The organism is Glutamicibacter nicotianae (assembly GCF_006539525.1).
Taxonomy (GTDB): Bacteria; Actinomycetota; Actinomycetes; order Actinomycetales; family Micrococcaceae; genus Glutamicibacter; species Glutamicibacter nicotianae.
Map to the genome: position 1 here is coordinate 168,469 of NZ_BJNE01000005.1, position 52,387 is coordinate 220,855.

The window sequence follows — 52,387 nt, forward strand, 5'->3', positions numbered from 1 at the left end:
CTGCGCATCGCCAAAGACATAGACCCCGGGACGCACCTCGGTCAGCACCGAGTTGTCGCTGAGTTCCGCCGTCGGTGTGGAACCGCCGCTGATCCGCTTGATCTTATGCCCTGCCTCGCGCAGCAGGAAAGCCGCCTCGGCCAAGGTCTTGTGCTCATCGTTCAATGCCGCGTCAATGCCGTCCGGCGAGTAGCTGTGGCCGGGGAAGGTGAAGATCCCGTGCACGCGCATCCCCAAAGCACGGGCGGCCTCGGCAATCTCGACTGCGCCTTGCGGGCTGGTGCCGCTTCGGTGATGGCCGCTGTCGATCTCGATGATGAGCTTGACCTTGGAGGCCTTCTCCCCCAGCATCTTGGCCATCTGCTGGACGGCTTCGACCGAGTCAGTGCCAATGCTCAGCTTGGCCCGGCGCATCAGCTCCATGATCCGCTCTGCCTGGGATTCATTGACCCACAGCGGGTAGGCGATGAAGATCTTGGCGACCCCGTGCAACGCGAAGGCGAGGGCTTCGCCCACGGTGGCCACGGTGAGTCCGGCGGCACCGGCATTCATCTGGCGTTCGGCGATCTCATGCATCTTATGGGTCTTGGCATGCGGGCGCAGTTTCAGCCCTTGGCTTGCCACCCGATGGGCCACCCTGTCGATGTTCTGCTGGAGCTTCGCTACGTCAACGATGATCTGCGGGGTGTTGATGCCGGCCGGGATAATGCCCAAATTTTCTGTCCTTCTTGCACGTGTACTGCGTCGCAGGGAACCTGTGGAATTGCATTCCCGCCGATCTGAAAGACTACCGCAGGAAGCTTTGTATAGGGGAAGGAAGAACTAGCGCGGCAGCGTGCCTGGCCGGCTGGACAGCTTGGTGGACAGCTCATGGGCGTGGTGCAGCAGCAGGTTGCCCAGTTCCTGCCGGCGGCCTTCTTCAAAGCGGGTGTGGATGCCGGTCAGGCTCAGCGCCCAGGCTGGCTGTCCGGAGTTGTCGAATACGGCGGCACCCATGCCCCAGCTGCCCTCGACGATCAGGCCAGGGTTCACCGAATAGCCCAGCTGGCGGGTTTCGGCGACCTTCTTGCGCAGCTCGTCGCGCGAATGCGCCGGCCCGTATTCCGGCTCCAGGTCGGCGTTGCGCAAATAGCGTTCAATGCCCTGCTCGGGCAGGAACGCAAGAATGGCGATGCCGGCCGAGGCGACGCCAAGCGGGAAGCGCCGGCCTTCATACAGGACGAAGGAGCGGATCGGGAAGGCCCCGTCCTGGCGCAGCAGGCACACGGTTTCGTCCCCGCGGCGGGCCGAGAGGAACGCGCTTTCTCCGGTGGTCTCGGCGAGCGCTGCCACGTGTTCGCGGGCCAGTTCGCTGATGTCGTAGCGTTCGGCTGCCACCGCGCCCATGAGGTAGAGCTCGGGGCCCAGCAGCCAGCGGCCGGTGCGGTTATCGTGGTCGCAGAATCCTTCGGTGGCCAGCGCACTGAGCAGCCGGTGCACGGTGGGGCGGGCCAACGCGGTGCTCCGGGCGGCCTGCGTCGTGGTGATGCCCTCGGGCATGGAGGTGCTCACGGCGCGCAGCACGGCGGCCAGCCGTCCGACGACCTGGGTTCCAGCCGGGGAATTGCTCATGACCACATTATGGACGATGGGGGTTCGGGCCTGGTAAATTTCGGCTTCATACTTTGTCGCCGCACCCCTGTTGCAGTGGGGCCGATCGGCGGATAATTTGGCACATGGAAAAGACATGGCAGATCGTCATCGACTGCGCTGAGCCGCAAGCGATGGTCCGGTTCTGGACCGAGGCGCTGCGCTACGTTCCCGAGCCCGCTCCTGATGGGCATCCGACCTGGCGCGCCTACTGGCGGTCGATGGGTGTGCCCGAGGATGAATTGCCGCCCGGCGCCGGCGACGCTCCGGAGTCGCTGGTCGATCCGCACGGTGGTGGTCCCCGGATTTGGTTCCAGCAGGTGCCGGAAGCCAAGCACGTCAAGAACCGCCTGCATCTGGATTTGCTGGTCAGCGGCGGCCGCGGTGTCCGCTTCGAGCAGCGCCGGCAGATCATCACCGACGAGGCAGAGCGCCTAGTCGGTTTGGGGGCAAAGGTCCAGACCGTTCACGACATGCCCGAGATGGGCCATTTCGCCATTTGCATGCTCGATATCGAAGGCAACGAGTTCGACATCGTCTAGCTCCCGTCATACGCGTCCATGATATGGACAGGGTGTCCACTTCTCCTCACCATCCGACCAATTCACCGGCAAATCTCCGGGCCTATTGCATGCTCACCTGCGACTACGTACGTTAGGGACTAAGCAGATCCGAGCTCCACATAGTGGACACATGGAGGAATCGATGACAACGAAGTTTCAGGATGACGCAGCCGCTGCTTTGGCTGCCGTCGTCAAGGATGGCATGACCATCGCAGTAGGCGGATTCGGCCTATCCGGCATCCCGAACCGGCTGATCACCGCGTTGCGGGACTCGAAGGCAACCAACCTGACGATCGTTTCAAACAACATGGGCGTGGATGGCAAGGGGCTGGGCGTCCTGTTGGAAAACAAGCAGGTTTCCAAGGTCCTGGCCTCCTACGTCGGGGAGAACAAGCTGTTCGCCCAGCAGTTCCTTGATGGAGATCTGGAAGTTGAATTCTGCCCGCAAGGCACCTTGGCCGAGCGCCTGCGTGCTGGCGGTGTCGGCATCCCCGCGTTCTTCACGCCAACCGGCGTGGGAACGCCGATTGCCGAAGGCAAGGAAGTCATGGAATTCAATGGCAAGCCGGCGATCCTGGAACGCGGCATCTTCGCCGACATCGCCCTGGTCAAGGCGCACCAGGCGGATGCGGAAGGCAACCTGCGCTATCGGATGACCTCGAAGAACTTCAACCCGCTGGCCGCCATGTCGGGCCGGCACACCTTCGCCGAGGCCGAAGAAATCCTCGATGACTACCTGGATCCGTCATTGGTGGAAACCCCGGGAATTTTCGTGCAGACCCTGGTCCAGGCCGATGAGGTCAAGGACATTGAACAGCGCACCGTGCGCAGCCGAGAGGAGGCCTGAACATGTGGACTCGAGATGAAATGGCGGCCATCGCCGCCAGCGAGCTGACAGATGGCCAGTACGTGAACCTGGGCATTGGCATCCCCACCATGGTGGCCAATAACCTGCCGGACGGCGTATCGGTCAAGCTGCAGAGCGAGAACGGCCTGCTGGGCATGGGCCCCTTCCCCTATGAAGGCGAAGAAGACGCTGATTTGATCAATGCCGGAAAGCAGACCGTGACGATCCTGCCCGGCGGCAGCTTCTTCGATTCGGCGACTTCCTTCGGCATGATCCGCGGCGGCCACGTCCAGACCGCGATCCTCGGAGCCCTGCAGGTGGCCGCCAACGGCGATCTGGCCAACTGGACCATCCCGGGCAAGCTGGTCAAGGGCATGGGCGGCGCCATGGATCTGGTCGCCGGCACCCCGCGCGTGATCGTCTTGACCGATCACGTGGCCAAGGACGGAACATCGAAGATCGTGGAGAAATGCGACCTGCCGCTGACCGGAGTCGGCGTGGTCAACCGCATCATCACCGATCGAGCGGTGTTTGATATAGAGAACTCGAGCTTGACCCTGCGTGCAGTAGCCCCGGGGGAAAGCGTGGAAAGCATCAAGGAAATCACGGCAGCGGAATTTGCCGTGGATATTGTGGAGGATCTGAAAGCATGACCGCAAAGATCGTGGGCTACGCCCGCACCCCGTTCGTGAAGTTCAATGGCGTTTTCGCCGCGGTTCCCGCCACCGAGCTGGGCGCGCACGCCGCCAAGGCGGCACTGGAAGGCGCCGGAGTAGCACCCAGCGAGGTGCAGCAGGTCGTCGTCGGCCAGGTGCTGCAGGGCGGCGCTGGCCAGAATCCGGCCCGCCAGTCCGCTGTGGGCGCCGGTGTTCCACTGGATGTTCCGGCCATTGCGGTGAATGCGGTGTGCCTTTCGGGTGCCGAAGCAGTGGTGGCAGGTGCCCGCTTGATCAACAGCGGCGAAGCTGATGTCGTCCTGGCCATCGGCCAGGAATCGATGTCGCTGGCTCCGCACGTGCAGCGCGCCCGTGCCGGCGCCAAGTACGGTGCCATCGAAATGATCGACACCCTGGAATACGACGGCCTGACCGATGCCGCCGAGAAGCGTTCGATGGGTGCTTCCACCGAGGAGCACAACGCCAAGCTGTCGATGACCCGCGAGGCCCAGGATACGGTTTCGGCCGCTTCCCACCAGCGCGCTGCCGCTTCCCGCGATTTCGCAGCCGGCGAGATTGCGCCTTTCACCATTTCCAGCCGTCGTGGCGACACCACCATCAGCGAAGATGACGGCGTCCGCGCAGACACCACAGTGGAGTCCCTGGGCAAGCTGCGCCCTGCCTTCGCCAAGGAAGGCACCATCACCGCAGGCAACTCCTCGCAGATCACCGATGGCGCCGCGGCAGTGGTGCTGGCCAGCGACGCGGCCGTTGAGCGACTGGGTCTGAAGCCGCTGGCGGAAATCCTCTCTCATGCTTTTGTTGCCGGTCCGGACCGTACCCTGCACGAGCAGCCATCCAACGCAATCAGCGCAGCCCTGCGAAAGGCAGGTGCCGAAGCGAAGGATCTGAAGGCGGTGGAAATCAACGAGGCCTTCGCTGCCGTGTCGGTGCAGTCCACCAAGGCGCTCGGCCTGGATGCCTCCATCGTGAACCCGCATGGCGGTGCCATCGCCCTGGGCCACCCGATCGGTGCTTCCGGTGCACGAATCGTAGGCACCCTGGCCCGTCAGCTGCATGAACTGCCTGCCGGTTCGCTGGGTGCCATCGGCATCTGCGGCGGCGGCGGCCAGGGCACAGCATTGGTCCTGCGCTCGCTGTAGCCACCTGCTAACAAGCCGGTCCGGCAGGTCCTGCTGGGATCAGGCCGCACCGGCTTTTTCGTTGTCCCAGTGGATCAAGAGCAAGAATTCTCGAGCTGACCGCTTGATGTTTCGGTGCTGTGCCTCGCGCTTTGTTTCTAATGCCAGAGCGGCTCACGCGATACGTGATTGATCAGCAGCTGCGGATCCAGTTCGATGTAGGTTCCATTGGCCATCCGCGGGTTGCTTTCTGCGGTGAGCGCAGCGATTACCGAGCAGATCAAGGCACTGTGGCTGACGACCAGCACCTTCTGTCCCGGATGCTGATGGCAGATCTTGAACAGCGCATTCACTGCACGGCCCACCAGGTGCTCCTCGGTTTCGCCGGTGCCCACCAGCAACTGGCGCTGCTCATCGGCACCACCGGCAACCAGGGTGCCTTCCAGATTGCCGAAGTCCTGCTCCATCAGTTCCGGGTTCTCTTGCAGGGCGCGGATGCCCAAGCTGTTGGCGATGATCTGCGCGGTTTGGCGGGCACGGAACAGCGGGGAGGAATACACCACATCCCACGGTGCCTGAGGCGCCAGCTCGGCGGCGAGCTGCTGGGCTTGGCGGATGCCCGTGTCGTTCATCGGCAGGTCGCTGCGTCCATGCAGTCGTCCTGCCTTGTTCCATTCGGTCTGTCCGTGGCGGATCAGTACTAGTTTCTGTGCACTCATCGTCTTCTTCTTTCTGGCCTGCACCGCGGCGACACGCGCCCGGTGCTCAGTTCTGTTCTCCGAGTCAGTTGCTGGTCTGCGAACTCTTGACTGGCGCGGGCAGCGCCGGGCTTTCGTTCAGCGCAAAGCACTGGTCGCTGGACGCAGCGAACGCGTCCACTGTTTTTGCCCCGACATTGATGACGTTGAATGCCGCCGCTGGCTCGGCAACGGTCTGGGTCGGGGCGAATGGATTCATGTTGTAGGACACTGCAGGAGCCATGAACACCGGTGTGTTCACCAGCTGGCTGGTGGACGCCTGATGGTAGTGGCCGCAAAGGATTGCACGGATATCGCTACCGGCGGTAATGGCCGCCAGCTCCATGGGGTTCTGCAGTCCACGTCCGGCACGGGCCTCATTGGTGGCCTCCACCGGAGGATGGTGCAACAGCAGCAGGGATCCGCGCGGTGCTGGCGCCGCCAGGAGCATGGAAAGCCAATCGAGCTGCTCGCATTCAAGGTTCCCCTGGGCCAGTTGGAATCCCCCGCTGTCCAGGCCGATGATTCGAAGCCCGTGGACCTCGTGCACCGTGTCGGCTGGACGGGGACCGGTGGACAGGCGCCTGGTGTTGAAGGATTCCCCCACCGTTCCCAACGGGTCATGGTTGCCCGGCACGCTGATGACCGGGCAATCCAGTACACGCTGCGTCCGGTTGAACAGCTCGGCGGCCCGCTCATGGATGGGCGAACCGCGGTCGGCGATATCGCCGGTCACCACGATGGCATCCGGCTCCAGGTACGCGACCGCTTCCAGCGCCTGCTCGGTGCGCTGCCACGAATCAATGGTCCCGTGAAGCAGCTGCCCTTCGGGTTGCAGGTGGGTGTCGCTCAATTGGATGATCGTCAGAGGCTCCATCTTCTTCCCTCCCGTGCGGCTGCTGCATTTCATCCCATTGAACGCCGGAGGTCTGGCCAGCAGGTGAACAGGGCGCCGACGCCATATGAAGTCCTGAAGAATCAAGGTTCCTCGATTACCGGACAAATGGGCTATCCAAGACAGGGAAAACCCCGTATTACATGCTTTCTGGCGCATATGAACAGCGAGTAGCATTCAAAACGACTAACCTTGAAGAGAGAAGTTTTGAATCCACCGAGGAGCTATATCCATGACCGGCAGCAAAGTCGTCGCCTTTGGCCACTTCCAGCCAGAGCGCATCGTCCCGAATACCGAGCTGGAAAAGCTGGTGGAAACCAGCGACGAGTGGATTACCCGCCGCGTCGGCATCGAGGAACGCCGCTGGGGCACCGGTGTTGAAACCGTCGACTCCATGGCCATCAAGGCCGCAGAGATGGCTTTCGGCAATTCGGCAGACATCAAGGCAGCAGATATCGATTTGATTGTTGTCGCGACCTGCACCGCCACCGACCGCTCGCCGAATATGGCGGCCCGTGTTGCCGATGCACTGAACATGGAGCAGGGCCCTGCCACCATGGATGTCAATGTGGCCTGCTCTGGCTTCGCCCATGCAGTGGGCATCGCCCAAGGTGCTATCGCGGCAGGCACCGCCACCAACGCTCTGGTTATCGGCTCCGAAATGCTCACCGATTACACCGACTTCACCGATCGCACCACCTGCGTGCTCACCGCCGATGGCGCTGGCGCCTTCGTGATCACCGCTTCGGAAGACAATGGCATTTCGCCAGTCGTCTGGGGTTCGGTCCCGTCGCTGTCCGATGCCGTGCGCATCGAGGCCGAGAACGACATGAAGTTCGCGCAGAACGGCCAGAGCGTCTACCGCTGGACCGTGACCCAGCTGCCGAAGATCGCGTCGCAGATTATCGAGCGTGCGGGCATGAAGCCGGAAGAGCTGGATGCCATCGTCCTGCACCAGGCCAACCTGCGCATTATCGAGCCGCTGGCTGAGAAGATCGGCGCCCCGAATGCGCGTGTGGCCACCGACGTGGTCTACTCCGGCAACACCTCGGCTGCTTCGGTGCCGCTGGCGCTGTCCAAGCTGATGGCTTCGGATGAGCCGCTGCCTTCGGGATCCAAGGCGCTGCTGTTCGCCTTCGGCGGCGGCCTGGCCTACGCAGGCCAGATCATCACCATTCCCTAGGCTTCCTTCTTCGCGAAAGGCGCACCGGCAATCTGCCCGTGCGCCTTTTGCGGTTAATTTCCCGGCAGACCTTATGCAATGCGTAGCAACGGCTAGCGCATTGCACATGCTCGAAGTGCTGGAGGTCGCCGCTGAACCGACGCGCAAGCGCCTGGTACAGCTGCTCGGCTCCGGTGAACGAACGGTGACGGAGCTGGCCAGGCATTTTCCGGTCAGCAGGTCCGCAATCTCCCAACACTTGCTGCTGTTGATCGAAGCCGGTTTGCTCGACGCCCGGAAGGACGGGCGCCAGCGCTACTATTCGCTCACCCGTGCAGGCATCGCCCGGCTCAAGAAAGAAATCGAGTCGTTCTGGAATACCGAATTGGATCTGCTTGCAGCCGAGGCCAGCCAGCTGGCCGCCGGCGGGCAGCCCACCGCTTCCCCGATGGCACACCCAGGAGAACAGCCATGAGCTCCGAGAGAACCGTCATCCTCCCTGTCAACCCGGACACCGCCTTCACCCTGGTCACCGATCCCGAACGCCTGCGCCGCTGGCAAACTGTCGCCTGCCGCATGGACCTGAGGGTCGGTGGCAGCTACCGATTCACCATGGGCCCCGGCCTCCATGCCGCAGGCACAGTCACCGAAATCGAGCCAGGCCGCCGGCTGGTGCTCAGCTGGGGCTGGGAATGCTCCGACGCGGTGCCTCCCGGTGATTCCGCCCTCTACATCACCATGGAAGCGCATGCGGAAGGCACCGCGCTCACCCTGCGCCACGAAGGCCTGGACGCCGGGCAGTCCTCCGGCCATGCCGAGGGCTGGAACCACTTCCTGGACCGCCTGGTGCCCTTCGCGAAAATCGGCCATGCCGTCCCCGATGAATGAAACGCCACGCCGGAACCCGCAGATGCCATCACCGCGGCCGAGGCCTCCCTGGCCGCGCTGCAGCTGGTGCTGCACCACCTTCAGGAAAAGGACCTGCAGCGCCCAACCCCCTGCACGGAGTTCAACGTCAGCCAGCTCGTGGACCACTTGGCCGGCAACCTCGCACTGGCTTGCAAGGCGATGGGCTCTGAACAAGCAGATGACCCGTCGCTGGCACCGGAACCGCGCATTGCCCAGCTCGCGCAGGCGGCCCTGGAGTCCTTCTCCGCACGTGGGCTGGAGGGCACGCTCGATCTGGGCTTCGCAGAGGTTCCGGCCAGCGTCCTGTCCGGCATCCTGAACCTCGAATCCATGGTCCACGGCTGGGATTTCGCCCAGGCCACGAGCCAGGAATTCGACGTGGATCCGGGCCTGGCCGAGTACGTCCTGGAGCTGGCGCGGGCCACGGTTGGCGAACAGCAGCGCGCTTCGGGCTCTTTCGGTCCCGAGACTGCCATCGCCGAATCCGCCGGCAGCCTGGAACGGCTGATCGCCTTCACCGGCCGCGTGCCGGCCGGCGCCCGAGCGGCACCGATGGTTGATGCCGCCACCAGCATCGTGATCCGCCGGCCGCTGCACGAAGTGGCCGGCTACACGATGGATCCGCTCAATGCCCCGGTGTGGTACCGGAACATCAGCACCGCACGCAGGCTCGATGAGGGCAGCTTCGGCATCGGAGCGCGTGCCACTTTCGAAGCCCGCTTCCGGGGTCGGCCCTGTCCTACACCTACGTGCTCAAGGAATATGTGCCCGGCCGGCTGCTGGTCATGGCCACCGCGCAGGGGCCGTTCCCGATGCGCACCAGCTACCGCTTGGAGGCGGTGGATGGCGCCAGCACCCGGGTGCACCTGCGCAATGACGGGCGGCCCTCGGGATTCAGCAAGCTGCTGGCACCGCTGATGGCCCCCGATGATGCGCCGGGCGAAGACCGCCGATCTGCGGATGCTCAAGCGCGTCCTGGAGGCAGGACAACGCTCAGCCAGGCCGGGGATGCAGATGTTTTTCTCCTGCGCTCCATTCCTGCACTCCGTCGCTGACTTGAGTGTTCCCAGTCACCAAAAACTCGACTTGACGTTAAGTGGCTCACAGTCGCACACTGGTACACGTGAACCTGTCAGACAGCTGGACACCCGGACAACAGCCGATCGAACGCCGATCCGCTGCCGAAGGCGTCTTCCATGCACTCCGCCTAGCCATTGAAGCCCGGGAAATCGCCATTGGTGCGAAACTCGGATCCGAAGCAGCCCTCGCGGCCGACTACGGCGTGAGCCGTTCGGTCATCCGCGAAGCGCTGCGCTCCTGCGCAGCCCTGGGGCTGACCCGCACCGAAACCGGGCGCGGCACCTTCGTGGTCTCCCACCGGCCCACCCGCGAGCTGAAGCTGGGCAGCTTTTCCTCCGATGACCTGCACGAGGCCCGCCCGCACATCGAGATCCCGGCCGCCACCTTCGCCGCCGCCCGGCGCACCGCCGAGGACTTGGAGCGGATCAGCGGCCTGATCGAGGCCATGGAGCAGGAAGATGACCCGGCCGCCTGGGTGGAGCTGGATGCCGCCTTCCATGCGTCAATCGCGCAGGCCAGCGGCAATTCGGTGTTCACCAAGGTGGTCGCCGACATCCGCGAGGCCATGGCCCGCCAGTCCGAGACCGTGAACCTGGTCGCCGGCCGCCGCGCGCCCTCGAACACGGAGCACCAGGAGATCTACCAGGCCATCGCAGCACAGGATGAGCAAGCCGCCACCGCTGCCATGGCCAAGCACCTCAACGCAGTGCAGCACGCAGTATCCACCATAGTCAGGAGCAAGAAGTGACCCCCGCCGATCCCCAGACCCTGCGCGCATCGCTGGCCAATCAGGCACTGCCCCAGCACGAACCGCTGGTCATCGCCACCCGCGGTGACGCCGTCGAGTCCATCCACTACGGCTCGGCAGTGCTGCTGGATGCCTCCGGCTCCATCGCCGCCAGCCGCGGCGATGCCCAGGCCGTGTTCTACCCGCGCTCGGCGCTGAAGCCGCTGTTCGCCGTGGGAATGCTGCGCGCCGGGCTGCAGTTCGATGACCAGCAGCTGGCCCTGGCCTCGGCCAGCCACTCCGGCGCAGAACGCCACCAGCAGGTTGCCGCCTCGACGCTGGCAGCGGCCGGGCTGGACGAGCACGCGCTGCGCAACTCCACCGACCTGCCCTACGGCGCCGCCGAGCGCCAGCGCCACCTGGCCGCCGGCGGCAAGGCCACCCAGCTGGCGCAGAACTGCTCGGGCAAGCACGCGGCACTGGCAGCGCTGTGCCAGCTCAAGGGCTGGGACACCGCAGACTACCTGAATGACCAGCGCCTGCTGGATCTGCTGCAGGACACCGTCGAGGAGCTGGCCGGCGAAGAGATCAGCGGGGTGAGCACCGACGGCTGCGGCACCCCGGTATACCGGATGAGCCTGGCCGGACTGGCCCGCGCCTTCGGCAAGCTGGCCAGCGCCGCCGAAGGCACCGCCGAGCACCGCGTGGCGGCGGCCATGTCCGGCTACCCGGAACTGGTGGCAGGCGAGGGCCGCGATGTCACCGAGCTGATGCGCGTGCTGCCCGGCGCCGTGGCCAAGGACGGCTTCGAAGGCATCCAAGCCGTGGGCCTGCCCGATGGCAGCGCGCTGGCCGTGAAGATCGCCGATGGCTCGGACCGCGCCCGGATGCCGATCACCGCCAAGCTGCTCGCCGAGCACCTTGGCTCCGAAGCGGCTCTGGCCCTTGAGTCGCTGGCCACCAGCCCGGCCCTCGGCGGCGGACAGCCCGTAGGCCTGCTGGCCGCACTGTGAAGTTTCCCGTTCCCACCCATTCAATGAACACTGGAGAAGAATCCACCATGCCTGAAACCTTGCTCAGCGGCGAGTACCGCACCGAGCATGACCTGATCGGCGACCGCGAGATCCCGGCGGAAGCCTATTGGGGCGTGCACACCCTGCGCGCCAAGGAGAACTTCGACATCACCGGCACCGCGCTGTCCGGCAACCCGCACCTGATCCGCGCATTGGCGCGCGTGAAGCAGGCGGCCGCCCGGGCCAACCACGAGCTCGGCCTGCTCGACGCCCAGCGCGCCGCGGCCATCGACTCAGCCTGCGAGCGCATCGCCGCCGGCGAGCTGCATGACCAGTTCATCATCGACCCGATCCAGGGCGGGGCTGGCACCAGCACCAACATGAACGCCAATGAGGTCATCGCCAACCTGTCGCTGGAGATCCTCGGCCATGCAAAGGGCGAGTACCAGCACCTGCACCCGAACGACCATGTGAACCTGTCGCAGTCCACCAACGACGCCTACCCGACCGCAGTGAACATCGCCACCCACTTCGCCACCCAGCCGTTGCTGGCGGCCATCGAGGTGCTGCAGGATTCCTGCAACGCCAAGGCCGCAGAATTCCGCACCGTGGTGAAGATGGGCCGCACCCAGCTGCAGGATGCCGTGCCGATGACCGTAGGCCAGGAGTTCCGCGGCTGGGCCGTGACCCTGGCCGAGGACCGGGCACGGCTGGAGGAATCGCTGTCGCTGGTCACCGAGATCAACCTCGGCGCCACAGCCATCGGCACCGGGCTGAACGCCCCGGCCGGCTACGCCGAGGCCGCCTGCCGCCACCTGCGCGAGCTGACCGGCCTGCCGCTGACTACCAGCCCGGATCTGATCGAGGCCACCAGCGATGTGGGCGCCTTCGTGCACCTCTCGGGCGTGCTCAAGCGAGTGGCGCTGAAGATCTCCAAGATCTGCAACGACCTGCGCCTGCTTTCCTCCGGACCCCGCGCTGGCCTGAACGACCTGCAGCTGCCGGCCGTGCAGTCCGGCTCCTCGATCATGCCCGGCAAGGTCAACCCGGTGATCCCGGAAGTGGTCAGCCAGATCGCCTACCAGGTGGTGGGCCACGATTTGACCGTGACCATGGCCGCCGAGGGCGGGCAGCTGCAGCTGAACGCCTTCGAGCCGGTCATCGCCCACTCGATCGGGCTCTCGCTCAAGCACCTGGCCAACGGCTGCCTGACGCTGGCGCGCAAGTGCATCGACGGGATCACCGTGGACGAGCAGGCGCTGCGCCGCGAGGTGGAGAACTCCATCGGCCTGGTCACCGCGCTGAATCCGCGCCTGGGCTATGCGGCGTCCACTTCGGTGGCCCTCGAAGCGCTGCACACAGGACGCGGCGTGGCCGAACTGGTGCTCGAACGCGGCCTGCTTTCGGCCGAAGACCTCAATGAGCTGCTCTCCCCCGAGCGGCTTGCCAACCTCACCGACTAGATCCAAGGAATCCTATGGATAATTCCACCCCGCACGCCACCGCGGCGCACGTCCCCGATGCCGCGCTGACTGCCGGCGACAACGATTACCACAAGGGCCTGTCCTCCCGGCAGATGCAGATGATCGCCATTGGCGGCGCGATTGGCACCGGCCTGTTCATGGGCGCCGGAGGGCGCCTCGAGGCGGCCGGCCCGGGCATCGTGATCAGCTACGCGGTCTGCGGCTTCTTCGCCTTCCTGATCCTGCGGGCGTTGGGCGAACTGGTCATGCACCGTCCGTCGACCGGCTCCTTCGTCTCCTACGCCCGCGAGTTCTACGGCGAGAAGGCGGCCTTCGCCACCGGCTGGCTGTACTGGCTGAACTGGGTGATGACCGCCATCGTGGACATCACCGCGGTCGCCCTGTACATGGGCTTCTTCGGCAAATACGTGGGGTGGATCAGCTCGGTGCCGCAGTGGCTCTGGGCGCTGGCGGCGCTGGCCGTGGTGCTCACCATGAACCTGATCTCCGTCAAGGCCTTCGGCGAGATGGAATTCTGGTTCGCGCTGATCAAGGTCGTGGCCCTGGTGGCCTTCCTGGTTGTCGGCTGCTACTTCGTCATCTTCGGTACCCCGCTGGACGGGCATGAGGTCGGCTTCTCGCTGCTGGCCGATAATGGGGGGCTGCTGCCCAACGGCCTGCTGCCGGTGCTGGTGCTGATGCAGGGAGTGGTCTTCTCCTACGCATCCATCGAGCTGATCGGCACCGCCGCAGGCGAAACGGCAAACCCGGAAAAGGTCATGCCGAAGGCGATCAATACCGTGATCATCCGCATCGCCGTGTTCTACGTCGGCTCGCTGGTGCTGCTCTCGCTGCTGCTGCCCTATTCGGCCTACAGCGCCGGGGAATCGCCGTTCGTGACCTTCTTCGGATCCATCGGCGTGCAGGGCATGGACGTGGTGATGAACCTGGTGGTGCTCACCGCGGCGCTGTCCTCGCTGAACGCCGGGCTCTACTCCACCGGGCGCATCATGCGCTCCATGTCGTTGAACGGGTCGGCACCGAAATTCGCCGGACGGATGAACAAGGCAGGGGTGCCCTACGGCGGCATCGTGATCACCGCCGTGGTGGCAGTGCTCGGCGTGGTGCTCAACGCCGTGGTCCCGGCCAAGGCCTTCGAGATCGTGCTGAACTTCGCTGCCATCGGCATCATTGCCTCCTGGGCGATGATCGTGCTGTGCCAGATCGCCCTGATGAAGTCCGCCAAGCGCGGGGAGCAGGATCGCCCGAGCTTCCGGATGCCATTCGCCCCGGTTTCCGGCTGGGTCACCCTTGGCTTCCTTGCCCTGGTGCTGGTGATGATGGCCTTCGACAATCCGGTGGGCACCTGGACCATTGCCTCGCTGGTGATCATCATCCCGCTGATCATCGGCGGCTGGTACCTGTGCCGCGGACGGATCAACGAGATCGCCGAGGCTCGGTTGCGCAACGAGCAGCCGGCCAACCAGCCGTAGCAGGATCGCAGAACCGGCCTGGATGCAGCATCGCGCTGCTTCCGGGCCGGTTTTCTGCGTTCCGAGCCTGTCTAGCCGGTGATCTTGGCCTTGAGCAGCACCTGCGCCAGGTGCATTCCGCGGGCCTCTGTGCCCTCGGCGATCTGCGTGCGGCAGGAGAATCCGTCGGCGAGCACCACATCGTCCTGCGCACGATTGCGAATGGCCGGGAAGAGCTCGCGTTCGCCCAGCGAGCGGGATAGTTCCGCATGTCCGGGTTCGAATCCCCAGTTGCCGGCCAAGCCGCAGCAGCCCGTTTCGATTTCGCGCTCGTCAATGCCGATGCTGCGCAGCACGGCCGAGGACGAGCCATGGTCGCCCTGCGAACGCTCATGGCAGTGGACCTGCGACACCGCGCCGACATTCAGCTGTTCGAAGGGCCAGCCGGCGCTGGGCTTGCCATCGGCCGGAACGTGCTTGGCGATCAGATCCGCGAACGGCACGACGGCTGCCGACAGCGCAGCCGCGCGCGGGTCCTCGGGAACCAGCTCGGTGATTTCGTGGCCGAGCATAACCGTGCATGACGGTTCCAGGCCGATCACCGGGTAGCCTGCCTTGACCAGGGGTTCCATGACGTCCAAGGTGTGCTTGATGACCTTGCGCACGGTATCCAGCTGGCCGGTTGAGTGCCAGGTCAAACCGCAGCAGACGAATCCTTCGGGAATGATTACCCGGTAGCCGAGGGTTTCGAGCACTTCGACTGCCGCCTGGCCCGGTCCGGTATCCAGGTGGTTATTGAAGGAATCTGGCCAGAGCACCACGGTGCCCTGCGGCGATTCGGCTTCTGTTTCCTTCCGCTTGGCCGCCCAGCGCTGCAGCGATTCGCCCGAGAACGTGATCATCTTGCGTGTCGGTTCAATGCCGCCAACCTTCTTGACAAGCCGTTGCACCGCGTCGATGCGCAGCACCGTGTTGGCCAGGGGTGCTACGCCTGGCACCTGGTGCATCCAGTGGGTGAGCTTGGGTAGCCACCCCATGGTGTAGTGCGCCATCGGGCGGATGCGACCCTCGTAGAACTTGTGCAGGAACTCCGACTTGTAGGTCGCCATATCCACATTGACCGGGCATTCGGAAGCGCAGGCCTTGCAGGACAGACAGAGGTCCAGGGCGTCCTTCACCTCTTCGGACTTGTAGGCATCGGGCAAGGTGGTGCCGCGGAACATCTCGGAAAGCACCCGGGCACGGCCGCGCGTGGAGTTGACCTCGTCATGGGTGCCCTGGAAGGACGGGCACATGGCCCCCTCGTCCGAACGGCACAGGCCTACGCCCACGCAGCGGTTGACCGCGTTGACCAAGGAACCCTTGTCGCGCGAGAGCGCATGAACCGGCGTCAGCTCGAAGCTGCGCTGCCCGGGTCCGGGACGCAGCGACTCATCGATGCGTTCCGGATTGACCAATACCCCGGGGTTGAACAGGCCCTCGGGGTCAAAGGCCGCCTTGAAGCTGGCGAATGCCTTCATCATCTTCGAGCTGTACATGCGGGTGAGCAATTCCGAGCGGGCCCGGCCGTCCCCGTGTTCGCCGGACAGGGAGCCGCCATGCTTGGCCACGGTGTCGGCGGCCTGTTCCATGAACTGGCGGAAGATCGCCACGCCTTCATTGGTGCCCAAGTCGAAGGAGATGCGCACGTGGACGCAACCCTCGCCGAAGTGCCCGAAGGGGATGCCGCGCAGTCCATGGGCGTCCATGAGCGCGTACAGATCGCGCAGGTATCCGGCAAGATTCTCCGGCGGTACGGCTGAATCTTCCCAGGACGGCCAGGCCTCGCCGCCATCTGGCAGGCGGGTGACAATACCGGCGGAGGCTTCGCGGATCTTCCACAGCGTGCGGGCCTCGGCATGGTCCGTAACGACCACGGCATCGATCGCGGCCCCGGCCGCTGCATCATACGCTGACTGCACCAGCTCATCGGCGATGCTTCGTGCTTGTTCGATGGTTTGCCCGGCTGTCTCGCAGAAGAGCCAGCCGCCGGCCTTGGCGACGCCACCGCGGTTGGCGGCACCCATGCCAGGCAGATTGGATCCGGCACTCTGCTGACCGGGACGGCTGCGCAGCGCATCGAGCAGATCTCCGCCCATGCCTTCCGCAGTGGCAAGACCGGGACGGCGCAGGGATGCTGCCGCGGCCGCGGCATCGAAAACAGTTTCAAAAGCCAGGACTGCAAGCGCAGTATGCTTCGGCTTCTCGACAAGGCGCACCACCAGCTCGGTGATCACCCCGAGGGTGCCTTCGGACCCAGCCAGCGCCTTGGCGACATTGAACCCGTTTTCCGGGAGCAGATAGTGCATGCCGTAGCCCGAGACCTGGCGCGCGAAGCGGCCCAGTTCTGTGCGCAGTTCCTTGAGGTTCGCATCGCGCAGCGCCTTGAGCTTTCCGTCAAGCTCATCGCTGTTGGTTCCGTCGGCATTGACCTCGACCACGGATCCGTCGCCGAGCATGATCTTCATGGACACAACGTTGTCCGCGGCGGTGCCCCACGCCAGCGAGTGCGATCCGCAGGCGTTGTTGGCCACCATGCCGCCTACGGTGCAGCGGCTATGGGTCGACGGATCCGGACCGTAGGTCAGCCCGTATTGCGCAGCAGCATCACGCAGCTGGTCGCAGATGACTCCAGGCTGGATGCGCGCGGTCTTCGCCTCGGGATCGATGTCGAGGATCTTATTGAAATAGCGGGAGGTGTCCAGCACCAGACCTTCGCCGATGGCATTGCCCGCAACCGAGGTGCCTCCACCTCGCGACGTGATCGAAAGGCCTTCGGCCTTGGCATACTCGATGCCCAAGGCGATGTCGGCCTCACTGCGCACTTCAAGTACAGCCTGCGGCACCCGGCGGAAAATCGAGGCATCGGAAATATATGCAGCCCGAGTCGTCAGATCGGTCCGTAGCCGTTCCCGCATCTCAATTGCCTCAGGGGTCAGGGTCTGGATGCTCGACTGAGCTGACATGGTGAGCGCCTCTCGTTGATTCGTCCCACCAGAGTAACATGTTACATACTGTTTAGTTTCTTGATTACGTGAAAACTCCGCAAGAGATTTCAATGAGAGAATCAGTTCATGACCTCCGATCTCCAAGTCCCCGCCCAACATGGGCGCACATTGACCGAACAAGTGATGGACTACGTCCGTTCAGCTGTCATTTCTGGGGAATTGAAGACCGACACCCTCTACAGCGTCTACCAGCTGGCTGATCGCCTGAAGATATCCCGCTCACCGGTGCGCGATGGCTTGTTGCGCCTGGAGGAAGCCGGCTTGGTTGAATTTGCTCGTAATCGCGGCTTCCGCATCATTCCGACCCAGCCAAAGGATGTCGCAGAAATTTTCTCGCTCAGGCTGGCGCTGGAGGTTCCCGCCGCATTCAGGGCCGCGCAGGCCTGCACCCCGCAGATCGCGGCGCGGCTCAATGACATCGTTGCCGGCTTGGCCCGATGCGCCGAAGCGGATCTGACCGAAGAGTTCTTCGATCTGGACCAGCAGCTGCACGACTTCATCCTTGAGGTCGCGCAGTCGAACCGCGGGCGCAACATCGTGAACCGCCTTCGTGTCGCAACGCGGCTGCTTGGTGTTTCCACCGCAGGCAAGCAGCGCACCCTGGGTGACATCATGGCCGAGCATGAACCGATCATCACCGCCATCTCCAGCGGCAATGCCCCGGCGGCTGCGCTTGCCATGCGCCAGCACCTGGTCGCGACAGGAAAGCTACTGCTTGTACAAGCAGTTCAGGGCCAAGGCTTGGACCTTGACCCTGAAAACTTGTGGACTGAACTGACAGCTGGCTACTAGTCCTGCTCGTCTTCCTTGTATTCCTTTGAATACTGCAGCACGAAGGCGCACAGTGCGCACGCGGTCGCAAAACTGAAGGTCCACGGATACAGGATCTGCTTGGCTCCGCTGACCAGATCACCATTCAGTGACAGCACACCGGCCAGCTGGGTACCGACGATTGCAGTGCCGCCGATCATGAACAGCGCCAAGAAGACCAGGAATAGTATTTTCATGAGTCGCATGTTTTTCTCCTACGAAATCGGAATCGGCAGCCAGCCCATGCCGACAAGCCAGGCAATGACGATCATTGGCAGCACGAAATAGCCCAGCAATGGCATGAACATCTTGGTTGGATTGGTTTCGGCAAAGCCGGCAGCCAGATAGATCGGCGCACCGACCGGTGGAGAAGAACCCTCTGTCGAGGTGCACAACAGGACCGTCACCACGGCGATGACTGGATCGATACCCACGCTGGTCAACGCCATCACTGCCGGCGCACCCACGGCCGCGGCGGTTGCCGTCGAGGACAGCGGGGTGGCTACGACAACGGCCATGACACAGACGATTGCGACAATCGCCGCCTTTGGCATATCCAGCGAACCCAGGAAATCCGAAAGCTGCGGACCGACGCCCAGCGCTTCCATGATGTTCGAAGCGCTCAGCGCAGCGAACAGCGAAACACCAACAGTGGCGAACTGCGGCAGCTCGCGATTCAGGATCACCTTGAACTTCGAATCCGGCGCGAAGATCCGCTTTCGGCCCTCGATCAATGCGATCGCCGAGATGAGAATCGGAACCCAAACAATGATGGAGATCGAGCCCATCGAGTCCTTGCCCACCAACTCCGGGCGGGACAGGAATTCAAACAGCGGGCCGAAGGTCAGTGCAACAGGGATCGCGATGCCAAGGAAGATCAGTAGCGAGCGCCATCCTTCGCGCAGCGCTTGCCCTAACGTCGCCATGCCCTCCCGATTCGCTACGGGAATGCCGTCGGCACGAGCCCAAGTGAACACCAGGATCATGCGGTAGAGCACGCAATAAGCACCGCCAATGGCCAGTGCAACATATACGTCGCCAGCAGAAATTCCAGCGGCGGCCGGCATGGCCAAGAGGATGAACATGGTGCTGTTCGGCGGGAGCGCGACGCCCAAGCCGGAGTTTCCCGCTACCAGCGTTGCGGCGCGATTGGACGACCAGCCGTTTTCCTTCATCCACGGAATGGTTACCGAGCCGACCGTCGCCGTGTTGCCTGCGGTAGATCCTGCCACCAGCCCGATTGCGGCCGAGCCCAGGGTCGAGACGTAGGCCGATCCACCGCGAACGCGCCCGAACATCGAATTCAGGATATGGATCAGGCGCTCGATCAGGCCTGTCGCCGAGACGATCACTCCCATGAACACAAAGGCCATGCCCGCGAAGGTCACGTCTGATTGGAAGCCGGCAACTACGGCTGCGCTCAACAGGTTCAGCGCATCCGCGCCGCCGACCAGCGAACAAGCTATCAGCGCTAGTACAAGCGCCTCTGAAATACGCCGTTTCAGTACGACGTTAACTATGACTGTCACGGCGATGAATACGCCCAGTGCCAGCACGCCCATGTGTGCACCTTTCACGTTATGACTTTGTGTGCCTACACACAGTAGCATGTTACAGGCCACACAATGTGACAGAGGAGTCTTTTTGGGCTTTGGTTACACCGCTCGAACGGCACAGCCAAGCCTGCTTGTCGTGGCCAAGAGGCTTCCAGTGCACCCTGCAGCTTCGCTGCTCAGCGGCAATTTCTCCTGCCCGTTTCCTCGGCCTTCAGCATCTGCACCACTTTCGCGCCCTTGCGCGGAATGCAGTTTTTTGAGGCGTGAAGAAAGGCAACAGAAGCCAGGGCGATTGCCTGATTTCTGTTGCCTTTCCTATGTTCCGGCTTGGCTAGCCGACGGCAGGTTCCACGCTGAGCAAGATGTCGCGCACCAACGCGTATTGCCCGGTGCCCAGGAACTGCTGCGCTTGCTGCTTGGTCGGGTCGTCTGGAACACCATGGTCTTCCAGATAATCCTCTTCAACCCACATCATCGGTGACTGCTCGCCGATCCTGAAGAAGTTCAGGTCCGGGTTCTCATCGCGCTTGCCGAGCTCTTCGTCATCGATCAGGGCAATGTCGAATCCTGAATCCTTCTCGCCGTCTTCCTGGTCCGTCGATTCCCAGAACTCGGCAATCAGGCTCGTCGGGCGGAATCCGGTATCCGCTCCGGGATTTTCAAGTTCCTTGCGATCAAGCAGCTCCCGTTCATACAGCGCCATGTCTCCATCCGGAGAGGTTGCCGTGGTGGGGATCAGGGTCAGCACGTGCTTGCCTTGCGCGTCCTTGATCTCCCATTCGTCCCATTCGGTGCATTCGCCGTCGCAGTCATCCCCGGCGGCAGTCCACTGTTCCGGGGTAAAGAAGCGGATGCCATGCACTTCATGCACCTGGCTCAGCTCTGGCGCCGCCGAGCTTGGCGCATCCGGGCTTGCGGTGCTTTGCGTTGGGCTGGATTCGGGACTGGAAGCGGTCGGCGCGCTGGCACTTGCCGATGGCGACGTTCCGCTTGGTCCTGCGCTCTGGCTTTCGGCCGGTTCCGGCTCGGCTCCCTGGCAGGCAGCCAGCATCAGCGCTGCCGCGCACATCATCGGGAGCGCCCCAAGACGGGTTCTGGCACGGTTCATCTTTTCCAACTCCTTGATCGATTATCCGGTCATGCAGCTGACATCGCGAGCTCCCCCATGGAACCCATCCTCCACGGCCTTGCAGGTTTTTCCAATAGCTGTGCCATAACTCCTTGGTTGCAAGTTGCACCGGCCTTTCGTTCCGATGCCGCGTAATTTTCGATATTCGGTAGTGCCCGGCCGCGAACAGTGGCAAGATATGTGAAGTGGAACACTCTAAGCATTCATTTCATAATTTAGATTCTTTTATCGGCATGGGCCGGCTCAGCGGCCTGGCGCTCTCCCCCGACGGCACGAAGCTCGTCACCACCCTCAGCACCCTGTCCGAGGATGAGACGAAATACGAAAGCGCCCTCTGGTCGCTGGACCCCAAAGGCCAGGAACCGGCACGCCGGCTGACCTTCGGCGAGCACGGCGAATCGCAGCCGCAGTTCACCGCCAACGGCGACCTGCTCTTCGTGTCCAAGCGCTCATCCAAGGAAGACGCCAAGGCCGAAGGATGGATCCTTCCGGTGGCAGGAGGCGAAGCCCGCTCGGTGATCTCCCACCCGGCCGGGGTGCAGTCCTTGCGGATCTGCAAGCAGTCACCGCAGAGCATCGTGCTGCGCACCTCGGCCTTCAGCCGCGCCAAGGACCTGGAGGCCGAAGCGGCACTGCGCACCGGCCGCAAGGACAAGAAGGTCTCGGCAATCCTGCACACCGGCTACCCGGTGCGCTTCTGGGACGAAGACCTGGGCCCGTCCACCCCGCACTTCTACACCGGCTCCCTGCCGGACCCCCAGGACACCAGCGGCACCCAGCTCACCGATCTCACCCCGGGCATCGGCGCGAACCTGGAGGATACCTACTACGATGTCGCTGCCAACGGGGCCTTCCTGATCACCGAATGGCAGGTTCCCGAAGGCCGGGCCTCCTCGGCCCCGGGATTGATGCGCATCGATCTGCACACCGGCGCCCACGAAATGCTGCTCGCCCCCGACGACACGTACGAATACACGCTGGGCAAGATCAGCCCGGACTCCACCCAGCTGGCCTATGCACGTTGGGAGCGTTCCACCGCCGAAACCGCCCCGGTCTTCGAGCTGTGGCTGATGGACCTGGCCGACGGCGCCACCCATCGGATCGCCGCCGGCTGGGACCGCTGGGTCAGCGACCTGCAGTGGGTTCCCAATGGACGCTCGCTGCTGCTGGTCGCGGACGACAACGGCCATGCCCCGGTCTTCCACCTGAGCTTGTACAACGACAAGATCACCCGGCTCACCGAAGACGGAGCGTTCACCGACGTGGTCATCAGCAGCGACTCGCGCACCGCCTACGCGTTGCGCTCCAGCTACCTGCACCCGGCCGAACCGGTAGCCATCGACCTGGCGCACACCGGCGACCTGGAGCCGGGCGAATCCGCCGCCTTGACCGAGCTGCGCTCTCCGGTTGCCCGCCCGGCCTTGCCGGGCACGCTCACCGAGGTGACGACCACGGCCGAAGACGGATCGAGCGTCCGCGCCTGGCTGGCCCTGCCGGAATCAGCTTCTGCCACCAACAGAGCCCCGCTGCTGCTGTGGATCCACGGCGGACCGCTGGGCTCGTGGAACGCCTGGAGCTGGCGCTGGAGCCCATGGCTGCTGGTAGCCCAGGGCTATGCGGTGCTGCTGCCGGATCCCGCCCTGTCCACCGGCTACGGCCAGGCGTTCATCCAGCGCGGCTGGGGCCGCTGGGGCCAGGAGCCGTACACGGATCTGCTGGCCATCACCGATGCCGCCGAGGCGCGCGCTGACATCGATGAAACCCGCACCGCCGCGATGGGCGGCTCCTTCGGCGGCTACATGGCCAACTGGGTGGCAGGGCACACCGACCGCTTCAAGGCCATCATCACGCACGCCAGCCTGTGGGCGCTCGAAGGCTTCGGCAAGACCACCGATGCCGCGTTCTACTGGACCCGCGAGATGAGCCCGGAAATGCGCGAGCTGAACTCGCCGCATCATTCGGTGGGCAGCATTTTCACCCCGATGCTGGTCATCCACGGCGACAAGGACTACCGGGTGCCCATCGGCGAGGGCCTGCGCCTATGGTACGAGCTGCTGGCCGATTCGGGGCTGCCGCAGAAGGAAGACGGCAGCACCGAGCACCAGTTCCTGTACTTCCCGGATGAGAACCACTGGATCCTCACCCCGCAGCATGCCAAGATCTGGTACCAGGTCGTCACCGAGTTCCTCTCGCAGAAGGTGCTGGGCAACGAGGCGCAGGAACTGCCCGAGCTGCTGGGCTGAGTCCGAGCAGGATCCGGCTGCCGGGGCGGAAGCACTACCGTCCCGGCAGCTGGACTTCCGCCGGCGCATCCCCGCCGGAACCGCGGCTGGCCAGCACCAGCGCCTTGGCCCGCCGCGCCACATCGGCATCGCGTTCGCCCAGCAACGCCACCAGCTGGGCCAGATGCGCCGCACGCTGGGCATAGCCGGCCTGCAGGCGCTGTCCCAAGGTCATCGAGGACAATTCCTCGGCCTCGCGCCACGCCATCATCAGGGCGCGCTCGAACAAGCGCTGGCCTGCCTCGTCGGCAGTCCCCGCCTCGCTTGCACCGAGCACTGCCACCGCATTGATCTGCGAATCCTCCAGGCCCATGGCCAGCTGCTCCAGCTGCCGGCGTGATTGCTGCACCGACCGCGAACCGCGGGAGAACCGGGTCAGCTGCGTGCTGGCCCCGAGCAGGTACTGGATCACCTGGAGAACGTTGATTACCGTGAAGAACAGCATGAACACGAGCATCCAGTACAGCAAGGTGGTGTTGTAGTCCGGCTGCTCATAGCCGGCCCGCTTGAGCACCACGGCGAAGTCCTCGGCCGCACCGGCCGCTTCCATCGCCGGATAGTTCGACTCGTAGATGCTTCCGTGCTCCCACCCGCCGGTCGTTCCCCACGAGGCGGTACCGCTAATGACCGCACCGGAAATCAGCCCGGGCATGATGCCCTTGCCTTCATCCGTGATCAGCAGCGGAATGATCGTCAAGTCCTCGGGAAGCTCCCCGTTGGCAGGATCAGCGCGATCAGAATATTCGTCCTTGATCCGCAAGATCGCCGAGCGCACGCTCTCGGGTGTCGATTCGCGGAAGTCATAGCCTTCGACCTCGTTGAGATCCAGGTAGGCCTCCGCATCGCGCACCGCGACCAGAATCCGCTGTGTGGTCTCGAAGTCTTCCTCCATGTACCGGCGGATCTCTGACTCGTCAACCAGCTGGCCCTGGTCATCGATTTCAAGTTCCATTCCCCGGCCTGACCCCTCATAGGTGCGTTCGGGTTCGTTGGCTATCGAGGAGACAATGAGCCCCGAGGCGATCAGGCTGCCCACCAGCAGGGCCGCAAGCAGTCCAAACTTCCACGCCCGGCGCAGCTTCGGCGGTTCATCACCAGCTGCCTTGCGGGTGCTGGCGAGCCGGGCCAGCATGCGCTGCCAGCCAGCAGGTTCGCCCGATGTCCCTCCGGCAGCCTGGTCGGTCTGCAGCGTGTCGCCGAGCACCCCGCGGGCCAGCGCATTCGCCGTGTCGATCTGCTGCAAAGCGCTCTGCTTGGTGACCGGCGGCAGCCCCAGGCTGGCGCGCAGCTCATTGTGCTGGGCACCAATCGGCGGCACCTCCTGCTTCTGGCCCCGCGGATAACGGCGCAACCGGGTCGAGATCTTCGCGGCAAGCTTGGCCAGCTGCTTTTCGGCGTCGGCCCAGCGCTCTACGGCCGTGCGCTGGCCGGTGTCGCCATGGGCGGCGTTGAGCAGTTCGCCCAAGGCGCCGCGGAAATCCTCCAGGTCCTTGCCGGCAACCATGGTGCCGGGGGCCGTTTCCAGCCGGATCAGCAGCGCCGTGGCGGCATCGTTGATCGGGGCGCTGAGCTTGTCGAACGTGGATCCGGTGCCAGCCAGGTGGGCATGCACCGAGCCGGCGCCCATCAGGGAATCTGCCAGTTCGGTCAGCGTGCGCGCATCGGCTTCGAAAGCGGCCAGCTGCTGACCGGTCTTCTTATCCAGGCAGGCGGCGCGGTCGAAGACCAGGCGCACCAGAGGGTCCTCGCGCCGGGCGGCATCAAGGGAGAGCGCTTCGAGCTGCCGCCAGGCCTTGGTGAAGCCGGCCGGGCGGTGCCCCGGATCAGCTGCCTGGTAGGTGGCTTCCAACGCTTCGAGATCCAGGACCACGCGAGCCAGCTTGCGCTGGGCCGCGGCCAGCCGCCGGTGCCGGGAAGCCCACCGGGAGCGGAAGCGCAGGGCGCTGGCCAGCAGCGCGGCGGTGAGCATGGCGCTGGCGCCCACCACGGCGAACCAGAAGATCGCCGAGTTGCTGGGCGAATCATCCAGCAGCACGGCGGCGGTATGCGCGGCGGCCACCGCAGCCTTGGGGCCATGGCCTACCGAGATGTTCTTGATGAAGGCATTCTCGATATCGAAGCGCAGGTCGTCATGCGCGTCGTCGGAGGCGACCAGATTCCGGTCCACACCCACCCCTGAGAAGCGCTGCTCGGCCTCGCTTTGCCCGGAATCCAGGTTGTCCATCTTGGTCGAAACGATGATCTGGTTTTCGGGCACTTCCCCGCGCAGCAGTTCATTGCCCGTTAGCCAGCGGTCGGCAATGACCAGTTCCAGCGGGGCCGTGGCCCGCACCGGGTGCCGGGCCAGCTCGGCGTCCACCGTCTGCTGGGTGATGTTGAAGCCGTTCTCCCCCTGGACCACTACCGTGACCTCATAGGGTGCAGGGACATTGGCTGCCTGCACCGCCAGCACGGCGCGTACGCCAAGGGCCGTGGTCACCAAAGCCATGAAAATGGCAGCGATGGCGGTCCAGTGGAAGGGGCGGCGCAAGCGCCGTCCGGTGGAATCATGCATCAAACGGGCAGGCATCAGCGGGCCTCGCTTCCCGGCAGGAAATTCCTGAGCAGCGCAATGGGATCATTTTCCAGCGCAGCGTCAGCCGGTTGCCTGCCTGCCATCCGCTCACCCAGCCCCTGCGGGACCTTGAGCCGCGCCTGCCCGGCTTGCGCCAGCGCATCGCGCAGCACGCTATCGAGCTCGTCGCGCAACTCCCAAAGCCGGTTCAGAATGCCCGGAGCATCCTGGGCTCCGGTGTTCCGCCGGCCCACCCGGGTTCGCAGCAGCTGCAGCTCATCGGTATGGGTGATGATCACGGTGCGCGCGGCCTGGGCGCAGCCCAGCTGCCCTGCACCGGGAAGATCGAGGAACAGCGCCAGGTCTTCCAGCCGCTCACGGTGGTATTCGAAAATCGATGCCCAGGATTCGCGAGAATCCCGTGGCCGTCCTGCGAAGTCGTGGGCCAGCTGGACCGCGCCGCGCAGCAGCGAGAGTTCGCGTTCGCGGTGGCGCAGATCTGCCAGTTGCTTTTCGGAGACCTGCTCCTGGACGGCGATTCCCGGATCCAGGTCCTGTGCGTGCTGGGTACCATGCTGGGTGCCGGCACGCTGCTTTTCCAGTTCCGCCATCGCCTCGGCCAAGCGGCCCTGTTCCGGCAGGCCCAAGTCGGGCACCGGTTTGCGGCCGAGGTAGCGGTTGGCTTGCTGGATCCGCGATTCGAGCAGTTCGGCCTGCTTGAGGCGTTCGGCGGCCGCCGCCTTCTTGGCCTTGCGGCGCTTGGCGCGCCACGCCCAGGCGAGCATGAAGACGATTGCCACAGCGAGCACGCCCACGGCGATCACCTTGGACAGCGTCCGGTCCGGCGGCGCCTGCAGCTGCTGGGTCGTGGCCAGCGCGACCTCGGTGATGCCTGCGGTGTAGTCCCCCGCCCTAAATGCCTCGTCGCCGGCTGCCAGGATCTTCTGGCTGGACCCGGGGTCCGTTTCGCTGATATCGCGCCCCGGATCCACGAAGACCTCGACCTCATCGGCGGGGTCCTCTGGCAGCATCACGCCGACGGCAATCCACCCTTTGCCCACGTAGCCCAGGGTCTTTCCGTTCTCCAGCCAGTCATCGCTGAGCGCGTCGCTGTCCCCGAACATCAGCATCCCGCGCACCAGCTGCGCGGCTCCCTTGAGGTTGTTCGGCTCCTGGTCCACCCCGAGCAGGATCTTCGCATCCTGCTCGCCTACGGCCTGCCGGACCTGGTCCATGATTCGTTCCGAATCCACGTCGTCGAGTGCCGCGTCGGTCACCGCAAGGTAGAAGTTGCCTTCCTGGGATGTCACCGACGGGATGAGGACCGTGCCCTCGTCTTCGGCATCATCGCTGGGTGTCGCCGAGGGGTACACCGGTGCCGGTGCTTCGGATTCCGTGGCCGCGGCAGACGCGTGGGCTGGGACGGTGGCGGTGCCGAGGCCGAGCACAAAGGCGGCCAGCAGGCACGCACACTGGATCCTGCCCAGTGCCAACGGACCAAAGCTGCGGGGTCGATTCATGGAAACTACTGTATCAACAAGGATTTGAACAACTCCGCTCCACGTGAAACAGTCTTCCGCTACCCGTCCAGAATGGTCCACTGCGCGCTGGCGTGTGAAAGCTTGTCCGGGTTGGACACCAGCAAGATGGTTTGAATGTGTCCTGCGGCCACCTCGATCGCCACCACGTCCTGCCGGCCCGCCAGCTTGAAAAGCAGTGCAGGCGCCTGATTCATTTCTCCCAAGAAGACGCTTCGCCCTGGATTTTTCCGCTCAACGCCAACCAGGAAGCGGGCAATGCGCTGCGCGCCAAGCACCGGGTTCAACGCGGCCCGGGCCTTGCCTCCGCCGTCGGAGTAGAGCACCGCATCCTTGGCCAGCAACTGGACCAGTTCCTCGGCGTCGCCATGGCGTATGGCTGCCACGACCTTCGACAGCAATGAGGATATTTCGCTTGCTTCCCTGCTGGGCGCTTCGGTGTGCCCCAGTTTCTTGCCGGCCCGGCTCAGCAGCTGCCTGACCGCGGCCGGCGAGGCCTCCAGCACCTCGGCAATCTCTGCAGCCTTGTAGCCCAGGGCATGGTGCAACACGTAGGCGGCCCGCGTTTGGGGCGAGAGCTCTTCGAGGAGGAAGAGCACGCCGAGGCGCAGCATGGATCCAGTCAGGGCCTCATCTTCGGGAAGCGCCAGCTGGCCTACCGGCTCGGGCAGCCATTCCCCGACATAGTCGGTCCGCTGGCGCTGGGCCGAACGCAGCACGTCAATCGCCCGGCGCGTGGCAAGCGTGGTGAGGAACGCCGGCCAGTTCCGCACCTGTTCGGTGGCTGCCGGGGTGAGCTTGAGCAGCTGCTCGGCCACTTCGCTGACCACGTCTTCGGCCTGCGCCCACACGCCGAGCATGTTGTAGGCCAGGACGGTCAATCGGCGCTTCTCGGCGTCCCACTGGGCCAGCGCTGCGGATTCCGTTGGTTGCTCCACGCGCCCGATTCTACCTGCGCTTCCCGGCACTAGTCGCGTACTGGCGGTTCGAGCTGGGTCGGGATGGCAATGCGGTTCCAGACGTTGATGGTGGCGATTGCCAAGATCAGGTTGCCGATTTCTTCCTCGCTGAATTCGTCAGCGGCCGCGTCCCAGACTTCGTCGCTGACCCCGGTGGCAGGATCAAGCCGGGTCACCGCATCGGTCAGCCGCAGGGCAGCGCGCTCGGCGTCGGTGAACAGCGGGGAATCGTTATAGGCAGCCACGGCAAAGAGCTTCGCGGTGGACATGCCCATCTCCATGGCGTCGTGGGAGTGCATATCGGTGCAGAAGGAGCAGCCATTGAGGATCGAAGCGCGCAGCTTCACCAGCTCGTAGAGCTCCTTGGGCACCGACTGGCTGGCGTAGGCTTCCAGTCCCAGTACGGCGGCGTACCCCTTCTTGTGCGTTTTGCTCAAATTCATGCGCATGGCGTGTCTCCTGTCATTCGATTTCCAGGCAAGTTCCTGCCCTTCAAAAGTACGTCGAAACCGGAGCTTAAACTGTGACACCCCGGAGAGAACTTTTTTCAGAAGTTCTCTCCGGGGTGCTGTTATCCGCAGCTCAGTCCAGCAGCATGGCTGGTTCCTGCAGAATTGATGCCACATCGGCCATGAAGCGGGCCGAGAGATCGCCGTCAACCACGCGGTGGTCGAAGGATCCGCCCAGGGTGGTGATCCAGCGCGGAACCACTTCGCCGTCGACAACCCACGGCTTCTGGCGGATCGTGCCGAAGGCGACGATGGCCACCTCGCCCGGGTTGATGATCGGGGTGCCGGTGTCGATGCCCAGCGCACCGATATTGGTGATGCTCAGCGAACCGTCGCGCATGTCTTCCGGTCGGGTCTTGCCGGCACGCGCGGTCGTGGCCAGCTCGTTCAGCGCGATGGCCAGTTCCTTCATGTTCAGGTTCTGCGCGTCCTTGATATTCGGCACCAGCAGGCCGCGCGGGGTGGCTGCGGCGATGCCCAGGTTCATGAAGCGCTTCTGGTGGATCTCCGCGCCGTTCTCGGTTTCCACCCAGCTGGCGTTTACCGAAGGGTTGCGGGCGGCAGCCCAGATCACGGCCCGGGCCAGCACCAGCAGAGGCGAGACCTTGATTCCTTCGAAGTCGCGGGACTTCTTCAGCCGTGCTACGTATTCCATGGTGCGGCTGGCATCCACGTCCACGAAGATCGAGACATGCGGTGCGGTGAACGCGGAGTCCACCATGGCCTTCGCGGTGGCTTTGCGCACGCCACGCACCGGAGTGCGTTCGACGCGGGCGTCGGCCAGCTGGCCGTGGGCCCAGTAGGTTGGTGCCGCCGCGTGCTCGGCTTCGCGCTGGGCCTGGTAGCTGTTGACATCTTCGCGGGTAATTTCTCCCTGGGTGCCGGTGCCCACCACATCGTTGATGTCGATTCCCAGCTCCTTGGCCAGCCGGCGTACCGGCGGCTTGGCCAGCACGCGGTCCACGAAGTTCGCCATTGCCGGCTTGCGGCGATCCACTTCGCGGGTCACGGCGGTACCCAGGGACTGCGCGCGGCGCGAGATGGTCTCGGCCAAAGCGGAGCCGGAGGCACGGACCGCTGCGGTGCGGGCACCGGCTGCCGAAGGTGCGGGGCGGCTGGTGCGCTTGCGGCGCACGGAGGAATCAGCGGTCGGGCCCGAACCGACCAGAGGGCCGGGTTCCTCGCTGGCCTGCGGCGCCGCGGTGGCCAGCGCCTCGGCTGGTTCCGGGGTGCCGGTCGGGGCCGGCTTGCCGCCTTCCTCGTCGATGGTGATCAGCGGGTTGTCCACCAGCACGGTGTCGCCTTCATCCGCGTGCAATGCGGTGACCACCCCCGCGAAGGGGCAGGGCAGCTCGACCAGCGACTTGGCGGTTTCGATCTCGACGAAGATCTGGTTGACCTCAACGGTGTCCCCTACTTTGACCTTCCAGGAAGCGATATCCGCTTCGGTCAACCCTTCGCCCACATCGGGGAGATTAAAGACTGTCATTTCTACTCCTTGGATTCCGCTCAGTAAGCGAAGGACCGGTCGAGGGCTTCAAGCAACTTGTCGATATCCGGCAGGTACTGGGATTCCACCTTGGAAATCGGGTACGGCATGTGGAATCCGCCCACGCGCAGCACCGGTGCTTCCAGCGAGAGGAAGGCGCGCTCGGTGATGCGGGCGGCGATTTCGCCGCCCAGGCCGCCGAAGGTCGGCGCTTCGTGGGTGACAATCAGCCGTCCGGTCTTCTGCACCGATTCGGTGATGGTGTCAAAGTCGATCGGCGAGAGCGAACGCAGGTCGATGACCTCGATGGAGCGTCCGTCTTCCAACGCGGCATCCGCGGCGGCCAGGGCGATCGGCACCAGCGGGCCGTAGGCCACGATGGTCGCGTCGGTGCCCGGACGGACCACCTGCGCCTTGAACGCATCCAGGGCCGGGGTCCCGGTGTCCACTTCTCCCTTGAGCCAGTAGCGGCGCTTGGGCTCGAAGAAGATCACCGGATCTTGGCAGCTGGCTGCCTGCTGGATCATCCAGTAGGCGTCATGCGCGTTGGACGGAGTGATGATGCGAAGGCCAGCGGTGTGGGCGAACAGCGCTTCCGGGGATTCGGAGTGGTGCTCGATGGAGCCGATGCCGCCGCCGTACGGGATGCGGATGACCACCGGAGTGGTCAGCCGGCCTTCGGAGCGGGCGTGCATCTTGGCCAGCTGGGTGGTGATCTGGCTGAAGGCAGGGAAGACGAAGCCGTCGAACTGGATTTCCACCAGCGGGCTGAAGCCGCGCAGGGCCATGCCCACGGCGGTGCCGACGATGCCTGCCTCGCCCAGCGGCGAGTCGATGACGCGGTGCTCGCCGTACTTGTCGATCAGCCCGTCGGTAATCCGGTACACGCCGCCGAGGCGTCCGATGTCCTCGCCCATCAGCAAGGACTTGTCGTTGGTTTCCAGCACCTTGTCCAGGCCGCTGGTAATGGCCTTGGCCAGGGTCATCGTGGTGGTCATTTAGTGCTCTCCCTCAGCCGCATCGGCGAATCCTGCTTCGTATTCCAGATGCCAGGCCAGTTCTTCCTGGATCAGCGGATGCGCTTCGGCGTAGACCTGCTCGAACGATTTGGCCAGCGGCGGGACTGGGAAGGCCATGGCGTCTTCGCGGACCTTGGCAGCCATTGCGTCGGCGTCGGCGGACAGCTGCTCGAAGAAGGTGTCATCAACCAGGTTGTTATCGCGCAGGTAGGTTTCCAGGCGAATCAGCGGATCCTTCGGAGCCCACTGGGCTTCTTCTTCGCTCATGCGGTATTTGGTCGGATCATCGGCGGTGGTGTGCGCTCCGAGACGGTAGGTGACGGCTTCGATGAGGACCGGGCCCTTGCCGCTGCGTGCGTGTTCCAGCGCCCAGCGGGTGACGGCCAAGACTGCCAGCACGTCGTTGCCGTCGACGCGGACTCCGGGCATGCCGTAGCCAGCGGCTCGGTTGACCAGAGGCACCTTGGACTGGACCTCGAAAGGCACGGAGATCGCCCACTGGTTGTTCTGGCAGAAGTAGACCACCGGTGCATTGAAGGAGCTGGCGAAGACCATGGATTCGTGGGTTTCGCCCTCGGTGGAGGAGCCATCGCCGAAGTAGGCGACAACAGCATTGCCTTCCTTGGCACGGCGGGCTTCATCCCATCCGCGCTGCTCCATGTTCAACGCCATGCCGTAGCCGGCGGCATGCGGCATCTGCGCGGCCAGCACCATGGTGTACATGTGGAAGTTGTTTTCCCGGGGATCCCAGCCGCCGCCGGAGATGCCGCGGAACAAGCGCAGCATTTCCGAGAAGGAGACGTCACGGGTCAGCGCTACGCCGTGCTCGCGGTAGGTGGGGAAGATGTAGTCGCTTCGGCGGGTGGCGCGGCCGGAACCGATCTGCGCCGCTTCCTGCCCGCGCAGCGGGACCCAGAGGCACAACTGCCCCTGGCGCTGCAAAGCTGTGGCCTCTTGGTCGAATCGACGCGTCAATGCCATGTCGCGGTAGAAACCGCGAAGCATGTCATCATCAACGTCGCCCAGATACGCATCGTACGTTTCATGGGACTGACGCTGGCCGTCCGGAGTCAGGATCTGAATCAGATCCGGCTCCGTCGCCTCGGTCGCAGCTCGCGTCATTTATCATCCTTCGGTCATAAATATGCCCCACGCGGAATACATTCCGCATGGGACATATACGGCTTGTCCAGTTCCTAAGCCTATAGGCTTTGACCGCTAAAACGCGAGAAATCAGCGCCCGTTACCCCTATGCCAGGTCGAGTGATTCCTTGCACAGTTCAATAAAGCGATCGTTTGCCTCAACTTCGCCGATGGAGACCCGCACTCCCTCGTTCGAGAAGCCGCGCACAGACAACGCCACGGCGTTGGCCCGCTCGACAAACTGGCCGGTCTTTTCTCCCAGCGGCAGCCAGACGAAGTTCGCCTGGGTGGAAGGAATCTTCCAGCCCATCTCGGCCAAGGCCGCCGCCACTCGTTCGCGTTCGGCCACCAGCCCCTCGACACGCTCAAGCACCAGGTCGATATTAGCCAGCGAAGCGACCGCGGCATCCTCGGCCACGCTGGAGACGGCAAACGGGGTGGCGACCACGCGGATGTTCTCGGTGATCTGCGGATGGGCCACCGAGTAGCCGACCCGGAGATTCGCCAGGCCGTGGGCCTTCGAGAAGGTGCGCAGCAGAACGACATTTTCGTTCTCGTTGTAGGTGTGAATGCCATCCACCGATTTCTCATCACGGACGAACTCGATGTAGGCCTCATCCAGGACCACCAGCACGTTCTTCGGAACGCGTGCCAGGAAATCATCGACCTCGGCCTGGGTGAGTACCGGTCCGGTCGGGTTATTCGGGGTGCACAGCAAGATCACTGAGGTGTTCTCGTTCACCGCGGCGATCATGGATTCCAGATCGTGGCGCCCATCTTCCAGCAGTGGAATCTCCACCGGCAGCGCACCGGCGGTCTGAACGAGAATCGGGTAGGCCTCGAAGGAACGCCACGCATAGATGACTTCATCCTGGATGCCGTCCTCGTTCTGGCCCGCGAAGGTATTCAGGATTTGCACCAGCGCGCCGAGGGAACCGGCGCCGGTCACGATATCTTCAGCCGGCACGTCCAAGTAATCGGCGAGGGCCATGCGAAGCTTGGTCGATAGCGGGTCTGGGTAGCGATTCAGGCTGTCCTGCTCGACGACTGCCTGATGCACAGCGTCCAACGGGGCAAAGGGAATCTCGTTCGATGACAGCTTGTAAGCTTGGACGCCTTCAACTGGAGCAGGCGGCTTGCCCGCAGCGTATTTTGGCAAACGTGCAACTACAGAGCGTGGCTGCACCTGATCTTGGGTCACCGGGTTCTCAGTCATACCTCAAAGCCTAGTCCTCACTATGGGTTTAGCGATATCCGAGGTTCATCCGAATCCCAGATTTCTGTGCCAAAGTTAAGCCATGAGCTTTCTGATTCGAGTCATCGTCAATGCGCTTGCCCTCGCCGCCGCCGTTTGGGTGGTGCCCGGTCTCAAGATCGTCGCGGCAGGCGAAGGCACCATGAGCACGGTCATCGCCTATCTGGTCGTTGCAGTCATCTTCGGCTTGGTCAACGCCTTGGTCCGTCCAATCGTCAAGCTTTTCTCCTTGCCGATCACCTGCCTCACCCTGGGCCTGTTCACAATCGTGATCAATGCCCTGATGCTCTTGCTGACGTCATGGCTGACGACCTTCACGCCCATCGAACTGGTCATCGAGCAGTTCTGGTGGGATGCCATCGCCGGCACGATCATCATCTCCATTGTCTCGGCGGTCCTCGGACTATTCGTCAAGAGCGATCGCGACTAAGCGGACTACCGCTCACGGCTAAAAGAAGACGGCAACCGGCAGGTGCCGTCTTCTTTGGTTAGTTCCCAATTGGCCGGCCCGGTCATCTCCCCCGTTTCCGCTGCCTTTTACTGTGGCGTCGGAAGATACTGGCCTTGGATAGCGCGCTGCAGCTTTGGGCATCTTAATGGGGCGGCGCCACATGCTTGAGCCGACGCTTCTCCTCTTCCGTGATGGACCGAGGTTCTTTCGGCTTCCGCTCCAGCTTGAACATGCGGATTTTCACCAGTGGTTCGGGGAGGTAGTACTTCTCCAGATGCTCCCTGATTTCCAGCTTCGGATTCTCATCGAGTTCCAGAAGGTGGTCACCGTAATTCTTGAGGTTATGCGGAGCGCCAAAGATGCCATCGTCGGGCAAGATGTCCTCCATGTGCTCCCGCGGGCCCGGGAAGGTGGTCGTGTAATGCTCCCCCCTGCCGGGGTTGGGCCCGCCATCGGTTCCCGGCACCATATCCTTCTGGTCTTCAACCGACAGGCTGCGTACGTCTTCTGGCAGGTCAATCGTGCCGATGGGCGATCCAAGGGTCAGGACTTTATTCAGCTTGTACTTGTGCTTCAAGTACTTGTTCTTCGACAGCTGGGCCACATGAATGCCCCCTTGCGAATACCCGGAGAGGATGAGCTCATCGCCCTCTTTCGCTCCGCTGATCTCCAGTGCCTCATCAAGCGGTTTCGCGAAGTTCTCGGATTCCACCCCGAACCCGTCGGCGATGCCTTCCGGGCCAAAAGGCGAAGGAACTTCCGAGTCATTCTGTGTACCCGGGAAGATCGCAATGTACGTATCCTCGTCAGCCTTCACGATCATGATCTTCCCGTTATTCTCCGTCCCTTCGCCTTCCAGCATTTGGTGCAACTGGAAATAGCTTTGCATCTTTCCATCGACTTCAACCGTTTGCGTTGGATCCTTCCCAGTGAGCTGTATTTCGGTATTGCGATCTGCTCCCAGCCGCCGGATAAAGCCCGACAGATCCTTGACTGCACCTTCGATCTGCTCGGTCAGCGTCAGGTTCGATCCAAAGGGCCAGCGCGGCAGGTACGAAAACATCAAGCGCAGGAACATTTCCATGCTTTCCAAAGGCGGACGCCAGCCGTTGTCGCGGGTCTCGGAAATGAAGTCTCCCACCAGCACAGCTCCCGTGCTGGCTAGCACCATCCGTTCAGCAGCGGACTCGGCAACTTCATAGTTCCGCATGGCTTCGGAGACTTTTGCGGTCAGATCAAACGCTGTAATTTGCCCCTCTCTGGACTGCTGATAGGCGTCCCTGATCAAGTCGCCCAACAGCCCGACGTTATACCCCCTGGCACCGATGCCTGACACCATGCACTGCAGATCCAGGTCGCGCTGGCAGCTATCAGCTGCCTGCGCGGCTTTGAGCAGTACCTCGGATATGCCATCGATATCGTTGGCAACCCGCTGGCAGATCTCCCCTGCCTCGGCGTAATCCAACGAGTTGTAATTGACTTCATATCCCATGGCTACGAGGCCATTCGCTGGTTCATGATTTGTGCTTCGAGGTTCTGGATCTCCCGCATGGCTACCCCTACGTACTCCTCCGCGTCGCCCAGCTCGCTGTTGAGCATTTCCAGCCGGCGGCTCAGCTCGTCGACATTCTCCAAGAACGCCTTGCCTGCCTTGGAATTCCAAGTCAATGAATGGATTGACCCCAACTGCGCGATGGCGAATTGAGTGGTTTTCCGTGCGTCATCGAGTTGGCTCGCCACCGTCAGCAGCGTCGCTTGAAACATCATTTTCCTGCTCCGCATCCTTGAGAATTTGTCCACCATCATGGACAGCCGCGATTCGGTGCCAGCAGGATTTGGGCCCAGTTGTGGAAACAGGAACGGTGTAAAAGATGTGATGTAGCGCCGGGGATGGAAGAATATGAGCATGGCTGAGATTGCGCGCACTTCCCTTGCTAATGAACCACTGGCTTTGACTGCCCTCGACGGACGCTACCGCAGCGCCGTGGCACCACTGGTCGACTACCTTTCCGAAGCGGCTTTGAACCGCGACCGCGTTCACGTCGAAATTGAATGGCTGATCCATTTGACCGACAACTCCGTTCTTCCAGGCACCTCCCCGCTTACTGCGGACCAGAAGGCGGCACTGCGCAAGATCGTCACCGATTTCAATGCTGACTCGGTGAAGGAACTGGCAGAGATCGAAGCTGTCACCGTTCACGACGTTAAGGCAGTGGAGTACTACATCGCCAACCGCCTGGAAGCAATTGGCATCGGCAACCTCAAGCCGCTGGTGCATTTCGGCTGCACCTCCGAGGACATCAACAACCTGTCCTACGCGCTGGGCGTCCAGGGCGGCGTGCAGCAGGTATGGCTTCCAGCAGCCCGCGACCTGGTGGCCCAGCTGTCCAAGATGGCCGAGGATTCCCGCGACGTGCCGATGCTCTCGCGCACCCACGGCCAGCCAGCCACCCCGACTACCCTGGGCAAGGAACTGGCAGTGCTGGCATGGCGCCTGACCCGCCAGCTGGACCGTGTCGAGAAGACCGAGTACCTGGGCAAGATCAATGGTGCCACCGGCACTTACGCGGCCCACTATGCTTCGGTTCCAACTGCCGACTGGCAGAAGGTTGCCAAGGACTTCGTCGAGCACCTGGGCCTGACCTGGAACCCGCTGACCACCCAGATCGAATCCCACGACTGGCAGGCAGAGGTCTACGCAGACATCGCCCGCTTCAACAGCATCCTGCACAACCTGTGCACCGATGTCTGGAGCTACATCTCCATCGGCTACTTCGCGCAGATCCCAGTGGCAGGTGCCACCGGCTCCTCGACCATGCCGCACAAGGTCAACCCCATCCGCTTCGAGAATGCCGAAGCGAACCTGGAGATCTCCAACGGCCTGCTGAACACCCTGGGTTCCACCCTGGTCACCAGCCGCTGGCAGCGCGACCTCACCGATTCCTCCTCGCAGCGCAACATCGGCACCGCCATCGGACACTCGGTGCTGGCGATCTCCAATGTCGCCAAGGGCCTTGACCGCCTGGATGTTGCCGAGGCCGTGCTGGCCGAGGATCTGGACCACAACTGGGAGGTCCTCGCCGAGGCCATCCAGATGGTTATGCGCGCCGAGGCCATCGCCGGTGTCGAAGGCATGGACAACCCATACGAGCGACTCAAGGACCTGACCCGAGGCCACCGCGTGGATGCAGCCCGCCTGAAGGAATTCGTTGGCGAGCTGGGCCTGTCGGCCGATGCTGAAGCCCGCCTGCAGTCCCTGACCCCGGGCACCTACAATGGCATCGCTTCGCAGCTGGTGGACCACCTGAAGAAGTAGCCGCACGGCACAAGCCGGGCCCGGTGCATCGAATTTCGACGCACCGGGCCCGGCTTTTCAGTTAAAAGCTGCCCCAGCGTCCGGCTGGCGCTTCCTGTACACCTCTGCAGCGCGGCCATCAAGTGCCCTCGGCCTGCGCGATCCCGGTTTTGCGCCCCAGCTCAGCTTCGGCTCCGGTCTGCTTGAAAGATGCTGGCTCGATCAAGCCGATGGCATCGAGCCCCACCGGATCCATCAATTCAAACGGACCTTCTCGGGGATCTCCCCGTGCAGTGCGCGCAGTTGCGCCATTGTCCTTGAATACGGCAATTCCGGCCGATACCCCACGCCGGACCCCAGCAGTCCGTTGACGATGAATTCTGGAATTTCCGGTTTAACCGGCACAGGTTCCTTGCCCATCCGCGATGCCAACGACACGACCGCATGCACGGTTGCATCGCTGGTGGATCCGCGGCACCCCGCTTCATCCTTCGTGGCCAAAACGGGATTGAAGAAATGCATGTTGCAGACGCAACCAACCAGTCCGCTGGCCTCCGAGACCATTGATGTACCCAATGTTGGGGAACTGGTGCTGGACTGGCATTGGCCGCAGCCGCAGCATCCCGGACTTCGAAGATTGATTGCTTGATATCCAGGCGTTCAGTAGCCGCTTCGATCACTCAGTCCGCGTCAGCTGTTCTGTCCCGATAATGGGTAAATCTGACGGCGTCTTGCCGTTGGCGGCATGGCGGACTCGCCTTGGCAGCAGCGAATAGAATATCTGGCATGTCCAGTTCACAGCCCGTCACAGTGTCCATCGCCCGCACCGTCCAGCCTGGCTACCACCGCCAATTCGTGGCGTGGGCGCACGCGGGCCAAGAGCTGGTTCGCGCATGGCCCGGATATTTGGGTTCCGGATGGGTCCGCACCGCACCGGATTCAGATGAATGGCACGTGATGTACAGGTTCGCGAACGTGGACGCGTTGCAGGCTTGGGACGATTCCGAAGAGCGCCGCTGGTGGATCGACAGTGCCGGCGAGATCATGGAGATTACCAGGGTGGAGCATCGGACCGGGATCGAGGGATGGTTCGACCAGCCCGGTGACGTGTCCATCACTGTCCCAGAGACCGTGGTCCCGCCGCGGTGGAAGCAAGCGGTGAGCATCTTCCTGCCGTTCTTTCCGCTTAGCTTGCTGGCGAATTTCCTCCTGCACCCGCTCACCGGGCACTGGCCGCTAGTGTTCTCCGTGCTGCTGAACATCTGCATTCTGACGCCTGTAATGACCTACCTTTTCTTGCCGCTGAGCACGCGCCTGCTCAGGCCCTGGCTGCAGGCACCCCGCCGTGCCAAAGCCGCGAGACGCTGATCCAGGCCATTGCGCTGAGTCGCAATCTGGGGTTGGGAGGCTCCCATCCTTAGCTATTAGGAAGACCCAAGGCGCAGGGTGGGCCAGGCACCGAAGCCCAGCAAGCGAACCAGGACTGCTTCGACTTCACCAATGCCACCCAGCAAATGGAAAATTCCAGCCGGGCAACCCGCTCTGCAATGATGTCCGCTCCGATAATCCGCGCTGCAGCATTCCCGCTCGCCCCGCTACCGGGATGAGCACGAGCAATTCCGGGGCCAGCAGATCCCAGTCAAAACGGGAAAATTGTCCTCCTTGAACTGGCACGGAGGCCCACCGCCTGGCGATTCTGCTCGCCAAGGAACTTGAACTTCTGCAGGTGCTGATGGCATTGGTCGATTCCGTGGCTTCCGCACCACCGTCACCGATCCGGAAGAACGCACCGGTTTGCGTTTGATGGCTCCCGCACACGACGCTTCTGAAGCCAGGCCAAGGCACTGGCCCTTGCCAGGCACTGATCGCCTCGGCCCACCGACTCCTCGCCGTATTCTTCGCCACGACTCGTGGCCGGCCGCCGCGATGGTGCCCCAGGACTGGCAATAGCCCGGCATAGACCGTAGCGGACCGGGGCACAGCGTTAGCGCAGCCGGCTGGCGAATCCGGTGCGGGCCTGCAGCGAGGCGAGCACATGTTCGCGGGCGGCCTGTTCAACGCGGGCCGCGGGCGCGCCGTCGCGGATCAGCCTCAACAGTTCGCGGTGCTCGTCCACCGCTGTCCGCGCCCGCGCCGCATCCACTGCACGCTCCGCCGCATGCAGGGCCGAGAACTTCCGCCATTCCGCCTCGACCAGCTCGCGCAGCCTCGCGTTCGGGCACCCGGCGTGCAGCACCGCGTGGAACAGGGTGTTCAGCCGGGTGTACTCGGCCGGGTCGAAGTCCCCAAGCAACGCGGCGAGCTGCTCGTTGAGCTGCTCCGCCCGTTCCAGCGCGGCGCCACCCAGCGCACCGGCGGCCAGCGCGGTCGCCGACCCGTCGAGCACCGCCAGCGCCTCCATCCCCTCGCGGTAGGCGCGCTCGTCGAGTTCAGCTACCCGCGCGCCAACGTTGCGTTCGATCTGCAGCAGTCCCTCGGCGGCCAGCCGGTGGATTGCCTCGCGCACCGGCACGGCGCTGATCTGAAGCTGCGCGGCTATCGGCCCGGCCAGCACCCGCTGGCGCGGTGCCAGCGTGCCACCCAGCACCTGTTCGCGCAAATAGTCGTAGGCCAGATCGGCCTTGCTCCGGCCGCGCTTGCTTTCCGCTTGCGCTTGGCTTGCCGTCATGGTTCCTGCTTTCACTCGCGGGTTGACCCTCAAATTTTATAATATAAAGTGTGTAACGGGAATCACCCAGCGGCCCCCTGCCGGACCGCGCATGCAAAGGAGCACCCATGACCCAGCACGCAGCACCGACGCTGCCGCTCGATGAACTGGCCGCCGTCTTCGGTCCCCGGCTGAGCACCGCAGCGGATGAATTGGACCGCGTGGCCCGCGACCAGTCGCGCTACCAGCCCGAGGGGCGCCCGGCAGCGGCCGTCTTCCCCGAATCCACCGACGAAGTCTCGCAGGCGCTGGCCTGGGCGCACCGCCACGGCGTGACGGTCTCGGTGCGCGGGGCTGGGACCGGGCTCTCCGGCGGTGCGGCGGGCTACCCGGGCGGGCTGGTCATCAGCCTGGAACGGCTGAACCGGATCGTTGGCATCGACGCGGTGAACCGCCTGGCCGTGGTGCAGGCCGGGGTCATCAACTCGGACCTCGACGAGGCGGCTCGGGGACACGGCCTGTTCTTCCCGCCAGATCCTGCCAGTGCGCGGATCTCCACCGTGGGCGGCAACATCGCCACCAATGCCGGAGGGCTGCGCTGCCTGAATCACGGGGTCACCCGCGACTCGGTCGCGGCACTGACCGTGGTGCTGGCCGATGGCCGCGTCGTGCACACCGGGGCACGCACCCGGAAGAACGTCGTCGGCCTGGACCTGACCAGCCTGTTCGTCGGATCGGAGGGCACCCTCGGGGTCATCACCGAGGCCAAGGTGCGGCTCAAGCCGGTGCCCGAGGGCGCCGCGCAGACCTTCCGCGCAGGATTCCGCACCGTCGAGGACGCCGGCCGCGCGGTCACGGCAATTGTCAACGGCGAGTACCTTCCGGAGGTGCTCGAACTGCTCGACGCGCACAGCGTCCAGGTCATCGAGGCCTTCCACCCTTCCGGGCTGCCGGTGGACGGGCAGGCGCTGCTGATCGGCCAGTTCACCGGCCGCCATGCGCTGCAGGCCGCGCAGTCGGTCGCCGCACTATGCCGCAGCTTCGGCGCAGCGGACGTGCTGATCGGCGAGGGCGACTCGCTGTTGGAAGCGCGGCGGTTGGCCAATCCGGCGCTCAGCGCCCACGGGCTGCGGGTCTCCTGCGATGTGGGGGTTCCGGTGGGCGAGCTCGCCGCGGTGTTCCGCGGGATCGACGAGATCGCGCAGCGCACCGGGCGGATGATCTCCGTGGTGGCGCACGCCGGGGACGGCAACCTGCACCCGACCGTAGACGCGGAGGACACCCCCGAAGGCCATGCGGCCGCCGAAAAGGTCATCGATGAGATCACCCGGCTGGCCCTCTCGCTGGGCGGCACCATCACCGGGGAGCACGGCATCGGCAAGGTCAAGCAGCACGAGCTGTCCTGGCAGCTGGACGAGCCGACCCGTGCGGCGCAGCTGGCGGTCAAGGCCGCGCTGGATCCGGCAGGAATCCTCACTCCGGGGCGCTCGCTGTAGCGGGCAGGGGCGGGGACAAGTCCCTCCGGCTAGGCTTGCATCCACTTCTTCCGGTGCTTCACCGGGATGCGCTGGCGCTCGAACTCGTCCAGCAGCGACTCATAGAGCCCGAGGTAGTCCACGGCCGGATAGCGCACCAGGTCGATGCGCAGCGTCTCGGTTTCCGGCTGCTTCAGCTGCACGTCCAGCCGGCGGTGCAGTTCGGCCCGGTCCCAGAGCAGCTGCACCTTGGCATCGTTCTGGAAACTAATCGCGGTCACCGAGCCGATGTCATCCCAAGCCACCTTCCGCCCGCCGCGAAGGATGAGCCCGGACGCACGGATCTTCGCATCGATGGCATCGACACCCTTGCGGCGCATGGCCAGCGCCGCGGTACCTATGCCCCAGGCACCGAACAGCAGCAGAATGGCACCGAAGAACGTCGGCGTGTAGCTCGCCATGAGTTGCGCACGCCGGATGGAGGTCTCGGGCAGGTCGTTGGCTACCAGGTACAGCCCCAGCGGCAGCAGGATCCAGGCCATCATCAGCAGCTGGGAACTGCGTTGCACCCGCGGCCAATGGTGGGCCTTGGCGGTGATGAAGTGCTTGGGCAGTTTGCGCCGAGTGCGGCCGTGGGCCATGAGTGTGCGTTCCTGAGGTCGTCGGGTCCCATTCAGAACTGCTTGTGCTTGAACCGTTCCTTGGTGTGGAAGCGGCGCTCCTTGAGCGTGGCGACCAGTGCATCGAGGTGCTCCTGGTATTCGGCCATCGGGTAGCGCCGCAGGTCGATCTCCAGATAATGCATTGGCGCGCGCCCGCGCACTCCGGGAGACGTCGGATCGACCTCGGAGTTGTCCAGCAGGTTGATCCGCACCACGCGGTTGAGCACCGAGTAATCCCAAAGCAGCGGCACCATCGAGTCGTTGATGTAGCGGATGATCTCGGCGCGGCCGATATTCGACCACGGCACCTCCCGGCCGCCACGGGTCACCAGGCCCTGCTCAGTGACGATTACGTCGATCGAATCATCGCCGACGCTGCGGCGAGTGCCCTGCCGGCCGGTGACGATGCCCACGATGCCGAAGGTCAGCAACGCCGCGGCGATCACGATCAGGCCGTAGTTCAGCCAGTTGGTGGCAATGCTGCTCTCCCCGGCCCGGATGTTCTGGCCCAGGATCCAGAATCCGCCAGTCGCCGAGGCCAGGCCTAGGACCGTCAGGATGATTCCGCGCTTCATGCGTTTGGCATGCAGGTGCGGGGAACTGATGAATTCCGCAACAGTTCCGGATACGGCCTCGGAGCTAGCCGGACCACCGGTGCCGCCCTGCCGTGCTATGTGAACATCCATTTCTTCTCGAATTGAACCGGGATCCCCCGGCGCTTGAACTGCTCCAACGTCGAATCATAAAGCCTGAGGTACTCGGCAGCGGGATAGCGCAGGAGATCGACCCTAGCCGACTCGGTCCTGCCTGATCCCTGCGCATTCAGCTGCTGTGGTTGCTCCCGGAGATGGAGCACCAACCTGCGGTGCAGCTCAGCACGGTCCCAGAGCAGCCGGATCTTTGAATTGTTCTCGAAGGTAATCGCAGTGACGAACTCAATCTGCTCCCACGGAATTTTGCGTCCGCCCCTCAGTGTGACCCCACTGGCCCGCAGCTTCAAATCTATGGCGTCGGCCTGCTTGCGGGATAGCGAGCGAGTGGCCGTGAAGATTCCGATGCATCCAGCGATGAGCACGGCGGCCCCGGCAATGGTCGGGGTCCAAGAGACGATGATTCTCGCCCTATCGCTCGGTGTCTCGGGCAGCCCATTTGCAATCAGGTAGTAACCGAGAGGCAAGAGAATCGCTGCTAGCAAGATCAGTTTGAAGCTGCTCTCCATTCGAGGCCAATGATGAACTCCCCTGCTGACAAACTCCCCGGGTTCTTCGCGGTAGGTGGCATGATTGCTCAAAGTTCGGGGGTCCTGTCTATTCGGAATCATCAATGGTCACGGTATCCAGCAGTTGCACCATCGGATCCATCATGAGGGCAAGATTCGACAGATCCGAGTCGAATGCCTCAAGGATGAACACCAGCCCCTTGCACCGGCCTACCGTTCGGACATGGCCAATGGCCGGCAACAACACTGTCTCGTCCGCCCTCGGGAGATCCAAGGAGATGACGGATGTAGATTGGATGATCCGGCCGAAGACCGTTGAATCGAACTCTTCGGTTTGTGCGGGTGACATCGAATCATGATCGGGTGCGGCCAGTTCCTCCAGGCTCGCTTCGTCATCGTCGTCTTCGATGACCAGGTGGGCGGTGCCCATTGCGTGCCCGTCTTCGGGCGAGTACCACAACGTGTGATCGGCGTCCGCTGCTTGATTCGCGGCGACTTCCAATGCGAGTTCCCGGTAGGTCTTCCGGAGCTCGAGATCACCCGGAATTGCGACTTCGGAAAGATCTTCGGCCCATTGCTCTGCCGTGTCCCAGTCCGCCTCGGGGAAGGAACGAGGCACGGGGATCCAGAGTTCCAGATCCGGCTGGATTTCATATGATGTCACTGTATCGGCACCCACTTGAACGTCCCCATGATTGCGTAGCCGAGGCCTCGCAATGCTTCGGTGAATTCTTCATTGTTTTCGCCTGTTTCAAGGCTTGCGTAAGAATACCTCAGCCACAATCCGGCACTCGGCTCGGGATCAGTGCTTCCGTCCGCCCGTGGCCGGGGAACCACCATATTCAAGCTCAAGTTCTTGTATTCCGGAGCCTCTTCGGCTGGCTCATTCGTATTCCACAGGTACCAGGTCTCATCGTCGACGGCTTCCGTTTCCACCGGATTGCCATCCGCGACCCTGCGCACCATCCCTGCCAATGCCCCTGCCTCCGAGGATTTCAAGGGGGTCATGATCATTGATGTCGGCACAGCTCCACCGCGGGCTTTCTCAACCGGTAACGCGAGCCCAATCGCACCCCGACGCCGCAAATTCTCGAACATCTCATGCGTTTTCTGGCGCAGCATCAGCACCACGTCAGCGCGCCCCAGCGCCTTCGCTTCTGCCGTAACCAGCTTGGCCAAGATCGCCTCGTGGTCGGCGCTTGTCCTGAATTCCCGCCACCCCGGCGGATAGACTATGCTGTACCCGATACCGCGTGGTTGCGGCTTCGCTTCTTGCGGACTCTGGCTCATTTTTCTCCTGCACTGCCCTAGGGTTTCGAGCGCATCTGGCCCAACGTCGCTTGCACCAAGCTACTTCTTCCGCTCACTGTCGTAAACGGACAGCCCGAAGGATTGCACGACATTACCGCCATCCTCGAGCTTAGCGGCGATCTTGGTTCCCATAGCCCAGTCCACTGCGCGCGCGTCGAAGTCGTCAGCATGCTTGAGTACGTATTCGGCCATTTCCCGGTGCTTCGTGCTGCCCCAGTCGTTAGCGTACTTGACGTATTTGAGCGGATCCTCGTCGAATGATTTCTTGAACTTTGCCAGGTAGTCGTTGCCATGCTTGAACTTGGCTTCCTGGTACTTTTGCTCCAGTTTCCGGTTGTTACGCCGGATTTTTGCCTTGGTCTTGCGGTTTCCACGAATCGTCGTCTTCACCGGGCGCTTCGGTTGCCCCTTGAGCGATGATCGGATGATTCCACGCCCGGTGCTGGCACGAGTTTTGGTGAACGCCTTGAACGCCTTGCCTGCACCACGGCTTCTTGCGGCTTTGAATCCGCCCTTGAAGACCTTGGAGAGCCCGGAAATGCTCTTTCCCAGAACCCTGCCGAACGGGACCAAACCGACGATGGCCAGTCCCAAGCTGGTCCAATCACCTTCGCCCTGGGTCATCTTGTAGATTTCAATGCCCAGGGTGATCACCCCCGCCACCAATGCAAGCAGACCGAGAATTGGGCCGAGGAATGTGGCGGACAAGATCAGCGCCAAGACGCCCAGGACAAGGGCGGCGATGCTCAAGATAGAATTGAGCGTGTCGTACCACTTGTCATTATTATCAGCCGCGTCAATGGCATCCTCGATGCCGCCAACCGCATCGTCGTAGGCATCTTCCCAATAGGATACGCGTCCGTCGAACTTGCCCCACAACTCACGCAGTTCTTCTTCTGCCTGGTCACTCGCGTCTGTGGCAGCAGTCAAGTCCTTCTTCGCTTGGGCCTTTTCCTCGTCCGTGCCTTCTCCGATGCCGAATAGCCCGCCATCGGCATCGTCCATGGCGTCTTCGGCCGTTTCCGCTTGGCTCCGCTTGGTCGCGGCCGTTTCATGCGCCTGCTCGATATCGGTAATCAAGGCGTTGAGCGTTGAATAATTATCGACTCCGCCTTCCTTCGTGCACATCATTAGTGCGCCTTGGACCCGGTCCAGCGCCTCTGCATACGTCTTCAGGGCTTCGCCAGTCTTGCTGTAGCGAACTGATGCCTTGTGCAGCTTCGGGTAAACTTCGCCTGCACTCTCTCGAACTGACTTTATCGCCTCGGATTTCAAATCCGCTGTGCCATTGCTGATGTCCTCCAACCGGATGGCCGAGCGTTCCATGGCTTCACCAGAAGAGATCAGATCCAAGGCGCTGCGGCGCAAGTCAGCGGCGTTGCCGGTGATCATTTGCAACGGGTCGCCAGTACTAGGTGAATGCAATGTCATTTAGTCTCTCCGCGCGCTAGTTGGCCTTGGGCGCGTCAGACGCCCGGGAATTCAAGAAAGCCTTCTTGGTTTCGAGGTCCCAATCGGCGAAACCCTGCTGAATGTCTTTCAAATGCTTGTGTATTCCATCGAGTTCTTCCACCAAACCGTCGCGGGTCTTGTTCCACTCGTCCTCGAAATCGCCCACTCGATCTTGCAGCTTGTCGTCATTCATCGGGGTACCGACGGAACGCGAAATGCCCTTGGCAATATCCGAGGCATCGTTGAAGTCCGTGATGCTATTGCCCAAATCAGTGATGATCTCGTCAAGACGAGCTAGATACAATTCGTCAGCCACGGTGTGAACTACTCCTTGCGCTCAAGATTGGTTGTGGAATGCCGCAAGTTAGGCGCGGCCGTGGAAACCCAGCAATGTGGCCGCCCCATGAATAACAGGGCGACCACATCAGCAGGAAAATTGCGTCCGGCTACTGGCCGGCCATGCCGCGGTCGGTGTCCTGGATCTGGGTCATCATGTCGCGCAGCGCGGTGGCCATGTCGTTGATGCCATCGAACGCGGTCTTCAAGCCGTCGTTCAAGTCCTTGTAGCCTTCGCCGAACTGGCCCGAAGCGTGCTCAGTGGTGAAGTCCTCGCCGAGCAGCTTGTCCACGCCGGACTGCAGCTGCTCAAGCACGCCGTCCAAGTCCTCGCGCCCGGTGTCAAGCTTCGATGCCATGGCTTCCATTTCGCCATAATTAGCCTTGAAATCAGTCACAACAATGCTCCTCAACTTGTCGACTGGCCCGGCTGCCGGGCCACTTTTTTCGTCCACAGACTAGACTAGTGTGGCAGCTGACCTGCTCTCAATGGGGAGAACTCCCCGTGGCAAGCCGGCATCGAACTGAAGTAGAAAGATCCCATGGACGTAGTTTCAGCAGCAGCACTCGCCAGATCCTCCATGCTCGGAATGCATCCAGCCGAAGCACGCCTGCGGATCTGGTCCTACCTCATCGACTACGCCGTTTCGCTGGCAGCGCTGCTGCCCGCAGGCATCGGATACGTCATTTTCCTAGTGACCGGGCACTACTCCACGGTCCCGCTGGTCCTGTCCGGAGTCAGCGCACTGCTGCTGCTGGTCTACCTGGTGGTCCTGCTCATGATGAACAGCCGGAAGGGCTCCTCGCCCGGCAAGGCCGCGATGCGCCTGCGCGCCACCCGGCTGGATCCATTCGCCGCCCCGGGTTTCGGCCGTATCCTCCTTGCCTCGTTCGTCTTCCTGCTCAGCCATCTGATCCCGGTCATCGGCCCGCTGCTGATGCTGCTCTCCTGCCTCTTCGACCGGGACCACCACCGCAGCTGGCTGGACAAGATCGCCCAAACCTACGTGGTTGATATCCGCAAGGGCCTGGATCCGACCAACTCGCGGGCGCTGGCCCGCACCGAATACCTGCTCTCCCGCCCGGACCGGGACATTTCCGAGCATCTGCCATCGCTGGGCACTTCCGCCGAGGACGACATATACGATGACGCCGCAGTGCCCGCGCGTCCCCGATCCACAGCGGGCATCGTCGGAGCGCAGAACAGCGACTGGCATTCGCCAGCTGCGCCGCAGACGGGAACCGTCCGCCGCGCGGCCTTCGCCTTTGACGACGGGTCCTATCTCCCCGTTCCGGAATCCGGGCTGATCGGGCGTGCGCCCCAGGCCACGGAAGAGTCCGGCAATGAGCTGCTGGTTGCGCTGAAGGACCCGGAACGGCTGCTGTCCAAAACGCACCTGGCCTTCGGCTGCGACGGGGCGAATGCCTGGATCATGGATCTGGGTTCCAGCAACGGCACGCAGGTCACCGCCGCCTCCCGCGCCCCGCGCAATGCACCACCCAATGTCCGCCTGCATCTGAATGACGGGGATGTCGTCCAGATAGGCAGCCGTACCTTCCGCATTACCTTCCAGGAGACCGCGAAGTGAAAATCAAGGCCACACTCAGGCGACCGGACACCAGCACCATCGACGTGGTGTTGACCTGCGATGCCACCGCCACCGTGGGAGATGCAGCCCGCGCCCTGGCCGGGGAGCAGGTTCCCGAGCATCCCACGCTGCTGGCCACCGCCGCTGGCACCGCACCGGTGCAGCTCGATCCGCACACCCCGCTGGCCGAGGCCGAACTGGGTTCGGGCTTCAGCATCGAGGTCGTGCCGACCACCGATGCCTTCGTCTCGGGAGGCTCGGCGGCAGCGGTGCTGCGCGTGGCCAACGGCCCGGATGCGGGCATGGCCTTTGCGCTGCCCGCCGGCACCTCCTATGTGGGGCGTTCGGAGAAGGCCACCGTGGTGCTCAACGACCGCATGGTCTCCACCCGGCATGCGCGCATCGAGGTGGGAAGCAAGATCGAGCTGGTGGACCTGAACTCCGCCAACGGCATCCTGGTCGATGGCGGGCTGGCCCAGCGCGTCGCGGTGATCCCCGGCCAGCTGATCACCCTGGGTGCTACCGAGGTCTTCTTCGAGCTGCTGCCCGGGACCGCCACCGGCCATTCCCCGGTCTATGAGAAGGGCGGCTCGATCCTCTTCAACCGTTCCCCGCGGGTGGAGGTCCGCTACCCCGGCGAGGAACTGCCGCGCCCGGCGATCCCGCAGGAAGCCAGCCCCAAGCTCTTCCCCTGGCCGATGATCTTCGCTCCGCTGATCATGGGCCTGACGATTTTCTCGCTCACCCAACGCGCGCTGTCGCTGATCGTGGTGCTGATCTCGCCGCTGATGATGCTGGGCAACCTGATCGGCCAGCGCACCCAGAGCAACAACAAGCTGCGCCTGGAAATCGAGACCTTCGAACGGCAATTCGAGGCGCTGGAAGATAGCCTGCTGGCCGGGGAGGAAGCCGAACGCGCGCACCGGCGCAGCGAGGCCCCGGCCACCGCGACCGTCTTCGAGCAGGCCGAATCGCTGGGCCCGCTGCTGTGGACCCGTCGCCCGGAGCACTGGAACTTCCTCTCGCTGCGGCTGGGCTCGGGAACCGCGCGCAGCCGCACCACCGTCGCCGAGCTGGCCGACCGGACCGGGATGCAGGAATATGTGGAACGGGTCGACGAGCTCACCGCGCAATACCGGATGATCGAGGATGTGCCGATCATCGAGCTGCTGCCCTCGGCCGGCGCCATCGGCATTGCCGGGCCGCGGCTGCAATCCGCCGATACGCTGCGCGCGCTGGCGGTGCAGCTATTCGGCCTGCACGCGCCCAATGACCTGTGCACCGCCGCGATCATCGACCCGGCCTGGACCGAGGACCTTGAATGGTTCAAATGGCTGCCGCACACCACCGGCCCGCGCTCCCCGCTGGCCCAGGTGGCGCTGGCCGATACGCAGACCTCCGGCACCGTGCTGGTCAACGCGCTCGAAGAGCTCATCGCCCGGCGCAACGACCCGTCCGCCTACCGGCTGGGCCCGCTGTCCACCCGGCACACCTCCATGGAGCTGGGCAGGGAAGCCGGCGAGCAGTCCACCGGCGTGCCGACCGCCAAGGACCTTTCGCTGGTGCTCTTCGTGACCAACGACGCCCCGGTGGACCGCGCCCGGCTTTCGCAGATCATCGAGCGCGGGCCAGCCGTGGGCATCTACACGATCTTCGTGGCCCCCACCGTGCAGTCGCTGCCCGCCGCCTGCCGCACCTTCGTGGACGTCACCGACGGCCTGGATGATGCCCGCGTGGGCTGGGTGCGTGCCGGCGAGGAAGCCGCCAAGGTGTCGGTGGAAGGGGTCTCGCGCGAGCATGCCGAGCACTTCGCCCGCCGGCTGGCCCCGATCGTGGACTCCAGCTCGCTGGTCCCGGATTCCTCGGACATCCCGGATTCGGTGTCGCTGCTGCGCATCCTCGGCCCGGACCTGGCTGAATCCCCGGATGCGGTGCTCGAACGCTGGAAGCAGAACAACTCGGTGATCGACCGCGCCGCCACCGGCCCCCCGGCCGCGGCTGAAGCGCGCCGGGACGCTGCGCGCCTTCATCGGTCAGGGCACCCCGGATGCGATGAGCCTGGATCTGCGCACCCAGGGCCCGCACGCCCTGGTGGGCGGCACCACCGGCTCGGGCAAGTCCGAATTCCTGCAGGCCTGGGTGCTGGCAATGGCCGCCGAATACAGCCCCGACCGAGTGACCTTCCTGTTCGTGGACTACAAGGGCGGCTCCGCCTTCGCCGACTGCGTGGAGCTGCCGCACTGCGTCGGGCTGGTCACCGACCTCTCCCCGCATCTGGTTCGCCGCGCGCTGACCAGCCTGCGCGCCGAGCTGCACCACCGCGAGAAGCTCTTCCACCGCAAGAAGGCCAAGGACCTGCTGGAACTGGAAAAGCGCCAGGACCCGGAAACCCCGCCGGCCCTGGTGCTGGTGGTCGACGAGTTTGCCGCCCTGGCCGGAGAGGTTCCGGAATTCGTGGACGGCGTGGTGGACATCGCCCAGCGCGGCCGCTCCCTGGGCATCCACCTGATCTTGGCCACCCAGCGCCCTGCGGGCGTGATCAAGGACAATTTGCGCGCCAACACCAACCTGCGCGTGGCGTTGCGCATGGCCGATGCCGCGGACTCGAACGACGTGGTGGAGGACCCGATCGCCGCCGGATTCGACCCGTCGCTGCCCGGGCGCGGCATCGCCAAGACCGGCCCGGGCCGGCTGGTGCCCTTCCAGTCCGGGTACGCCGGCGGCTGGACCACCGACGAGCCCGAAGCCGCCGAAGTGCGCGTGGAGGACCTGCGCTTCGGCGGGGCGCGCGTCTGGGAGCAGCCCGAATCCGGCTCGCCGGACATCGAGGAGAACAGCGGCCCGAACGACCAGAAGCGCCTGGTTTCCAGCTTCATCGCCGCCTCGAACGGCGCCGGGATCCCGGCCCCGCGCCGGCCATGGCTCGATGACCTCTCGGCCACCGTGGATTTGCGCGAGCTCGCCCCGGATTCGGACAGCCGGATCCCGCTGGCGCTGGCCGACATCCCCGAGCACCAGGCCCAGGAAACCGCCTGGTTCGAACCCGACACCGACGGCCACCTGCTGGTCTACGGCACCTCCGGCGCCGGCAAGTCCGCGGCGCTGCGCAGCATCGCGATCGCCGCGGGAGCCAACCCGGCGGCCGGCACGGCGGCGGTGTACGCGCTGGACTTCGGGACCAGCTCGCTGCGCTCGCTTGAACCGCTGCCGCATCTCGGCGCGGTGATCGGAGGCGATGATGTGGAGCGCATCCAGCGCGTCTTCCGCATCCTGGCCGAGCACCTCGATGAGCGTTCGGCCCGGTACGCGGACGCGAATGCCGCTTCGCTGAGCGAGTACCGCCAGGTGACCGGCAACCTGTCCGAACCGCGCATCTTCCTGCTGATCGACGGTTTCGGCCAGTTCCGCAACGACTGGGAACTGGGCCACGGCCGCGGCGAGTTCTACCAGGTGTTCATGCGCATCGTCGGCGAGGGCCGCCCGCTGGGCATCCACGTGGTGGCCACCGCTGACCGCTTCGGCGCGGTGCCCACCGCGATCAGCGCGAACATCACCCAGCGCGTGGTGCTGCGCATGGCCGACGAGCAGGCGTACAACGTGCTGGGCGTGGCCAAGGATGTGCTCAATGAGCGCAGCGTGCCCGGCCGGGCCATCATCAAGGGCCACGAGGCGCAGATTGCGGTGCTTGGCGGCACCGCCAACGTGGCCGAGCAAACCGCGCTGACCACCAGCTGGGCCCAGGAGCTCACGGCTTCCGGTGCCCCGCAGGCGGCCGGTGTCGAAACCCTGCCCCAGGAATTCGCGGCGGCGTCGCTGCCCGACACGGTCAACGGGCTGCCGGCCATCGGCCTGTCCGACACCACACTGGGTCCGTGCGGCTTCGAGCCCATCGGCACCTTCGTCATCGCCGGGCCGCCGCAGAGCGGGAAAACCAACGCGATGCGCGCCATGGTCACCGCGCTGGAACGCGCCAACCCGGCCACCCAGTTCTTCCACCTCGGCGGCCGGCGCGCCGAGCTGCGCGGCTGGCGGCAGTGGAATGGCACCGCTTCGGGCCCGGCCGAGACCCGGCAGTTCGCCAAGGACATGCTGGATCTGGTCTCGGATGATTCCATGCCGGGCAAGATGGTGTTTGTCGTGGAGAACTTCACCGAGTTCGCCGATTCGGATGCGGAGCGTCCGATGAAGGAACTGCTCAAGGCCATCAACCGCTCGGATCATTTCCTGATTGCCGATGGGGATATCAACTCGTTCTCCTCCAGCTTCGGGCTGCTCGGCGAGCTGAAGTCCAACCGCCACGGCATCGCGCTCAAGCCCGACGCCTACGACGGGGACTCGCTGTTCAAGGTGCCGTTCCCGCGGGTC

The 52,387-nt window shown here is 63.8% G+C and carries 48 protein-coding genes and 2 pseudogenes (1 of these 50 cut by a window edge); 22 read left to right on the forward strand and 28 right to left on the reverse strand.

Features of this window, described 5'->3' with window-relative positions; all coding sequences use genetic code 11:
* A protein-coding gene (locus ANI01nite_RS08215) for an alanine racemase (protein WP_141357309.1) crosses the window boundary here: on the reverse strand, positions 1 to 714 show its 5' portion. Its footprint begins 387 nt before the window's first position; the window shows 714 of its 1,101 coding nt (coding positions 1-714); the start codon lies at positions 712 to 714; the stop codon falls past the left edge of the window.
* Between the two features lie 108 nt (positions 715 to 822).
* Positions 823 to 1,611, reverse strand: coding sequence for an IclR family transcriptional regulator (locus ANI01nite_RS08220; RefSeq protein WP_141357311.1), 789 nt, complete (start codon positions 1,609 to 1,611; stop codon positions 823 to 825).
* 104 nt (positions 1,612 to 1,715) lie between these two features.
* Between ANI01nite_RS08220 and ANI01nite_RS08225 the strand changes: the two genes are divergently transcribed.
* The 4 genes from ANI01nite_RS08225 to ANI01nite_RS08240 all read left to right on the forward strand — a co-directional run bounded on the left by ANI01nite_RS08225 (position 1,716) and on the right by ANI01nite_RS08240 (position 4,858).
* The gene (locus tag ANI01nite_RS08225; protein ID WP_073707760.1) at positions 1,716 to 2,171 is read left to right on the forward strand and encodes a VOC family protein; all 456 of its coding nucleotides are present in this window, start codon (positions 1,716 to 1,718) and stop codon (positions 2,169 to 2,171) included.
* Positions 2,172 to 2,334: 163 nt separating this feature from the next.
* A complete protein-coding gene (locus ANI01nite_RS08230) occupies positions 2,335 to 3,039 on the forward strand; it encodes a CoA transferase subunit A (RefSeq protein ID WP_038993256.1) in 705 nt (234 codons plus the stop codon).
* Between the two features lie 2 nt (positions 3,040 to 3,041).
* A complete protein-coding gene (locus ANI01nite_RS08235; protein WP_038993255.1) occupies positions 3,042 to 3,692 on the forward strand; it encodes a CoA transferase subunit B in 651 nt (216 codons plus the stop codon).
* Positions 3,689 to 4,858, forward strand: a complete 1,170-nt coding sequence (locus tag ANI01nite_RS08240; protein ID WP_141357313.1) for an acetyl-CoA C-acyltransferase — start codon at positions 3,689 to 3,691, stop codon at positions 4,856 to 4,858. The genes ANI01nite_RS08235 and ANI01nite_RS08240 overlap by 4 nt, the downstream gene beginning before the upstream one ends.
* 137 nt (positions 4,859 to 4,995) lie before the next feature.
* Here ANI01nite_RS08240 and ANI01nite_RS08245 read toward each other — a convergent pair whose 3' ends face one another.
* On the reverse strand, positions 4,996 to 5,556 hold the full coding sequence (locus ANI01nite_RS08245; protein ID WP_141357315.1) for a histidine phosphatase family protein: 561 nt from the start codon (positions 5,554 to 5,556) through the stop codon (positions 4,996 to 4,998).
* Positions 5,557 to 5,620: 64 nt separating this feature from the next.
* Positions 5,621 to 6,451 carry a metallophosphoesterase family protein gene (locus tag ANI01nite_RS08250; RefSeq protein WP_141357317.1) on the reverse strand — a complete coding sequence of 277 codons (831 nt, stop codon included), beginning with the start codon at positions 6,449 to 6,451 and terminating at the stop codon, positions 5,621 to 5,623.
* 250 nt (positions 6,452 to 6,701) lie between these two features.
* Here ANI01nite_RS08250 and ANI01nite_RS08255 point away from each other — a divergent pair, with 250 nt between their 5' ends.
* The 8 genes from ANI01nite_RS08255 (at position 6,702) to ANI01nite_RS08290 (ending at position 14,316) form a co-directional block, all read left to right on the forward strand.
* Positions 6,702 to 7,652: a beta-ketoacyl-ACP synthase III gene (locus ANI01nite_RS08255; RefSeq protein WP_141357319.1), complete on the forward strand. Its 951-nt coding sequence runs from the start codon at positions 6,702 to 6,704 to the stop codon at positions 7,650 to 7,652.
* Positions 7,653 to 7,758: 106 nt separating this feature from the next.
* A complete protein-coding gene (locus ANI01nite_RS08260) occupies positions 7,759 to 8,106 on the forward strand; it encodes an ArsR/SmtB family transcription factor (RefSeq protein ID WP_174787676.1) in 348 nt (115 codons plus the stop codon).
* Positions 8,103 to 8,519 (forward strand): SRPBCC family protein, encoded by a 417-nt coding sequence (locus tag ANI01nite_RS08265; RefSeq protein ID WP_141357323.1) that lies wholly within the window; start codon positions 8,103 to 8,105, stop codon positions 8,517 to 8,519. The genes ANI01nite_RS08260 and ANI01nite_RS08265 overlap by 4 nt, the downstream gene beginning before the upstream one ends.
* A 48-nt stretch (positions 8,520 to 8,567) precedes the next feature.
* Positions 8,568 to 9,458: a TIGR03086 family metal-binding protein gene (locus ANI01nite_RS08270; protein ID WP_255314466.1), complete on the forward strand. Its 891-nt coding sequence runs from the start codon at positions 8,568 to 8,570 to the stop codon at positions 9,456 to 9,458.
* 205 nt (positions 9,459 to 9,663) lie between these two features.
* The gene (locus ANI01nite_RS08275) at positions 9,664 to 10,368 is read left to right on the forward strand and encodes a FadR/GntR family transcriptional regulator (protein WP_141357325.1); all 705 of its coding nucleotides are present in this window, start codon (positions 9,664 to 9,666) and stop codon (positions 10,366 to 10,368) included.
* Positions 10,365 to 11,360: an asparaginase gene (locus ANI01nite_RS08280; protein ID WP_255314462.1), complete on the forward strand. Its 996-nt coding sequence runs from the start codon at positions 10,365 to 10,367 to the stop codon at positions 11,358 to 11,360. Before ANI01nite_RS08275 ends, ANI01nite_RS08280 begins: the two co-directional genes overlap by 4 nt.
* A 47-nt stretch (positions 11,361 to 11,407) precedes the next feature.
* Complete coding sequence (locus tag ANI01nite_RS08285; protein WP_141357386.1) at positions 11,408 to 12,823, forward strand: aspartate ammonia-lyase; 1,416 nt, start codon at positions 11,408 to 11,410, stop codon at positions 12,821 to 12,823.
* Positions 12,824 to 12,837: 14 nt separating this feature from the next.
* A complete protein-coding gene (locus ANI01nite_RS08290) occupies positions 12,838 to 14,316 on the forward strand; it encodes an amino acid permease (protein WP_141357327.1) in 1,479 nt (492 codons plus the stop codon).
* 71 nt (positions 14,317 to 14,387) lie between these two features.
* Here ANI01nite_RS08290 and ANI01nite_RS08295 read toward each other — a convergent pair whose 3' ends face one another.
* A complete protein-coding gene (locus ANI01nite_RS08295; protein ID WP_255314463.1) occupies positions 14,388 to 17,300 on the reverse strand; it encodes an FAD-binding and (Fe-S)-binding domain-containing protein in 2,913 nt (970 codons plus the stop codon).
* A gap of 108 nt (positions 17,301 to 17,408) precedes the next feature.
* Here ANI01nite_RS08295 and ANI01nite_RS08300 point away from each other — a divergent pair, with 108 nt between their 5' ends.
* Positions 17,409 to 18,134 (forward strand): GntR family transcriptional regulator, encoded by a 726-nt coding sequence (locus ANI01nite_RS08300; RefSeq protein WP_066141818.1) that lies wholly within the window; start codon positions 17,409 to 17,411, stop codon positions 18,132 to 18,134.
* Here ANI01nite_RS08300 and ANI01nite_RS08305 read toward each other — a convergent pair.
* The 3 genes from ANI01nite_RS08305 to ANI01nite_RS08315 form a co-directional block, all read right to left on the reverse strand.
* Entirely contained in the window at positions 18,131 to 18,349 is a 219-nt protein-coding gene (locus ANI01nite_RS08305) for a hypothetical protein (RefSeq protein WP_198934384.1), read from the reverse strand. The two genes, ANI01nite_RS08300 and ANI01nite_RS08305, sit on opposite strands and share 4 nt — an antisense overlap.
* 18 nt (positions 18,350 to 18,367) lie before the next feature.
* A complete protein-coding gene (locus tag ANI01nite_RS08310) occupies positions 18,368 to 19,729 on the reverse strand; it encodes a TRAP transporter large permease subunit (RefSeq protein WP_255314464.1) in 1,362 nt (453 codons plus the stop codon).
* Positions 19,730 to 20,039: 310 nt separating this feature from the next.
* Positions 20,040 to 20,816 (reverse strand): hypothetical protein, encoded by a 777-nt coding sequence (locus ANI01nite_RS08315; protein WP_141357329.1) that lies wholly within the window; start codon positions 20,814 to 20,816, stop codon positions 20,040 to 20,042.
* A gap of 254 nt (positions 20,817 to 21,070) precedes the next feature.
* On the opposite strand from ANI01nite_RS08315, the gene ANI01nite_RS08320 reads away from it, so the two are divergent.
* Entirely contained in the window at positions 21,071 to 23,080 is a 2,010-nt protein-coding gene (locus ANI01nite_RS08320) for a S9 family peptidase (protein WP_141357331.1), read from the forward strand.
* A 34-nt stretch (positions 23,081 to 23,114) separates the two neighbouring features.
* Here ANI01nite_RS08320 and ANI01nite_RS08325 read toward each other — a convergent pair whose 3' ends face one another.
* The 8 genes from ANI01nite_RS08325 to ANI01nite_RS08360 all read right to left on the reverse strand — a co-directional run bounded on the left by ANI01nite_RS08325 (position 23,115) and on the right by ANI01nite_RS08360 (position 33,546).
* On the reverse strand, positions 23,115 to 25,688 hold the full coding sequence (locus ANI01nite_RS08325) for a hypothetical protein (protein WP_141357333.1): 2,574 nt from the start codon (positions 25,686 to 25,688) through the stop codon (positions 23,115 to 23,117).
* Positions 25,688 to 27,193: a hypothetical protein gene (locus ANI01nite_RS08330; protein ID WP_141357335.1), complete on the reverse strand. Its 1,506-nt coding sequence runs from the start codon at positions 27,191 to 27,193 to the stop codon at positions 25,688 to 25,690. The genes ANI01nite_RS08325 and ANI01nite_RS08330 overlap by 1 nt, the downstream gene beginning before the upstream one ends.
* 59 nt (positions 27,194 to 27,252) lie before the next feature.
* The gene (locus tag ANI01nite_RS08335) at positions 27,253 to 28,149 is read right to left on the reverse strand and encodes a sigma-70 family RNA polymerase sigma factor (RefSeq protein WP_141357337.1); all 897 of its coding nucleotides are present in this window, start codon (positions 28,147 to 28,149) and stop codon (positions 27,253 to 27,255) included.
* A 29-nt stretch (positions 28,150 to 28,178) separates the two neighbouring features.
* Entirely contained in the window at positions 28,179 to 28,619 is a 441-nt protein-coding gene (locus tag ANI01nite_RS08340; protein ID WP_038993240.1) for a carboxymuconolactone decarboxylase family protein, read from the reverse strand.
* A 133-nt stretch (positions 28,620 to 28,752) separates the two neighbouring features.
* On the reverse strand, positions 28,753 to 30,168 hold the full coding sequence (locus ANI01nite_RS08345) for a dihydrolipoamide acetyltransferase family protein (protein ID WP_038993239.1): 1,416 nt from the start codon (positions 30,166 to 30,168) through the stop codon (positions 28,753 to 28,755).
* A gap of 20 nt (positions 30,169 to 30,188) precedes the next feature.
* The gene (locus tag ANI01nite_RS08350; RefSeq protein WP_038993237.1) at positions 30,189 to 31,166 is read right to left on the reverse strand and encodes an alpha-ketoacid dehydrogenase subunit beta; all 978 of its coding nucleotides are present in this window, start codon (positions 31,164 to 31,166) and stop codon (positions 30,189 to 30,191) included.
* The gene (gene pdhA / locus ANI01nite_RS08355) at positions 31,167 to 32,309 is read right to left on the reverse strand and encodes a pyruvate dehydrogenase (acetyl-transferring) E1 component subunit alpha (RefSeq protein WP_038993236.1); all 1,143 of its coding nucleotides are present in this window, start codon (positions 32,307 to 32,309) and stop codon (positions 31,167 to 31,169) included.
* 127 nt (positions 32,310 to 32,436) lie between these two features.
* The gene (locus ANI01nite_RS08360; RefSeq protein ID WP_141357338.1) at positions 32,437 to 33,546 is read right to left on the reverse strand and encodes a histidinol-phosphate transaminase; all 1,110 of its coding nucleotides are present in this window, start codon (positions 33,544 to 33,546) and stop codon (positions 32,437 to 32,439) included.
* Between the two features lie 82 nt (positions 33,547 to 33,628).
* Here ANI01nite_RS08360 and ANI01nite_RS08365 point away from each other — a divergent pair, with 82 nt between their 5' ends.
* Positions 33,629 to 34,015 (forward strand): phage holin family protein, encoded by a 387-nt coding sequence (locus ANI01nite_RS08365; protein WP_073707738.1) that lies wholly within the window; start codon positions 33,629 to 33,631, stop codon positions 34,013 to 34,015.
* Positions 34,016 to 34,178: 163 nt separating this feature from the next.
* On the opposite strand, the gene ANI01nite_RS08370 is transcribed toward ANI01nite_RS08365, so the two are convergent.
* Positions 34,179 to 35,528, reverse strand: a complete 1,350-nt coding sequence (locus tag ANI01nite_RS08370) for a hypothetical protein (protein ID WP_141357340.1) — start codon at positions 35,526 to 35,528, stop codon at positions 34,179 to 34,181.
* A gap of 2 nt (positions 35,529 to 35,530) precedes the next feature.
* Positions 35,531 to 35,803: a hypothetical protein gene (locus ANI01nite_RS08375; protein ID WP_038993231.1), complete on the reverse strand. Its 273-nt coding sequence runs from the start codon at positions 35,801 to 35,803 to the stop codon at positions 35,531 to 35,533.
* Positions 35,804 to 35,942: 139 nt separating this feature from the next.
* Between ANI01nite_RS08375 and purB the strand changes: the two genes are divergently transcribed.
* On the forward strand, positions 35,943 to 37,352 hold the full coding sequence (purB, locus tag ANI01nite_RS08380) for an adenylosuccinate lyase (RefSeq protein ID WP_141357342.1): 1,410 nt from the start codon (positions 35,943 to 35,945) through the stop codon (positions 37,350 to 37,352).
* Positions 37,353 to 37,586: 234 nt separating this feature from the next.
* Here the strand turns inward: purB and ANI01nite_RS08385 are convergent, their stop codons facing one another.
* Positions 37,587 to 37,973, reverse strand: coding sequence for a 3-hydroxyacyl-CoA dehydrogenase NAD-binding domain-containing protein (locus tag ANI01nite_RS08385; protein ID WP_255314467.1), 387 nt, complete (start codon positions 37,971 to 37,973; stop codon positions 37,587 to 37,589).
* A 144-nt stretch (positions 37,974 to 38,117) separates the two neighbouring features.
* Between ANI01nite_RS08385 and ANI01nite_RS08390 the strand changes: the two genes are divergently transcribed.
* Entirely contained in the window at positions 38,118 to 38,699 is a 582-nt protein-coding gene (locus tag ANI01nite_RS08390; RefSeq protein WP_141357346.1) for an antibiotic biosynthesis monooxygenase, read from the forward strand.
* A gap of 616 nt (positions 38,700 to 39,315) precedes the next feature.
* Here the strand turns inward: ANI01nite_RS08390 and ANI01nite_RS08395 are convergent.
* On the reverse strand, positions 39,316 to 39,999 hold the full coding sequence (locus tag ANI01nite_RS08395) for a GntR family transcriptional regulator (RefSeq protein WP_141357348.1): 684 nt from the start codon (positions 39,997 to 39,999) through the stop codon (positions 39,316 to 39,318).
* A 107-nt stretch (positions 40,000 to 40,106) separates the two neighbouring features.
* Here ANI01nite_RS08395 and ANI01nite_RS08400 point away from each other — a divergent pair, with 107 nt between their 5' ends.
* Positions 40,107 to 41,474, forward strand: coding sequence for an FAD-binding oxidoreductase (locus ANI01nite_RS08400; RefSeq protein WP_141357350.1), 1,368 nt, complete (start codon positions 40,107 to 40,109; stop codon positions 41,472 to 41,474).
* Between the two features lie 29 nt (positions 41,475 to 41,503).
* On the opposite strand, the gene ANI01nite_RS08405 is transcribed toward ANI01nite_RS08400, so the two are convergent.
* The 8 genes from ANI01nite_RS08405 to ANI01nite_RS08440 all read right to left on the reverse strand — a co-directional run bounded on the left by ANI01nite_RS08405 (position 41,504) and on the right by ANI01nite_RS08440 (position 46,831).
* Positions 41,504 to 42,094: a hypothetical protein gene (locus ANI01nite_RS08405; protein WP_141357352.1), complete on the reverse strand. Its 591-nt coding sequence runs from the start codon at positions 42,092 to 42,094 to the stop codon at positions 41,504 to 41,506.
* 32 nt (positions 42,095 to 42,126) lie between these two features.
* Positions 42,127 to 42,801: a hypothetical protein gene (locus ANI01nite_RS08410; protein ID WP_141357354.1), complete on the reverse strand. Its 675-nt coding sequence runs from the start codon at positions 42,799 to 42,801 to the stop codon at positions 42,127 to 42,129.
* The gene (locus ANI01nite_RS08415; RefSeq protein WP_141357356.1) at positions 42,786 to 43,406 is read right to left on the reverse strand and encodes a hypothetical protein; all 621 of its coding nucleotides are present in this window, start codon (positions 43,404 to 43,406) and stop codon (positions 42,786 to 42,788) included. Before ANI01nite_RS08415 ends, ANI01nite_RS08410 begins: the two co-directional genes overlap by 16 nt.
* Positions 43,407 to 43,422: 16 nt before the next feature.
* Positions 43,423 to 43,998, reverse strand: coding sequence for a hypothetical protein (locus tag ANI01nite_RS08420; RefSeq protein ID WP_141357358.1), 576 nt, complete (start codon positions 43,996 to 43,998; stop codon positions 43,423 to 43,425).
* Positions 43,995 to 44,624 carry a hypothetical protein gene (locus tag ANI01nite_RS08425; protein ID WP_141357360.1) on the reverse strand — a complete coding sequence of 210 codons (630 nt, stop codon included), beginning with the start codon at positions 44,622 to 44,624 and terminating at the stop codon, positions 43,995 to 43,997. Before ANI01nite_RS08425 ends, ANI01nite_RS08420 begins: the two co-directional genes overlap by 4 nt.
* A 60-nt stretch (positions 44,625 to 44,684) precedes the next feature.
* Complete coding sequence (locus tag ANI01nite_RS08430; protein WP_141357362.1) at positions 44,685 to 46,076, reverse strand: DUF308 domain-containing protein; 1,392 nt, start codon at positions 46,074 to 46,076, stop codon at positions 44,685 to 44,687.
* A gap of 16 nt (positions 46,077 to 46,092) precedes the next feature.
* The gene (locus ANI01nite_RS08435) at positions 46,093 to 46,413 is read right to left on the reverse strand and encodes a hypothetical protein (protein WP_141357364.1); all 321 of its coding nucleotides are present in this window, start codon (positions 46,411 to 46,413) and stop codon (positions 46,093 to 46,095) included.
* Between the two features lie 130 nt (positions 46,414 to 46,543).
* Positions 46,544 to 46,831 (reverse strand): WXG100 family type VII secretion target, encoded by a 288-nt coding sequence (locus tag ANI01nite_RS08440; RefSeq protein WP_038993214.1) that lies wholly within the window; start codon positions 46,829 to 46,831, stop codon positions 46,544 to 46,546.
* Positions 46,832 to 46,975: 144 nt separating this feature from the next.
* Between ANI01nite_RS08440 and ANI01nite_RS08445 the strand changes: the two genes are divergently transcribed.
* From ANI01nite_RS08445 to ANI01nite_RS16990, 4 genes and pseudogenes are all read left to right on the forward strand, one after another.
* The gene (locus ANI01nite_RS08445; RefSeq protein WP_141357366.1) at positions 46,976 to 48,022 is read left to right on the forward strand and encodes an RDD family protein; all 1,047 of its coding nucleotides are present in this window, start codon (positions 46,976 to 46,978) and stop codon (positions 48,020 to 48,022) included.
* A 302-nt stretch (positions 48,023 to 48,324) separates the two neighbouring features.
* Positions 48,325 to 48,498, forward strand: a pseudogene (locus ANI01nite_RS16980) (FHA domain-containing protein); the annotation flags it as partial.
* A 1,576-nt stretch (positions 48,499 to 50,074) separates the two neighbouring features.
* Positions 50,075 to 50,494, forward strand: a pseudogene (locus tag ANI01nite_RS16985) (FtsK/SpoIIIE domain-containing protein); the annotation flags it as partial.
* 114 nt (positions 50,495 to 50,608) lie between these two features.
* The coding region (locus ANI01nite_RS16990; RefSeq protein ID WP_255314468.1) for an FtsK/SpoIIIE domain-containing protein at positions 50,609 to 52,387 on the forward strand (1,779 nt) is incomplete at its 3' end.

Coding starts and splice junctions, on each gene's coding strand:
- ANI01nite_RS08290 (WP_141357327.1), top strand. CDS start 12,838: ATGGATAATTCCACCCCGCACGCCACCGCGGCGCACGTCCCCGATGCC.
- ANI01nite_RS08230 (WP_038993256.1), top strand. CDS start 2,335: ATGACAACGAAGTTTCAGGATGACGCAGCCGCTGCTTTGGCTGCCGTC.
- ANI01nite_RS08405 (WP_141357352.1), bottom strand. CDS start 42,094: ATGGCCCACGGCCGCACTCGGCGCAAACTGCCCAAGCACTTCATCACC.
- ANI01nite_RS08250 (WP_141357317.1), bottom strand. CDS start 6,451: ATGGAGCCTCTGACGATCATCCAATTGAGCGACACCCACCTGCAACCC.
- ANI01nite_RS08445 (WP_141357366.1), top strand. CDS start 46,976: ATGGACGTAGTTTCAGCAGCAGCACTCGCCAGATCCTCCATGCTCGGA.
- ANI01nite_RS08410 (WP_141357354.1), bottom strand. CDS start 42,801: ATGGATGTTCACATAGCACGGCAGGGCGGCACCGGTGGTCCGGCTAGC.
- ANI01nite_RS08360 (WP_141357338.1), bottom strand. CDS start 33,546: ATGACTGAGAACCCGGTGACCCAAGATCAGGTGCAGCCACGCTCTGTA.
- ANI01nite_RS08425 (WP_141357360.1), bottom strand. CDS start 44,624: ATGAGCCAGAGTCCGCAAGAAGCGAAGCCGCAACCACGCGGTATCGGG.
- ANI01nite_RS08320 (WP_141357331.1), top strand. CDS start 21,071: ATGGGCCGGCTCAGCGGCCTGGCGCTCTCCCCCGACGGCACGAAGCTC.
- ANI01nite_RS08255 (WP_141357319.1), top strand. CDS start 6,702: ATGACCGGCAGCAAAGTCGTCGCCTTTGGCCACTTCCAGCCAGAGCGC.
- ANI01nite_RS08295 (WP_255314463.1), bottom strand. CDS start 17,300: ATGTCAGCTCAGTCGAGCATCCAGACCCTGACCCCTGAGGCAATTGAG.
- ANI01nite_RS08265 (WP_141357323.1), top strand. CDS start 8,103: ATGAGCTCCGAGAGAACCGTCATCCTCCCTGTCAACCCGGACACCGCC.
- purB (WP_141357342.1), top strand. CDS start 35,943: ATGGCTGAGATTGCGCGCACTTCCCTTGCTAATGAACCACTGGCTTTG.
- ANI01nite_RS08350 (WP_038993237.1), bottom strand. CDS start 31,166: ATGACCACCACGATGACCCTGGCCAAGGCCATTACCAGCGGCCTGGAC.
- ANI01nite_RS08285 (WP_141357386.1), top strand. CDS start 11,408: ATGCCTGAAACCTTGCTCAGCGGCGAGTACCGCACCGAGCATGACCTG.
- ANI01nite_RS08430 (WP_141357362.1), bottom strand. CDS start 46,076: ATGACATTGCATTCACCTAGTACTGGCGACCCGTTGCAAATGATCACC.
- ANI01nite_RS08375 (WP_038993231.1), bottom strand. CDS start 35,803: ATGATGTTTCAAGCGACGCTGCTGACGGTGGCGAGCCAACTCGATGAC.
- ANI01nite_RS08245 (WP_141357315.1), bottom strand. CDS start 5,556: ATGAGTGCACAGAAACTAGTACTGATCCGCCACGGACAGACCGAATGG.
- ANI01nite_RS08400 (WP_141357350.1), top strand. CDS start 40,107: ATGACCCAGCACGCAGCACCGACGCTGCCGCTCGATGAACTGGCCGCC.
- ANI01nite_RS08345 (WP_038993239.1), bottom strand. CDS start 30,168: ATGACAGTCTTTAATCTCCCCGATGTGGGCGAAGGGTTGACCGAAGCG.
- pdhA (WP_038993236.1), bottom strand. CDS start 32,309: ATGACGCGAGCTGCGACCGAGGCGACGGAGCCGGATCTGATTCAGATC.
- ANI01nite_RS08390 (WP_141357346.1), top strand. CDS start 38,118: ATGTCCAGTTCACAGCCCGTCACAGTGTCCATCGCCCGCACCGTCCAG.
- ANI01nite_RS08225 (WP_073707760.1), top strand. CDS start 1,716: ATGGAAAAGACATGGCAGATCGTCATCGACTGCGCTGAGCCGCAAGCG.
- ANI01nite_RS08395 (WP_141357348.1), bottom strand. CDS start 39,999: ATGACGGCAAGCCAAGCGCAAGCGGAAAGCAAGCGCGGCCGGAGCAAG.
- ANI01nite_RS08370 (WP_141357340.1), bottom strand. CDS start 35,528: ATGGGATATGAAGTCAATTACAACTCGTTGGATTACGCCGAGGCAGGG.
- ANI01nite_RS08330 (WP_141357335.1), bottom strand. CDS start 27,193: ATGAATCGACCCCGCAGCTTTGGTCCGTTGGCACTGGGCAGGATCCAG.
- ANI01nite_RS08220 (WP_141357311.1), bottom strand. CDS start 1,611: ATGAGCAATTCCCCGGCTGGAACCCAGGTCGTCGGACGGCTGGCCGCC.
- ANI01nite_RS08315 (WP_141357329.1), bottom strand. CDS start 20,816: ATGAACCGTGCCAGAACCCGTCTTGGGGCGCTCCCGATGATGTGCGCG.
- ANI01nite_RS08235 (WP_038993255.1), top strand. CDS start 3,042: ATGTGGACTCGAGATGAAATGGCGGCCATCGCCGCCAGCGAGCTGACA.
- ANI01nite_RS08305 (WP_198934384.1), bottom strand. CDS start 18,349: ATGAAAATACTATTCCTGGTCTTCTTGGCGCTGTTCATGATCGGCGGC.
- ANI01nite_RS08365 (WP_073707738.1), top strand. CDS start 33,629: ATGAGCTTTCTGATTCGAGTCATCGTCAATGCGCTTGCCCTCGCCGCC.
- ANI01nite_RS08240 (WP_141357313.1), top strand. CDS start 3,689: ATGACCGCAAAGATCGTGGGCTACGCCCGCACCCCGTTCGTGAAGTTC.
- ANI01nite_RS08325 (WP_141357333.1), bottom strand. CDS start 25,688: ATGCCTGCCCGTTTGATGCATGATTCCACCGGACGGCGCTTGCGCCGC.
- ANI01nite_RS08260 (WP_174787676.1), top strand. CDS start 7,759: ATGCTCGAAGTGCTGGAGGTCGCCGCTGAACCGACGCGCAAGCGCCTG.
- ANI01nite_RS08340 (WP_038993240.1), bottom strand. CDS start 28,619: ATGCGCATGAATTTGAGCAAAACGCACAAGAAGGGGTACGCCGCCGTA.
- ANI01nite_RS08300 (WP_066141818.1), top strand. CDS start 17,409: ATGACCTCCGATCTCCAAGTCCCCGCCCAACATGGGCGCACATTGACC.